The organism is Streptomyces crystallinus, assembly GCF_039521265.1.
Taxonomy (GTDB): domain Bacteria; phylum Actinomycetota; class Actinomycetes; order Streptomycetales; family Streptomycetaceae; genus Streptomyces; species Streptomyces crystallinus.
In genome coordinates, this window is record NZ_BAAACA010000014.1 from 621,679 (window position 1) to 679,349 (window position 57,671).

At 73.0% G+C, this 57,671-nt stretch carries 47 protein-coding genes and 1 pseudogene (2 of these 48 only partly in view); 26 read left to right on the plus strand and 22 right to left on the minus strand.

What is annotated here, in order from left to right; all coding sequences use genetic code 11:
• Positions 1 to 360: the 3' end of a peptidoglycan-binding protein gene (locus ABD236_RS13400; RefSeq protein WP_344073790.1), read on the plus strand. It extends 450 nt beyond the left edge of the window; only the last 360 of its 810 coding nucleotides appear in the window; its start codon lies beyond the left edge, outside the window; it ends in the stop codon at positions 358 to 360.
• 27 nt (positions 361 to 387) lie between these two features.
• Here the strand turns inward: ABD236_RS13400 and ABD236_RS13405 are convergent, their stop codons facing one another.
• Together ABD236_RS13405 and ABD236_RS13410 are read right to left on the minus strand one after the other, a co-directional pair.
• Positions 388 to 1,599 carry an FUSC family protein gene (locus ABD236_RS13405; protein ID WP_344073791.1) on the minus strand — a complete coding sequence of 404 codons (1,212 nt, stop codon included), beginning with the start codon at positions 1,597 to 1,599 and terminating at the stop codon, positions 388 to 390.
• 79 nt (positions 1,600 to 1,678) lie between these two features.
• Positions 1,679 to 2,533 carry a helix-turn-helix transcriptional regulator gene (locus tag ABD236_RS13410; RefSeq protein WP_344073792.1) on the minus strand — a complete coding sequence of 285 codons (855 nt, stop codon included), beginning with the start codon at positions 2,531 to 2,533 and terminating at the stop codon, positions 1,679 to 1,681.
• A gap of 150 nt (positions 2,534 to 2,683) precedes the next feature.
• Between ABD236_RS13410 and ABD236_RS13415 the strand changes: the two genes are divergently transcribed.
• The 3 genes from ABD236_RS13415 to ABD236_RS13425 all read left to right on the plus strand — a co-directional run bounded on the left by ABD236_RS13415 (position 2,684) and on the right by ABD236_RS13425 (position 4,757).
• A complete protein-coding gene (locus ABD236_RS13415; RefSeq protein WP_344073793.1) occupies positions 2,684 to 3,505 on the plus strand; it encodes an alpha/beta fold hydrolase in 822 nt (273 codons plus the stop codon).
• A gap of 86 nt (positions 3,506 to 3,591) precedes the next feature.
• Positions 3,592 to 4,098 carry a GNAT family N-acetyltransferase gene (locus ABD236_RS13420; protein WP_344073794.1) on the plus strand — a complete coding sequence of 169 codons (507 nt, stop codon included), beginning with the start codon at positions 3,592 to 3,594 and terminating at the stop codon, positions 4,096 to 4,098.
• Positions 4,095 to 4,757, plus strand: a complete 663-nt coding sequence (locus tag ABD236_RS13425) for a histone deacetylase (protein WP_344073795.1) — start codon at positions 4,095 to 4,097, stop codon at positions 4,755 to 4,757. Before ABD236_RS13420 ends, ABD236_RS13425 begins: the two co-directional genes overlap by 4 nt.
• Before the next feature lie 54 nt (positions 4,758 to 4,811).
• On the opposite strand, the gene ABD236_RS13430 is transcribed toward ABD236_RS13425, so the two are convergent.
• Complete coding sequence (locus ABD236_RS13430) at positions 4,812 to 5,591, minus strand: LysR family substrate-binding domain-containing protein (protein WP_344073796.1); 780 nt, start codon at positions 5,589 to 5,591, stop codon at positions 4,812 to 4,814.
• A 57-nt stretch (positions 5,592 to 5,648) separates the two neighbouring features.
• Here ABD236_RS13430 and ABD236_RS13435 point away from each other — a divergent pair, with 57 nt between their 5' ends.
• Positions 5,649 to 6,053 (plus strand): DUF5997 family protein, encoded by a 405-nt coding sequence (locus ABD236_RS13435; RefSeq protein WP_344073797.1) that lies wholly within the window; start codon positions 5,649 to 5,651, stop codon positions 6,051 to 6,053.
• Positions 6,054 to 6,235: 182 nt separating this feature from the next.
• Here ABD236_RS13435 and ABD236_RS13440 read toward each other — a convergent pair whose 3' ends face one another.
• Positions 6,236 to 7,084 (minus strand): arylamine N-acetyltransferase family protein, encoded by an 849-nt coding sequence (locus ABD236_RS13440; protein ID WP_344073799.1) that lies wholly within the window; start codon positions 7,082 to 7,084, stop codon positions 6,236 to 6,238.
• Positions 7,085 to 7,350: 266 nt separating this feature from the next.
• On the opposite strand from ABD236_RS13440, the pseudogene ABD236_RS13445 reads away from it, so the two are divergent.
• A pseudogene (locus ABD236_RS13445) lies at positions 7,351 to 7,857 on the plus strand (mycothiol transferase).
• A 52-nt stretch (positions 7,858 to 7,909) separates the two neighbouring features.
• Here the strand turns inward: ABD236_RS13445 and ABD236_RS13450 are convergent.
• On the minus strand, positions 7,910 to 8,206 hold the full coding sequence (locus ABD236_RS13450; protein ID WP_344073801.1) for a DUF4031 domain-containing protein: 297 nt from the start codon (positions 8,204 to 8,206) through the stop codon (positions 7,910 to 7,912).
• Positions 8,207 to 8,441: 235 nt separating this feature from the next.
• Here ABD236_RS13450 and ABD236_RS13455 point away from each other — a divergent pair, with 235 nt between their 5' ends.
• On the plus strand, positions 8,442 to 9,803 hold the full coding sequence (locus ABD236_RS13455) for an FAD/NAD(P)-binding protein (protein WP_344073803.1): 1,362 nt from the start codon (positions 8,442 to 8,444) through the stop codon (positions 9,801 to 9,803).
• Between the two features lie 81 nt (positions 9,804 to 9,884).
• On the opposite strand, the gene ABD236_RS13460 is transcribed toward ABD236_RS13455, so the two are convergent.
• Complete coding sequence (locus tag ABD236_RS13460; RefSeq protein WP_344073805.1) at positions 9,885 to 13,361, minus strand: M28 family peptidase; 3,477 nt, start codon at positions 13,359 to 13,361, stop codon at positions 9,885 to 9,887.
• A gap of 157 nt (positions 13,362 to 13,518) precedes the next feature.
• Here ABD236_RS13460 and ABD236_RS13465 point away from each other — a divergent pair, with 157 nt between their 5' ends.
• Both ABD236_RS13465 and ABD236_RS13470 read left to right on the plus strand, forming a co-directional pair.
• Entirely contained in the window at positions 13,519 to 14,505 is a 987-nt protein-coding gene (locus ABD236_RS13465; RefSeq protein WP_344073806.1) for a LysR family transcriptional regulator, read from the plus strand.
• Between the two features lie 154 nt (positions 14,506 to 14,659).
• Positions 14,660 to 16,039: a cytochrome P450 gene (locus ABD236_RS13470; RefSeq protein WP_344073807.1), complete on the plus strand. Its 1,380-nt coding sequence runs from the start codon at positions 14,660 to 14,662 to the stop codon at positions 16,037 to 16,039.
• On the opposite strand, the gene tgmB is transcribed toward ABD236_RS13470, so the two are convergent.
• The gene (gene tgmB / locus ABD236_RS13475; RefSeq protein ID WP_344073808.1) at positions 16,033 to 16,953 is read right to left on the minus strand and encodes an ATP-grasp ribosomal peptide maturase; all 921 of its coding nucleotides are present in this window, start codon (positions 16,951 to 16,953) and stop codon (positions 16,033 to 16,035) included. The two genes, ABD236_RS13470 and tgmB, sit on opposite strands and share 7 nt — an antisense overlap.
• 15 nt (positions 16,954 to 16,968) lie before the next feature.
• Complete coding sequence (gene tgmA, locus ABD236_RS13480) at positions 16,969 to 17,160, minus strand: putative ATP-grasp-modified RiPP (protein WP_344073809.1); 192 nt, start codon at positions 17,158 to 17,160, stop codon at positions 16,969 to 16,971.
• A gap of 201 nt (positions 17,161 to 17,361) precedes the next feature.
• Between tgmA and ABD236_RS13485 the strand changes: the two genes are divergently transcribed.
• Positions 17,362 to 17,877 carry a hypothetical protein gene (locus ABD236_RS13485; protein ID WP_344073810.1) on the plus strand — a complete coding sequence of 172 codons (516 nt, stop codon included), beginning with the start codon at positions 17,362 to 17,364 and terminating at the stop codon, positions 17,875 to 17,877.
• A gap of 84 nt (positions 17,878 to 17,961) precedes the next feature.
• Here the strand turns inward: ABD236_RS13485 and ABD236_RS13490 are convergent, their stop codons facing one another.
• Positions 17,962 to 18,903, minus strand: a complete 942-nt coding sequence (locus ABD236_RS13490) for a DUF389 domain-containing protein (RefSeq protein ID WP_344074226.1) — start codon at positions 18,901 to 18,903, stop codon at positions 17,962 to 17,964.
• A gap of 416 nt (positions 18,904 to 19,319) precedes the next feature.
• Here ABD236_RS13490 and ABD236_RS13495 point away from each other — a divergent pair, with 416 nt between their 5' ends.
• From ABD236_RS13495 to ABD236_RS13510, 4 genes are all read left to right on the plus strand, one after another.
• Positions 19,320 to 20,276: a hypothetical protein gene (locus ABD236_RS13495; protein WP_344073811.1), complete on the plus strand. Its 957-nt coding sequence runs from the start codon at positions 19,320 to 19,322 to the stop codon at positions 20,274 to 20,276.
• Between the two features lie 167 nt (positions 20,277 to 20,443).
• A complete protein-coding gene (locus ABD236_RS13500) occupies positions 20,444 to 21,895 on the plus strand; it encodes an amino acid permease (protein ID WP_344074227.1) in 1,452 nt (483 codons plus the stop codon).
• A gap of 352 nt (positions 21,896 to 22,247) precedes the next feature.
• Entirely contained in the window at positions 22,248 to 23,300 is a 1,053-nt protein-coding gene (locus tag ABD236_RS13505) for an SIS domain-containing protein (RefSeq protein ID WP_344073812.1), read from the plus strand.
• Positions 23,301 to 23,371: 71 nt separating this feature from the next.
• On the plus strand, positions 23,372 to 24,934 hold the full coding sequence (locus tag ABD236_RS13510) for an alpha/beta hydrolase (protein WP_344073813.1): 1,563 nt from the start codon (positions 23,372 to 23,374) through the stop codon (positions 24,932 to 24,934).
• Here the strand turns inward: ABD236_RS13510 and ABD236_RS13515 are convergent.
• Positions 24,922 to 28,020 (minus strand): GH92 family glycosyl hydrolase, encoded by a 3,099-nt coding sequence (locus ABD236_RS13515; protein WP_344073814.1) that lies wholly within the window; start codon positions 28,018 to 28,020, stop codon positions 24,922 to 24,924. The two genes, ABD236_RS13510 and ABD236_RS13515, sit on opposite strands and share 13 nt — an antisense overlap.
• 396 nt (positions 28,021 to 28,416) lie before the next feature.
• On the opposite strand from ABD236_RS13515, the gene ABD236_RS13520 reads away from it, so the two are divergent.
• Positions 28,417 to 29,415 carry a LacI family DNA-binding transcriptional regulator gene (locus ABD236_RS13520; protein ID WP_344073816.1) on the plus strand — a complete coding sequence of 333 codons (999 nt, stop codon included), beginning with the start codon at positions 28,417 to 28,419 and terminating at the stop codon, positions 29,413 to 29,415.
• Positions 29,416 to 29,535: 120 nt separating this feature from the next.
• Here the strand turns inward: ABD236_RS13520 and ABD236_RS13525 are convergent, their stop codons facing one another.
• The gene (locus ABD236_RS13525) at positions 29,536 to 29,802 is read right to left on the minus strand and encodes a hypothetical protein (RefSeq protein WP_344073817.1); all 267 of its coding nucleotides are present in this window, start codon (positions 29,800 to 29,802) and stop codon (positions 29,536 to 29,538) included.
• 174 nt (positions 29,803 to 29,976) lie between these two features.
• Here ABD236_RS13525 and ABD236_RS13530 point away from each other — a divergent pair, with 174 nt between their 5' ends.
• Together ABD236_RS13530 and ABD236_RS13535 are read left to right on the plus strand one after the other, a co-directional pair.
• Positions 29,977 to 31,350, plus strand: coding sequence for a M20/M25/M40 family metallo-hydrolase (locus tag ABD236_RS13530; RefSeq protein WP_425543876.1), 1,374 nt, complete (start codon positions 29,977 to 29,979; stop codon positions 31,348 to 31,350).
• 302 nt (positions 31,351 to 31,652) lie between these two features.
• On the plus strand, positions 31,653 to 33,107 hold the full coding sequence (locus tag ABD236_RS13535) for a YfcC family protein (protein ID WP_344074229.1): 1,455 nt from the start codon (positions 31,653 to 31,655) through the stop codon (positions 33,105 to 33,107).
• A 14-nt stretch (positions 33,108 to 33,121) separates the two neighbouring features.
• Here ABD236_RS13535 and ABD236_RS13540 read toward each other — a convergent pair whose 3' ends face one another.
• Both ABD236_RS13540 and ABD236_RS13545 read right to left on the minus strand, forming a co-directional pair.
• On the minus strand, positions 33,122 to 33,511 hold the full coding sequence (locus tag ABD236_RS13540; protein WP_344073818.1) for a hypothetical protein: 390 nt from the start codon (positions 33,509 to 33,511) through the stop codon (positions 33,122 to 33,124).
• A 334-nt stretch (positions 33,512 to 33,845) separates the two neighbouring features.
• On the minus strand, positions 33,846 to 34,763 hold the full coding sequence (locus ABD236_RS13545; protein WP_344073820.1) for a MurR/RpiR family transcriptional regulator: 918 nt from the start codon (positions 34,761 to 34,763) through the stop codon (positions 33,846 to 33,848).
• Positions 34,764 to 35,083: 320 nt separating this feature from the next.
• Between ABD236_RS13545 and ABD236_RS13550 the strand changes: the two genes are divergently transcribed.
• Positions 35,084 to 36,229 carry a hypothetical protein gene (locus ABD236_RS13550; RefSeq protein WP_344073821.1) on the plus strand — a complete coding sequence of 382 codons (1,146 nt, stop codon included), beginning with the start codon at positions 35,084 to 35,086 and terminating at the stop codon, positions 36,227 to 36,229.
• An 83-nt stretch (positions 36,230 to 36,312) separates the two neighbouring features.
• A complete protein-coding gene (locus ABD236_RS13555) occupies positions 36,313 to 36,477 on the plus strand; it encodes a hypothetical protein (protein WP_344073822.1) in 165 nt (54 codons plus the stop codon).
• A gap of 117 nt (positions 36,478 to 36,594) precedes the next feature.
• Here ABD236_RS13555 and ABD236_RS13560 read toward each other — a convergent pair whose 3' ends face one another.
• From ABD236_RS13560 to ABD236_RS13575, 4 genes are all read right to left on the minus strand, one after another.
• Positions 36,595 to 38,595, minus strand: coding sequence for a glycoside hydrolase (locus tag ABD236_RS13560; RefSeq protein ID WP_344073823.1), 2,001 nt, complete (start codon positions 38,593 to 38,595; stop codon positions 36,595 to 36,597).
• Between the two features lie 123 nt (positions 38,596 to 38,718).
• Positions 38,719 to 39,531 carry an endonuclease/exonuclease/phosphatase family protein gene (locus ABD236_RS13565; RefSeq protein ID WP_344073825.1) on the minus strand — a complete coding sequence of 271 codons (813 nt, stop codon included), beginning with the start codon at positions 39,529 to 39,531 and terminating at the stop codon, positions 38,719 to 38,721.
• 352 nt (positions 39,532 to 39,883) lie between these two features.
• A complete protein-coding gene (locus ABD236_RS13570; RefSeq protein ID WP_425543861.1) occupies positions 39,884 to 41,680 on the minus strand; it encodes a S8 family peptidase in 1,797 nt (598 codons plus the stop codon).
• A gap of 198 nt (positions 41,681 to 41,878) precedes the next feature.
• Positions 41,879 to 42,310 (minus strand): cupin domain-containing protein, encoded by a 432-nt coding sequence (locus tag ABD236_RS13575; protein WP_344073826.1) that lies wholly within the window; start codon positions 42,308 to 42,310, stop codon positions 41,879 to 41,881.
• A 53-nt stretch (positions 42,311 to 42,363) separates the two neighbouring features.
• Between ABD236_RS13575 and ABD236_RS13580 the strand changes: the two genes are divergently transcribed.
• A complete protein-coding gene (locus ABD236_RS13580; protein WP_344073827.1) occupies positions 42,364 to 43,368 on the plus strand; it encodes a helix-turn-helix domain-containing protein in 1,005 nt (334 codons plus the stop codon).
• 82 nt (positions 43,369 to 43,450) lie between these two features.
• Here ABD236_RS13580 and ABD236_RS13585 read toward each other — a convergent pair whose 3' ends face one another.
• The 4 genes from ABD236_RS13585 to ABD236_RS13600 all read right to left on the minus strand — a co-directional run bounded on the left by ABD236_RS13585 (position 43,451) and on the right by ABD236_RS13600 (position 47,154).
• On the minus strand, positions 43,451 to 44,965 hold the full coding sequence (locus ABD236_RS13585; RefSeq protein WP_344073828.1) for an alpha/beta hydrolase: 1,515 nt from the start codon (positions 44,963 to 44,965) through the stop codon (positions 43,451 to 43,453).
• A 122-nt stretch (positions 44,966 to 45,087) separates the two neighbouring features.
• The gene (locus ABD236_RS13590; protein WP_344073829.1) at positions 45,088 to 45,579 is read right to left on the minus strand and encodes a hypothetical protein; all 492 of its coding nucleotides are present in this window, start codon (positions 45,577 to 45,579) and stop codon (positions 45,088 to 45,090) included.
• A gap of 98 nt (positions 45,580 to 45,677) precedes the next feature.
• Complete coding sequence (locus ABD236_RS13595; protein WP_344073830.1) at positions 45,678 to 46,262, minus strand: hypothetical protein; 585 nt, start codon at positions 46,260 to 46,262, stop codon at positions 45,678 to 45,680.
• 79 nt (positions 46,263 to 46,341) lie between these two features.
• On the minus strand, positions 46,342 to 47,154 hold the full coding sequence (locus ABD236_RS13600; protein WP_344073832.1) for a maleylpyruvate isomerase family mycothiol-dependent enzyme: 813 nt from the start codon (positions 47,152 to 47,154) through the stop codon (positions 46,342 to 46,344).
• Between the two features lie 153 nt (positions 47,155 to 47,307).
• Between ABD236_RS13600 and ABD236_RS13605 the strand changes: the two genes are divergently transcribed.
• The 5 genes from ABD236_RS13605 to ABD236_RS13625 all read left to right on the plus strand — a co-directional run bounded on the left by ABD236_RS13605 (position 47,308) and on the right by ABD236_RS13625 (position 55,008).
• Positions 47,308 to 48,669, plus strand: a complete 1,362-nt coding sequence (locus tag ABD236_RS13605) for an amidase (RefSeq protein WP_344073833.1) — start codon at positions 47,308 to 47,310, stop codon at positions 48,667 to 48,669.
• Positions 48,670 to 48,876: 207 nt separating this feature from the next.
• Positions 48,877 to 50,271 (plus strand): hypothetical protein, encoded by a 1,395-nt coding sequence (locus ABD236_RS13610; RefSeq protein WP_344073834.1) that lies wholly within the window; start codon positions 48,877 to 48,879, stop codon positions 50,269 to 50,271.
• Between the two features lie 162 nt (positions 50,272 to 50,433).
• Entirely contained in the window at positions 50,434 to 52,650 is a 2,217-nt protein-coding gene (locus ABD236_RS13615) for a SpoIIE family protein phosphatase (protein ID WP_344073836.1), read from the plus strand.
• 142 nt (positions 52,651 to 52,792) lie between these two features.
• Positions 52,793 to 53,662, plus strand: a complete 870-nt coding sequence (locus tag ABD236_RS13620) for an AAA family ATPase (RefSeq protein WP_344073837.1) — start codon at positions 52,793 to 52,795, stop codon at positions 53,660 to 53,662.
• A complete protein-coding gene (locus ABD236_RS13625) occupies positions 53,659 to 55,008 on the plus strand; it encodes a VWA domain-containing protein (protein WP_344073838.1) in 1,350 nt (449 codons plus the stop codon). The genes ABD236_RS13620 and ABD236_RS13625 overlap by 4 nt, the downstream gene beginning before the upstream one ends.
• Positions 55,009 to 55,026: 18 nt before the next feature.
• Here ABD236_RS13625 and ABD236_RS13630 read toward each other — a convergent pair whose 3' ends face one another.
• Complete coding sequence (locus ABD236_RS13630) at positions 55,027 to 56,409, minus strand: FAD-binding oxidoreductase (protein WP_344073839.1); 1,383 nt, start codon at positions 56,407 to 56,409, stop codon at positions 55,027 to 55,029.
• Positions 56,410 to 56,667: 258 nt separating this feature from the next.
• Here ABD236_RS13630 and ABD236_RS13635 point away from each other — a divergent pair, with 258 nt between their 5' ends.
• Positions 56,668 to 57,671 carry the 5' portion of a sulfite oxidase gene (locus ABD236_RS13635; RefSeq protein ID WP_344073840.1) on the plus strand. The gene runs 118 nt beyond the window's last position, so only the first 1,004 of its 1,122 coding nucleotides appear in the window; the start codon lies at positions 56,668 to 56,670; the stop codon falls past the right edge of the window.

Below are 57,671 nucleotides of genomic sequence, written 5' to 3' on the forward strand. Positions count from 1 at the left end.
CGGGAGCGCAGGTCGGCCCGGGTGTACGGGTACGGATACCCGGACTACCCCGGTGGCATCGACTCGGCCGACCCGTCCTGGCCGCCGCCCGCCCCCATCCCCCACCCCGAGGGCCTGGAGCCGTTCCCGGGCGCCCAGTGGTTCCACACCGCACCGCGCAGCCCGATCGTCACCGCGATGGGCCGCAGGCTGGTGGCCGAGCGGGTGGCGGTGTACGAGGAGGGCCCCGGCCCGCAGTGGAGCGACGCGGACCGCCGCTCCTACGCGGGCTTCCAGGTGAAGATCGGCTACCGGGGCGCCGACGCCGACGGCTGGCCGGGCCCGGTCTCCTGGGCCCAGCTGCGCGTACCGCGTACGTAGGGCGCACCCGCCGCCGCTGTCACGGCGTCAGTCCGCCGACTCGCGCAGGCGCAGCCCGCGCTGGAGGCGGGCGAGGAGCGGGTAGCGCTCGCGGCGCTCGCGGGAGTGCCGGTCGAGCTCCTCCACCAGGCGCTGCGACCGCTTCTCCACGTCGAGTTCGTCCAGGATCCGGTCGACCTCCGCGAGCAGCGCGCCGTGCAGCTGCCACTGCCTCGCGTCGCGCCGGACCTGGGCGAGCAGCAGCTTGGCGACCCGGTCGCGGCTCGCGCGGGCGGCCGCGAGCTCGGCGGCGAAGCGGTTCTCGGCCTCCTCGGCGTTGGCCCTGACCTGGGTGGTGATCAGTACGGCGAAGCTCTCCACGGCCTGGGCGAGGTGGGCGAAGACGTCCCCCAGGGCGGCCCCCGTCTCGGGCTCGAAGAGGTCGTCCTCGGTGCGCTCCTTGGCGAGGTCGGTCACCGAGCGGCACACCACCCGCAGCACCACCGCCGAGATCTCCAGGGCGTCGAGCCCGGTGCGCAGCACCACCCGCGACAGCAGCCCCTCCTTGACCCGGGGGTTGAACCGCAGGCTGTCCTCGGCCTGCCGCAGCGAGGCGTCCACCTGCACGATGTCGTGGTCGAGCCGGCGGGCCTCGTGGAGGCGGGCCGCCGCCCGCGCGACCGGGGTGTGGCCGCCGACCTCCTGCGCCAGGTCGGTCAGAAGCCGCTTCATCCGCGCGGCGAGCTCCACGATGGACTCGCCCGCCGACTCCACCCACACCGGCGGCACGAACAGCACGTTGAACAGCATGCCGACGCCCGCGCCGATCAGCGTCTCCAGGACGCGGTCCCAGGCGGTCGCCGACACCCGGGTCACCCCGAGCACCAGCATCGCGCTGATCGCGACCTCCGGCACGAACTCCCCGGCCTTGACGAACCGCCCGACCACCAGCGCGGCCAGGATGATCAGCCCCAGGCTCCACCAGGTCAGCCCCACCAGCGCGCTGAACCCGATGGCCAGCAGCACGCCCGCCACCACGGAGTTCACCCGTCGTACCGCGGTGATGAGCGTGGTGTAGAGGGTGACCTGGACGACGAGCAGGGCCGTCAGCGGGGCGGTGAGCGGCGCGGGTTCGCTGCTCAGATGGAGCGCGACCACGTACGAGATGACGGCCGCGGCCGTGGAGCGCAGGGTCTGCGCCACCGCGGGTTCCCGGCGGCGGCGTGCGAGATGGACGAGGGGATCAGTGAACTCGGGCACCTCCCGCACCTTCCCTCTCAGTGGCTTCCCATCCACTGATGTCCGGTGTCCGGTCGCTTCCACGGCACGGCGCCGCGAATCACCCGACCAGCCGTTCCTCTCCGGCGCCCGCGAGCAGGGCCAGGCGGTCGGCCGTGTCCGTGCCGGGCGGCGGAGTGAGCAGGACGAGCCGCTGGTTGCCCTCGGGGGCGAGGAGCACCTGGCAGTCGAGGTCCACGGGGCCGATCGCCGGGTGCAGCACGCGCATCCGGCTGTGGCGGCGGACGGCGACCTCGTGCAGTTCCCACAGTGTGGTGAACTCCTCGCTGGCGCCGCGCAGCCGCTCCACCAGCCGGGCCGCCGCCGGGTCCCCCGCCCGCCGCCCCACCGCGGCCCGCAGGTCGGCCACGTGGACCCGGCTGTAGTGCGCGTGCTCCTCGGCCGGGTACGCGGCCCGGGCCGCCGGGTCGGCGAACCAGCGCCACACCACGTTGCGCCCGTGCTCGGAGACCGTGCACACCCCGCCGAGCAGCGAGCGGGCCAGGTCGTTCTGAGCCAGCACGTCACCCAGGTCGCTCAGCACCTGGGCCGCGGTGCCGGGCAGCCGCTCCAGCAGGTGCAGCAGTCCGGCGCCCACCTGGTCGTCCCTGCCGGCGGCGGCGGGCGGGCGCTGGCCGGCGAGCAGATGGAGGTGGTCGCGCCCGTCGTCGCTCAGCCGCAGGGCGCGGGCGAGCGCGGCGAGGATCTGCGGCGAGGGCTGCGGGCCACGGGCCTGTTCCAGCCGGGTGTAGTAGTCGGTCGACATGCCCGCGAGCTGGGCCACCTCCTCGCGCCGCAGCCCCGGGGTGCGGCGCCGGGAGCCGGTGGCGAGCCCCGTCTCCGGCGGGCTCACGCGCTCACGCGAACGGCGGAGGAAGTCGGCGAGCTCACGGCGGTCGATCGTCATGTGGATCATCCTGCCCGATGCTCCGGCGCCCCAGCCAGGGACTCCCGGTCCCCGGGTCCCGGCGGGCTCTGCCACCCCTCGCCTCGGGGCGGCAGGGTGGGTCCGGCCGGAGCGAACGACCCCGGCAGCCACGCAGAGCCTGTCCTCCAAGGAGCAACCGTGTCCCTCACCGCCGCCCCCGCCGCCCCCGTCTCCGCCACCGTCACCGTCGCCGGCGCCGAGGTCCACTACGAGCGCGCCGGCTCGGGCCCCGCGCTCGTCCTGGTCCACGGCACCGGCTCGGGCGGCGCCGCCCTCAGCTGGGGCCGCACCGCGCCCCGTTTCACCGCCGGGCACACCGTCATCACACCCGACCTGTCGGGCACCGACGCCACCGTGGACGACGGTGCGCCGCTGACCGTGGAGGGGCTGGCCGCGCAGGTCATCGCCGTCATCGAGGACGCCGCCGAGGGGCCGGTCGACCTGCTCGGCTTCTCGCTGGGCGCCCCGGTCACCGCCGCGGTCGCCGCCCTGCGCCCCGACCTGGTGCGCCGGCTCGTCCTGGTGGCGGGCTGGGCCCACACCGAGGGCGACGAGTACCTGCGCAACCTGTTCACCCTGTGGGCGCGGCTCGGCGTGTGCGACCCGGCCGCCTTCGGGCGCGCTGTCGCCATGACGGGTTTCAGCCGGGGCTTCCTCAACGCCATCGGGCGCGAGCAGGTCGAGCTCCTCATCCCCAACATGCCGCCCACCCCGGGCACCCTGCGCCACGTCGACCTCAACACCCGCGTCGACATCCGCCATCTGCTGCCCCGCGTCGAGGCCCCGACCCTGGTCATCGGCTGCACCCAGGACATCACCGTCCCCGTGGAGAACAGCCGCGACCTGCACGCGGCGATCAGCGACAGCACGTACGCCGAAATCGACGCGGGGCACGTGGCGTTCTTCGAGAAGGAGGACGCATTCGTGCGGCTGGTGCACGAGTTCACCCTGGCCCCGTGACGGCGTCGGCGGCCGCCCGCGCCGCAAGGGGCAGCCGACGCGGAAATCCGCCGACCCGGGCCGACCCGATGCGTAGCATGCGGGCCATGCCCCGACTCCGGCTCCTGCGCCCCGACCACGCTCCGGCCCTCCTCGCGTTCGAGCGAGAGAACCGCGCCTACTTCGCCGCCTCGGTCCCCGACCGGGGCGACGACTACTTCGCCCACTTCGCCGACCGCCACGAGGCGTTGCTGGCCGAGCAGAGCGCGGGGCTGTGCTTCTTCCATCTGCTGATGGACGGCGACGAGGTGCTGGGGCGGTTCAACCTGGTGGATGTGGCGGACGGTTCGGCCGACCTCGGCTACCGCGTCGCCGAGCGCGCTGCCGGGCGCGGCCTGGCCACCGCGGCCGTGCGCGAGGCCTGTGCGCTGGCCGCCGGGGAGTACGGCCTGACCGGGCTGCGCGCCGCGACCACCCTGGACAACACCGCCTCGCGAGCCGTCCTGACCCGCACCGGGTTCACGCGCTGCGGCGAGATCGAGCTGAGCGGCCGCCCGGGACTCCGCTTCGAACGGCGCCTCGACGCCGAGGGGGAGGGACGGCGGCTCCCATGACCGCGACGCGGCCCGTCGAGTCCGGCCCGCCGGGCGACCCGGCTCCCGGCCGGGTCTGGTACACCTCGTACGGCTCGAACATGTTCCTGCACCGGCTCGCCTGCTACCTCGCCGGCGGGACCCCGGTCGGCGGGACCCGCGCCTACCCGGGCTGCCGCGACCGCAGCCTGCCGACCGCGTCGATCCCCGTGGAGCTCCCGGGCGTCATGTACTTCGCGACCCGCTCGCCGGTCTGGGGCGGCGGCCGGGCCTTCTACGACCCAGACGCCGAGGGCCGCGTCCTGGCGCGGGCCCATCTGGTGTCGGCCTCCCAGTTCGCCGACATCGCCGCGCAGGAGATGTACCGGGAGCCGGGCGCCGACCTCGATCTGACCGAGGTGCTGGCCCGGGGGCGCACGGAGCTCGGCGTCGGCCGCTACGAGACCCTGATCCGCGCGGGCTGGGTGGACGGCCTTCCGCTGCTCACCTTCACCGCCCCGTGGAAGGTGCACGAGATCCCGCCGACGACGCCGTCCGCCGCATACGTACGCCATCTGGCCTCGGGGCTCCTCGAGGTGGGCGCGTGGGACGCCGACGCGGTGGCCGCGTATGTGGCGTCCCGCCCCGGGGCGGGTCCGCACTGGTCGCAGGAGGCGGTACGGGAGCTGCTCACCCGGTGACGGGTGGTCAGGGGCGGAGGGAACGGATGCTCAGGTGCTGGAGACTGTCCGGCTCTAGGAGCGGCGGCGGGGCTTGCCGCGCTTGGCGGCGCCGCTCTTGGCGCCGCCGGAGCCGGCGCGCGCGTTCTTGGCGGCCGGCTTGCCCGCGGCGGGCTTGCGCCGGGCGGCGGAGGCGTCGGGGCGCTTGGCCTTCGGCTCGGCCTTGGTCTTCGCGGGGGTCTGTGCGCGGCCGCGTGAGCTGTTGACCGTCCGGCCGCGGACGATCCCGATGAAGTCCTCCACCATGTCGGTGGTCCGCTCCTCGGGCCACGACAGGGCGATCCGCGACTCCGGGGTGCCGGTGACCGGCCGGTAGGTGAGGTCCTTGCGGTGGTGCAGCCGGGCCAGCGACTGCGGGACGACGAGCAGGCCGATGCCCGCCGCCACCAGCTCGACGGCGTCCGCGGTGGTGGCGGGGCGCTCGAAGGCGGGCTGTCCGGGCGGGCGCTCCCAGTCGAGGGTGTCGTCCAGGGGGTGCAGCACGGTCTCGTCCGCCAGGTCCTCGGCGGACACCTCCTCGACCGCCGCGATCACATGGTCCTTGGGGACCACGACCACGGTCGTCTCCGTGTACAGCGGGATGGCGCTGAGGTCGGCCCGGTCCACCGGCAGCCGGACGAATCCCGCGTCGGCGCCGGCGCCGCGCAGCACGTCGAACGCCTCGGCGGCCGAGACCGCGACCAGCGTCAGCGGGATGTCGGGCAGCCGCTCGTTCCAGATCCGCACCCACTTGGTGGGCGTCACGCCCGGGACGTAGGCGAGCCGGAACGAGGGGGTTGCTTGCGAGCCTGTCACCGGGCCAGGTTACCGGTGATGGTCGGAGGTGGCGCACACGCTCGATACCCTTGACACATGACGTCGCACCAGACCGCCCAGACCATGAAGCCCGCGACCGCGGCGAAGAAGCTGGGTGTGTACCTCGAGGCCACCCCCGCAGAGTTCCAGGAGGGTGTCGTCTCGCGCACCGAGCTGAACGCGCTCCAGGCCGACCCGCCCCAGTGGCTCCAGGAGCTGCGCCGCACCGGCCCGCACCCCCGGCCGGTGGTCGCGGCCAAGCTCGGTGTCTCCATCGCGGGCCTGGCCCGCGGCGGTGTCACCGAGGCGCTCACCACCGAGCAGATCGACGCCCTGAAGCAGGAGAACCCCGAGTGGCTGCAGAAGGAGCGCGCCACCCAGGCCGAGGTGCGCAAGGAGGCGGTGCGCATCAAGGAGAAGAACGCGCAGCGCGCCGAGGCGCCCAAGGACAAGCGTTCCTGAGCCCCCTCACGGGCCTCGCCGTCCCCGCCCCGGCCCCCGGGCCGGGGACGCTGCCGGTAATCTTCGCCGCCGCGAAGGTCACCGGCTTCGCCATGTCCGGCGGGCGGCTCAGAGCCTGTCTTCGCCCCCCCTGCGCGGCGACGCCCGGCACGCACCCTCACCGGACCGTCGAGGACCGGCGCTCAGGCCGAGGCGAGGCCCTGCTCCAGATGTGCGAGTTCCGCCGCCTCCACCGTGATCCCGAACTCGTCCGCGAGAACGCGCCCCAGCTCGGCCGGCTCGATCTTGCGCTCGGTGGCGGAGCCGTCCGGGCGAAACGTCCTCCAGGTGGTCGCGTCCAGCTGGTGGTGGTGCGTGGCGGTGAACTTCTGGACGAACAGCCGGGCCGTGAAGGGCGAGCGGCTGTGGGTGCTCACGAAGTGGCTGCCCACCGCGTAGTCGATGGGGTACTGCGGGGTGAGCGTGAAGGTGTGCCGGTGGGCCCAGCCGTCCTGGCCGTACTGGTGGAGCCACCACTGGTCGACGCCGAGCGTGGTCTCCCCCCGCACCATCCGGAACCGCCAGCCGTCGAGGTCCACCTCGACCCCGTCGGCGATCTCGATGGGCTCCAGCGGCCCGGCGCCGAAGCCCACGTCGCACAGCCACAGCCGGTCGTCGTCGGCCGGCCGCACCGCGATCAGCGCATGGGTGGCGGGAAGGATCTTGTCGCTGCCGAGGGTGACGCGCCCGATGAGCGGGGTGAACTCGAAGCCGAGGCGCTCCAGCGCGGCGGCGAACAGCACCACGTGCTCGTAGCAGTAGCCACCCCGGCCGCCCCGCACCAGGCGCTCCTGCACCGTCTCCAGGTCCAGCGCGACCGGCTTGCCCAGCAGCGCGTTGACGTTCTCGAACGGGATCGAGGTGACATGCGCCCGCTGGAGCCCGCGCAGCGCCGCCAGCGTCGGCGCGCGCTCCCCCTCGTACCCGGTACGGGCCAGATAGGCGTCCAGGTCCAACAGGTCCCCCGACCAGCCGCGCGCTTGCTCTGCCATGGCACACCCTCCTCCGTACCCCCGCGCCGGTGTGTCCGTACGCCGTGGGGCCAACGTCGTTCGCTTCACGACGGTCAACCGTTACGTCCCCGACCCTATGCCCGGCCCCGGCGGCGAAACCTCTGCTCAAAGGCGGTGCCGGGGTCACCATTTGGTCCTAGGACCTCAGGCGTGGGACGTCCGGCGCGGCCCTTGGGGCACACCGGGGCGGGCGTTTCCCCGTGCACGGGGGCCGGGACGGGCCTAGCTTGGCAACCGTGACCACAGTGACCAGTTCCGATCTCCTCGTCGACGCCTTCGGCCGGATCCGCGAGACCGTCGCGGCCGCTGTCGAAGACCTGAGCAGCGAGGAGTTGGCGTTCCGCGTCGACGACTCGGCCAACTCCATCGCCTGGCTGGTCTGGCACCTGACCAGGATCCAGGACGACCACATCGCGGACGCCGCCGGACTCGAACAGGTGTGGACCGGGCAGGGGTGGGCCGAGCGGTTCGGGCTGCCGCTGCCGGCGGCGGACACCGGCTAGGGGCACACCTCGGCCCAGGTGGCCTCGGTCAGCGCCTCCGCCGAGCAGTTGGCCGGGTACCACGAGGCCGTCCACGCGCAGACGGCCGGCTATCTGGCGGGGCTCGACGGCAAGGCGCTCGCCCGGGTCGTCGACACCTCGTGGGACCCGCCGGTCACGCTGGCGGTCCGGCTGGTCAGCGTCGTCTCGGACAGCCTCCAGCACGCGGGACAGGCCGCGTACGTCCGGGGCGTGCTCTCCCGCCGGTGACCGGGCCGGGCCGCTGACCGCCCCGCCGACCTGCGGCTTCGACCAGAGCGGGTCAGACCCGTATGTCGTCGCTGCGGCTGATCATCAGGTTGCCCATGAACCGCCGGTCGACCTCGCGGGCGCCCAGCCGGACGGCCTGGGCGCGGGTCGGTGGGGTGATGTCGTAGTGCCACCGGTGGTCCTGCGGGCCCTTGCGCTGGTACCAGGCGCGGCGCATCCCGAGGGCGGCGGCGAAGGCGTGCAGCTCGTCCTCGGTGTCGGCGGTCATATGGCACCAGTGCGCGGACGGCAGACCTCGTCGTCGCGCGAGAGCGCCGTAGTCCTTCACGTCGTCCACGTAGACGGTCAAGGGGCAACCTCCCACTCCTGCTGAGGCTTTGTATTCTCCCTTGCCCCGGACCGGCTCCCGGACACCTCGCCGCGACGACCGTTTCGCGCCGTTCGTCACCCGCCCATCACCTCAGCTTTGAGATGTCATAAGGTTGGCTTATGAGGTCATAAAGAGGGGGCGGGTAGTCACTTAGGTTTGCCTAAGCTTAGGGTGGCCGACGAGCCATTTCGTTGTCGGTCGAAGGGAAACAGTCATGCCCCGCCCCCTGCGGACAGCCATCGTGGGCGCAGGTCCCGCCGGGATCTACGCCGCGGACGCGCTGCTGAAGTCCGCGGCCGCCACCGACCCCGGTGTCTCCATCGACCTCTTCGAGAAGATGCCCGCGCCCTTCGGACTGATCCGCTACGGCGTCGCCCCCGACCACCCCCGCATCAAGGGCATCGTCACCGCCCTGCACCAGGTGCTCGACAAGCCGCAGATCCGGCTCTTCGGCAATGTCGACTACCCCGGCGACATCAGCCTCGACGAGCTGCACGAGTTCTACGACGCGGTGATCTTCTCCACGGGCGCCGACGCCGACCGCGCGCTCGACATCCCCGGCATCGAGCTCGACGGCTCGTACGGCGCCGCCGACTTCGTCTCCTGGTACGACGGCCACCCCGATGTGCCGCGCACCTGGCCGCTGCACGCCGGGAAGGTCGCCGTCCTCGGCGTCGGCAACGTCGCCCTGGACGTGGCCCGTATCCTCGCCAAGACCGCCGACGAGCTGCTGCCCACGGAGATCCCCGCCAACGTCTACGACGGTCTGAAGGCCAACCGGGCGCGCGAGATCCACGTCTTCGGCCGCCGTGGCCCCGCCCAGGCGAAGTTCAGCCCGATGGAGCTGCGCGAGCTGGACCACTCCCCCACCATCGAGGTCATCGTCGACCCCGAGGACATCGACTACGACGAGGGCTCCATCGCCACCCGCCGCTCCAACAAGCAGGCGGACATGGTCGCCAAGACCCTGGAGAACTGGGCGATCCGCGACGTGGGCGAGCGCCCGCACAAGCTCTTCCTGCACTTCTTCGAGTCCCCCACCGAGATCCTCGGCGAGGACGGCACGGTCACCGGCCTGCGCACCGAGCGCACCCGCCTCGACGGCTCCGGCAACGTGGTGGGCACCGGCGAGTTCCACGACTGGGACGTCCAGGGCGTGTACCGGGCGGTGGGCTACCTCTCGGACGAGCTGCCGAAGCTGCCCTGGGACGTCGAGTCGGGCACCGTCCCCAACGAGGGCGGCCGGGTCGTCGAGGCCGGGCAGCACCTCCCCTCCACCTATGTCACCGGCTGGATCCGGCGCGGCCCGGTCGGTCTGATCGGCCACACCAAGGGCGACGCCAACGAGACCGTCGCCAACCTCCTGGACGACCACGCCCAGGGCCGGCTGCGCACCCCGTCCGCGCCGGAGCCGGAGGCGGTCGACGCCTTCCTCGCCGAGCGCGGGGTGCGCTGGACGACGTGGGAGGGCTGGCACCGCCTGGACGCGGCCGAGAAGGCGCTGGGCGAGCCGCAGGGCCGCGAGCGCGTGAAGATCGTCGAGCGTGAGGACATGCTCCGGGCCAGCGGCGCGTAGTCACCGCCCACCTCGGAAAGAGGGTCGGCCCCCGCCTGGAGAGGCGGGGGCCGACGCATGCGCGCACGCGCTCGGACGGTGTCAGCTCACCTGGACGGTGACGTCGTCCACGACGTAGGAGGTCTGGAGCGACTGGTCCTCCACGCCGTTGAACTTCAGGGTGACGGTCTGCCCGGCGAACGCCGAGAGGTCGTACGTCTTCTGGACGTAGCCGGAGTTGGCGTCGAGGTTGGAGAAGGTGGCCAGGGTCTGACCGCCGACCGAGACGGTGAAGACGTCGTACGCCACGTTCTCGTTCTCGTCCGTGTCGATGTGCTGGAAGAACGAGAGCTGGTAGCGGGAGCAGCCGGCCGGAATGCTCAGCGACTGGGAGGCGCTGTCCGTACGGGAGCTGCCCCAGCCGTTCAGCCATGCCATGTAGGAGCCGCCGTGCGGCGTCTCGCCGGCCTGGTTGGTGATGACGCCCGAGGTGGCCGTCCACGGGCTGGAGCCGTTCTCGAACCCGCCGTTGACGACGAGCTGGCGCGGGGTGCAGGTGCCGCCGCCGACGGTCAGCGTGAAGGTGGTGCTGTGGCTGACCGTGCCGACACCCGTCACCGTCAGGGTGTACGTGCCCGGCGTGGTGCCCGAGCCGACCTGCACGGTCAGCGTCGAGGAGTTGCCGGACTGCACGGACGTCGGGCTGAGGGTCGCCGTCACACCGCTGGGCGCACCCGACACCGACAGGGCGATGGTCTGCGGGCTGCCGCTGACCGTGGTGGTGTTCACCGTGGAGGTGACACTGCCGCCCGGGTCGGCGCTGCCGGAGGGCGGGTTGGTGGCGAGGGAGAAGTCCTGCGCCGGGGTCGTCCCGCCGACCGCCTGCTTCCAGATCGCGTACGCCACACCGTCGGCGCTGCGGTCCAGGACCGTGGCGCTGATGTTGCTCGGGGTGTCGCAGGAGCTGTGGTAGCAGGAGTCGTAGGCGGCGTTGGCCGTGCCGCCCCACTTGGTCGCCTGCGCCGAGGTCTTGCGGGCGCTGGCGCCGGCCGCGTAGCCGGAGGTGGCGATGCCGGCCGCCTGGAAGGACGCGTCGTCACTGCGGCCCTGGCCCTCGACGTTCTCCTCGGGTGCCAGGTTGAGCGAGTCCCAGTAGGCCTTCAGCGGCGCCGCCTGGGTGGAGTTGACGTTGTTGATGAAGTAGCCGCCGTTGGGCGAGCCGACCATGTCGAAGTTGTAGTACGCCTTGATCGCCGCGCGGTCGGCGCTGCTGAGGCGGTTGACGTAGAACTCGGAGCCGTTGAGGCCCTGCTCCTCGTCGGTCCACCAGGCGAACCGCACGTGCTTGGTCATGGTGGGGTTCTTCTGCGCCAGGACCAGCGCGTTCTCCAACAGCGTCGCGGAGCCCGAGCCGTTGTCGTTGATGCCGGGGCCGGCCGACACGCTGTCGAGGTGCGCGCCGAGCATCAGGACCTGGTCGGCGGGGCCGCCGGGCCAGTCGGCGATCAGGTTGTTCGACGGGTAGGTGCACGTGGTGCAGTTCTGCTCGGCCACGGTGTATCCGGCGGCCTGGAGTTTGCCCTTGATGTAGGCCACCGACTGGGTGTGGCCGCCGCTGCCCGCACGGCGGTTGCCGCCGTTCTGGGTGGCGATGGTGCCCAGCTGCGCCAGGTGCGCCTGGACGTTGGCCACGTCGATGTTGGGCGGGTCGGTGCCGGGCGGGGTGCCGCCGACGTTGAGCGCGTAGTCGACGGTGTGGGAGAGCGTGGTGCCCTGGCCCTTGACCGTGATCGTGGACGGGCCGGGCGCCGCGTTGGTGGACGCGGAGAGGGTGAGCACCGAGGACTGGCCGGACTGCACGGTGGCCGGGTTGAAGGAGGCGGTCACACCGGACGGCAGGCCGGAGGCGGTCAGCGCCACCGACTGGGCCGAGCCCGTGGTGACGCTGGTCGCCACGGTGGTGGTGACCGAGCCGCCCTGCTGGACCGTGCCGGACGCCGGGTTCAGGGAGAGCGAGAAGTCGCTCTGGCCGCTGGGCTGGCAGGTCGGGTCGGCGGTCTGCGCGGGCACACTGATGGCGTCCCACGCGGCCTTGGTGCGGTTGAAGAGGTCGCAGGTGGCGTCCAGCGACTTGGCCGAACTCAGCGTGGCCGTACGGTACTTCTTGTAGGACATGCTGCTGGTCTTCAGGAGCATGCCACCGTAGAAGATCTTGCCCGCGTTCTGCACACCGACGCCTACGACGGTGCTCTGGTTGCAGGTGGGGCTGTTGGGCTTGCCGCCGCCGGGGCTGCTGCCCTCGGCCAGCAGATAGAACCAGTGGTTGAGCGGTCCCGCGGCCGCGTGCACCTCGGTGCCGGGTATCGCGGAGCTGTAGCAGTTGGGGTCGTTGTTGACGGCCGAGGGGTTGTACATGTTCCGGATCGGGCCCCGGCCCTGGAGATTGATCATCTCGCCGACGGTGTAGTCCGGAGTGTCGTACGGGGCGGGCTCGTTGACGTACGCCTCGGTCAGCGCGCCGAAGATGTCACCGGTGCCCTCGCCGAGGCCGGACTCCTGGCCACTGGTGCCGCCGGGGGTGTTGCTGTCGATGGCATGCCCGTACTCGTGGCCCACCACGTCGATCCCGGCGATCCACTCGTTGGCGCTGTTGTGGCCGATGGTGACCGAGCTGCCGTCCCAGTAGGCGTTCAGGTCGTTCAGGCCGACCTTGCCGGGGAAGCTGCGGCCGTTGCCGCTGACGCCGTTGCGCCCGAGCCACTGGGCCAGCATGTCCCACTGCTTCTGCGCGGCGAACATGAGGTCCGCGCAGCCGGTCTCCTTGCTGGTGGGGCTGCCGGTGCCCCAGGAGTCCGAGGACTTGGTGAAGACCGAACCCGAGCTGTAGTCGGCGCAGCTCAGACCCGCCCGGTTGGGGTCGCGCAGCGAGTAGCTGCCGCCCGAGTTGGTGGTGTCGATGGTGAGCGGGCTGGGGCCGTTCCACTTGCTGTTGGCGGTGCCCGCCTCGACGTCGTCGTGGGTGGCGAGGACCTTTCCGGTCCGGGCGTCCACGAACACATGGAGCCTGCTGGGCGCGGTCCTGGTGCGGCCGGAGAGCACGGTCTCCCAGGCGAGCGCCGCCCTGCCGTCCGCGAGGCGGACGACGAGCCGGCTGTCGACCACCTTGTCGACCTTGGCCAGTTTGCCTCGGGAGGTGGATTCGGCCGACTTCGCGGTGACCGTCGGGGTGGTCGCCACATCGATCCGTACGGAGGAGGCGGACTGCACGGCGCGGATGTCACCGTCGCCGTCCGCGAGCACCACCGCGTCGCCGCCGACCACCGGCAGCCCTCGGTAACTGCGCTCGTAGGCGACGGAGAAGAGGTTCTTCACCCAGGGGGTGACCATGCGCCGCTCGTACTGCTCCTGCGGGGAGTTGACCAAGGTGTCGAGGCCGCTGCGGACCGCCGTGTCGGCGGCGGCGACGGCGCGCGAGAGGGGGGTGGGCCGCTGGTTCGGCCCTGTCTGCGTCTGGGGTGCGGCCGATGCCGTACCGGCCAGGGCGCCGGTCAGGCTCGTGGTCAGCGCCAGTGCTGCCACGGCGGCCGTCAATCTGAAGGGGCGCAACGTCCACTCCGATCGTGGGGGGCCTGTTCTCCGCGCAGTATGGGCGTGGACATGGCAAACCAGATACATACCAGTCGGCCATACGACGCGGGTTATGGTGCGTCGCGGGGCCGCTGCGTACGCTCGGAAGATGCAGCTGGAGTTGAGGCACTTGCAGGCCGTCTGCCAGATCGCGGAAGCGGGCAGTCTGGGCCGCGCCGCGCGCCGGCTCGGGGTCTCCCAGCCCTCGCTCTCCGCCCAACTGCGGCGTATCGAGCGGGTCACCGGAGGGGATCTGTTCGTCCGCAGCCGGCACGGCACCGAGCCGACCCCGCTGGGCCGGTTCGTGCTCGCCAGGGCGCGCCGGGTGCTCAGCGAGATGGACGCGCTCGGCACCCGGGCGCGTACGGTCGCCACCGACGCCCCGCTGCGGCTCGGCTGCATCCTGCTGGTCCTGCTCGACGGCCTGCTGGAGCAGACCGACCTGGCGCTGGCCGGCCAGGAGATCACCGTGGACCTGGAGCACTCGGTGACCGCGCTGACCCGGATGCTGGGCGCCGGACGCTACGACGCCATCGTGTACGGGGAGGTCAACGACCATGAAGTGCCGCTGCCCGAAGGGGTGTTGGCCAGGACGCTGATCCCGGAGGAACCCTTCTCCATCCGGCTGTCGGCCCACCACCGGCTGGCCGGCCGGGAGCACATCGAGCTGGCCGACCTGGCCGACGAGGCGTGGCTGACGCTGGTGGAGGACGACGACGGCGGGCCGGAGGCGTTCGCCGAGGCGTGCGCGCGGGCCGGGTTCGCGCCCCGGCTGCGGCACCGGGTCGCGGACCGGATGATGCAGTACGCGCTGATCGCCGGGGGCCGGGCCGTCGCGCTGAGCCAGCCCACCGCGCCACGGGCCGAGGGCACGGTGATGCGCCCGCTCGCCGGCGCCCCGCTCACCGGCCGCATCCGGCTGGCCTGGAACCGTACGACGGTCCCGGCCCGGCAGGCCGAGCTGCTCTACCGCGCGGCGCTCTGCGCCTATCTGGCCAACGTCGACAACAACGCCTTCCACCGGGCCTGGTGGGACACCCACCCCGAGCTGCATCCGCCGTACGAGCGACAGGAGCTCCAGGCCTCCGACGCCTGATCCGCCGGGCGCGAGGGCGGCAAGAGCCTGCCTTCGCGCCCCCGCCCGCGCCCCGACGCGCGTCACGCACGCTCGCGTCACCGGCTTGTCGCGTCCGGCGGACGGGCAGAAAAACACTATGTTGAGCCCTCACCGGCGTACCCCGGGAGACCTCGTGCCCCTCACCGCACCCCCGCTCCAGCCCGTCCGCGGCCCCCGTGGGCTGCCCCGTCCGCTCGGCCACCTGTTCTCCTTCGGCAGGGACCCGCTGGGCTTCATGACCCGGTTGCGCGACGAGTTCGGGGACGCGGTGACCTGGTCGCTCGGCCCCCGGCGCAGCCTGTTCCTCTCGCACCCCCAGCACATCATGGAGCTGCTGGCGGGCCGTGAGCACACGTTCGACATCCTCGACATCGGCTGGGCCTTCAAACAGATCACCGGCCGCAGCGTCATCCTCAGCACGGGCGCCGACTGGCGCCGCAAGCGCTCACTGGTGCAGCCGACCGTCCGGCCGCGCCAGGTCCGGGCCTACGCCGAGACGATGGTGGAGTGCGCGGGCGCGGCGGCCGACGCCTGGCGCGAGGGCGAGCGGATCGACGTACGCGAGCAGATGGCGCTCATCACCCAGCGGGTCGTGCTGCGCACCCTGTTCGGCAACGACCTCGGAGAGCAGACCCGGGCGCTGGGCGACGCGATGGAGACGGCGGAGCGGGCGGTGGGAGCCGAGCTGCGCGGCCTCGGGCTGTTCCTGCCGGGCTGGGTGCGCACCCCGTCGCGGCGGGCCCTGCTGGGCGCGGTGGCCATCATCGACGCCGAGGTGCACCGGCTCATCGAGGCCCGGCTGAGCGCGCCGCCCGGCGAGATGGAACAGCGCGACGACCTGCTCAGCAGGCTGCTCTCGGCACGCGACGAGGAGGGCGAGCCGCTGTCGCCCAAGGAGGTGCGCGACGAGGCGGTCACCCTGTGGGCGGCCGGTCACGAGACGACCTCCACGGCGCTGACGTGGACCGTGCACCTGCTCTCGCGCACCCCTCAGGCCCGCGCCCGCCTCGAAGCCGAGGTGGACCAGGTGCTGGCCGGGCGGCCGCCGACCGTCGACGACTACGACCGGCTGGTGTGGACCCAGCAGATCGTCAAGGAGTCGCTGCGGCTGTACCCGCCGGCCTGGCTCCTGCCGGCCGTCGCCCGCCCGGGCGCCACGCTCGGCGGCACCCGCGTCCCGGCCGGGACGACCGTCTGGTGCAGCCAGTGGACCACGCACCGCGACCCGCGCTGGTTCCCGCGCCCCGACGAGTTCCGCCCGCAGCGCTGGGACGCCGACGCGCCGGACGCGGTGCCGGACCACGCCTGGTTCCCGTTCGGCGGCGGTCAGCGCACCTGCCTGGGCGCGCGCTTCGCGCAAGTCGAGGCGGCCCTGATCCTCGCCACCCTCGCCCAGCGCTGCCGCCTGGACCTGCCGGCCGCCGAGGTGGCGCCTCGCGTCACGCTGCTGCTCCAGCCCGAGGCACCGCTTCTGGCCACCGTGCGCGGGCGCGCCCGGGCGGGGGTTCACTGAGCCAGCCAGGCGGCCACCTCCGCCGCTATCGGCTGGCCGGTGTCGAGTTCGACGAAGCCGAACTGGCCCCCCTGATTGCACTCCAGGAACCACCAGACCCCGTCGCCGTCCTCGGCGAAGTCGAACGCCGCGTAGGCGAGCTGGGTGCGGTGGGTGTACGCGTACACCGACTCGGCCACACGGTCGGGCACTGCGGTGGGCTCCCAGCGGCGGCCGCTGTCGTCGTAGCGCCCGTCCACCTGCCCGGGGTCGGACACCTTCCGGGCGGCGAACAGCCGGGCGCCCACACAGGTCAGCCGTATGTCCGCCTTCTTGGGGACATAGCGCTGGAGCAGCACCGGCCCCGCCCGGACGCTGGAGAAGTCCGCGTCCGGCCCGATCAGCGTCGTCGGCAGCGCCATCAGCGGCTCGTCCGGCGGCGGCCCGGCGGCGCTCTTCACCACCACGTCCCGGTACTCCTGGGCGAACTGCCGCGCCACCCGGGGAACCGTGGTGACGACGGTCGGCGGCACCGCGAACCCGCTGGCGTGCGCGACCCGCAGCTGCCAGGGCTTGTGGCGGGCCTGCTCGGCGTCGCGCGGATGGTTCATCCAGCGCGCCGAGGCCGAGTACAGCATGCCGAACAGCGCCTGGCGGACCTCGGCGGTCAGCCACTGGGAGGGCTCCGGGGCGTGCGCGGCGGGCTGCCCCGGCCGGCGCACCCAGACCGAGCGCAGCCCCGACATGCTCACCAGGAACCCGTCCACCGACAGATGACCGGCGAAGTCCCCGTGGGCGTACTCGGCCGAGAGCACCGCCTTGCCGGGCAGATCGGCGGGGTCGAGGCGCACCAGCGGGACACCGCGCTGATGCAGTTGGGTCACCACCATGTCGGTGGTGACGTCCTGTTCACAGGTGAGGATGAGAACCGTCATCCGACTGCCGGGCCGTCAGTCGTCGAAGTGCGTCTGGGAACCGGCGGTGGACGCGGTGGTGCCGGCCGCCCGGAGCACCGCGCGGTCGGCGACCGCGGGGCGGCCGTCGGGCAGCACGTTCAATTGCCGCGAGGGGTCGAAGCGGTAGACGACCTCCGTCTCCTCCGGCTCGTGCGGCACCGTGTAGTGCAGTGTGAACGGCCTCATGAGGAACCTCCCGCAGCAGCGTCACGCCGATCCTTGTGCTCACCTGTACGGAGTGCCCCTGTAAGGAATTCATCACGTACCGCCACACCGGCGTGAAGGACGTCACACGCCCGGCAGTCGGGTGAAGGCAGGTTTCGCCACCGTCCGTAACGGTGATCGCTCAGGACGTCACGATCTGCTTCCGACCCCACAGGAGCACCCATGCGTTTGCGTTCCACGCTCACCGCGAGCGTTCTCACCGTCGGCATCGTCTTCAGCGGCGCGGCGACCGCCCTGGCCCACGACGACGACGACCACGGCCGCCACCACGGCTACGGCTACGGCCGCGACGACGACCGCCGCCACGACTACGGGCACGGCTACGGCTACGGCCGCGACGACGACCGCCGCCATGACTACGGCCGGGACGACGACCACGGCCGCCACCACGGCTACGGCTACGGTTACGGCCGTGACGACGACCGCCGTCACGACAACGGCCGCGGCTACGGCCGCGACGACAACCGTCACCACGGGTACACCAAGGACGCCGGCCGTCACCACGGCTACGCCAAGGACGACGACCGTGAGCACGGCCGTGGCCACAGCAGCGAGAAGGGCCACAAGCACGAGTGCGACGGGGTCATGGCCACCAACGCCAACCGGGGCACGCTCTACTCGTTCCACTGCAGCGGCGGCGGCTGGTCGAGCGCGGACCACTACAACAACAAGTACTGACCGTCCCGTCCGGTCGCGTGTGGCGCGGGAGTGGGGCCAGACCCCGCCCCGCGCCACGCGGCGTCCGGCCTCGGTATCCGGTCCTCAGCGCACGGGCGTACGGCGCCGGCGCGCGCTCGTCAGCAGGGCCTTCTGGGTGAGCAGCGTGAGGATGCCCGCGAGGACGATCCCACCCAAGTTGGCCAGGAGCTGTCCGGTGGAGCCCCACGTCTGGGCGTACTCCTTGTAGCTGAACGCCATGGCGGCGTTGGCCGCCGCCGGGACCGTGGTCACCGAGATGGCCACCCCGATCAGCGCCCCCGACTTGGCCGAGGTGAGCGAGAGCGTTCCGGCGACGCCCGCCAGAAAGGCCACGACGAACGACATCCAGTCGGGCTTCCAGATGAAGGCGGTGTTCGGCCGGGCCGCCTCCAGCATCGCCTTGTCGAAGAGCCCCAGCTGGTCCAGGAGCCAGCCGAACCCGGCCGTCAGCAGCATGGCCGCGGCGAACCCGGCCACCAGCGCGGTGAGCGAGCGCCACACCAGGCCCGGCGCGCGTTGGACGAGCGCCGTGGAGATCCCGGCCAGCGGCCCGAACTCGGGCCCCACCGCCATCGCGCCCACGATGAGGATCGCGTTGTCGAGCATGACACCGCACGCCGCCAGCATCGTGGCGATCGCCAGGAACGCCACATAGGTGACCGTGAGGGTCGACTCCTCATGGGTGGCGTCCGTGAGCTGTTCCCACAGCACCGCGTCCACGCCCTCGCCCGGGGCCTCCGCCTCGGCCTTCTCGGCGCGCTTGGACAGCGACAGGTCGATGTTCTCGACGGCGATGGCCCCCGACCGGTCGAGACCGAGCGCGCGCAGATCGCCGAGGAGCTCGTCCCCGGCCTCCCGCGCGACATCGCACAGCACCAGATCGCCCGCGGGGTTGCGGGAGGCCCCCGGGACGACGGCCAGATGGGCGGTGCCCACCGTGGCCTCCAGGGTCCGCACCACCTCGTCGGTGAGCTCGGCCGGTACGTTCAAACGCAGATGCAGCAACAGCCCTACTCCAGCCATCGGTTCCTCGAAGCCGGCCAACCCCGGCTCCCGGCCCTCTGACCAGGGCCTCCACAGACGGCAAGGGTGACACGGGCCGCACACCCCGGTCACGCACGCCACCCCACGAAGCCCTTGACCCCGATCTGCGCTCGACTGGGGAATATGCCGTCCACATACCCCCGGTCGACGCGATGCCAATAGCCGGACGGCGCGTCCGGCCGACCCAAGCTCTTTTGTCGCGCCTCTAAATGACAAGGAACCAGATATTCCGGACGGCGAGTTTCGATACGACTTAATGATGAGTAAGGTGTGGCTCGCTGTCAGTGAGCCTGCGTAGGGGTGACCTCCCCTGGCCGAATTCGCCATGGCCGGAATGCGCATGCGGGTGGCGTCGTCTTCGGGATGGAGAGGGGATCGTGACTGCTGGCTCGTTCGAGGGGCAGTACGTGTGGCATCCGGCGGCCGACGATCGCGAGTTGGCGCAGGCCTGCACGGACGTACGGGCCGGCCGGTACCTGAGCGCGCACAACGTCCTCAAGGACACCCGCACGGACTTCGAGGTGCGGGCCCACCGCTCCCTGGTGCTCGCCTCCGAGGCCGCCGACTCCGACCTCGCCGAGCGGTGGCTCGCCGAGGAACCGAGCGCGGAGGCCGCCCTGTTGGCGGCGCGTGTCGCGATGGTACGGGCGTTACGCATGGCCGATGCCCGGGACGGCCGGGCGGGCGCCCTGATGCGCATCGCGACGGCCGCCTGCGGCCGGGCCGCGAAGCTGCTCCCGCAGGACCCCACCCCCTGGGTCGCCCAGCTCGCCCTCGCCCGCTTCGAGCGCTCCCACGACCCGGCCCCCAAAGGCCTGTTGACCGCGCCGCCCGGGCCCTGGCAGCTGTTCTCCCACATCCTGCGGCTCGACCCCTGGAACCGCGAGGCCCACCACCGCTTCCTGGCCTTCTTCTTCACCCGGCACGGCGGCTCCGCCAGTGCCCGCTGGGACGTCGCCTCCTTCCTCAGCCACCGCGCCCCGCTGAACTCGGCGCTGCGGCTGCTCCCCCTGGTCGCGCTCGTCGAGGACTACGACCCCGCCGCCCTGCTCGCCGACAGCACCTGGCTGCAACCCCAGTGGACGGCGACGGCGCTGGGCATCTACCAGAACTGGTTCCCCCACACCGCGCACTACCGCTTCACGCCGGTCCTCGACCTGGCCTATCTGGGGCACGCGCTGTACATGGCCAAGCGCGAGTTCGAGGCCCGGGAAGTGCTCACGGCCATGGGGCCCTACGCCTCCCGTATGCCGTGGAGCGCGTTCGGCGACCCCGAGGAGCGGCTGACCAGGGCCCGGCGGGCCTGCGGACTGCCCACCCCCGGCCCGGCCTGACCCGCCGGCACGACCGCACGGCCCAGCGGCACCCGTACGACACGCGTCCTGTCCACCCCCACCAGGAAAGGCTGCCACCAGTGTCCGAGCGCACGTCCCCGCTCCGCTCGAAAGCCCCCCGCCGTGAAGCGCCCGTCGCCCTCGACGACGACGCGACGCTGCACGCGATGGGCTACCCGCGCAAACTCACGCGCAGATTCCACGCGTTCGACAATTTCGCGATATCTTTTACGATCATCAACATCATCTCCGGCATATTCTCCGCCTTCGGATTCGGAATGGGCGCCGGCGGGCCGCGCATCCTGGTCTTCGGCTGGATCGGTGTGTCGGTGATGGTGCTGTTCGTCGGCGCCGCGATGGGCGAGATCGCCTCCGCCTACCCGACCAGCGGCGCCCTGTACTTCTCCGCGGGCAAGCTCGCCAAGCGGCACCGGGGCGCCTGGTCCTGGTACACCGGCTGGCTGAACTTCGTCGGCCAGGTCGGCGGCACGGCCGCCACCAATTACGCGGCCGCGACCTTCATCCAGGCCTTCGTCTCCATGCAGTGGCCCTCCTACGAGCCCACCGCCCAGCAGACCGTCGGCATCGCCGCGGTGATCCTGGTGGTGCAGGCGCTCGCCAACACGTACACGGTGCAGCTGGTGGCCGTGGTGAACCGGATCTCCGTGTGGTGGCTGCTGGTCGGCATGGTGGTCATCGTCGCCGCCCTCACCTTCAAGCCCGCGCACCACCAGTCCCCGTCGTTCGCCAACCACTTCGTCAACACCACCGGCTTCAGCAGCGGCTTCTACGCCGCCATGCTGGGCCTGCTGGTGACCAGTTGGACGTTCACCGGCTTCGACGGCAGCTTCCACATGTCCGAGGAGACCGTGAAGGCCACGGTCAACACCCCCAAGGGCATCATGCGCGCGATCATCTACTCGGCGCTCGCCGGACTGGTCCTGATGCTCGCCCTGGTGTACGCGATCCGCGACTACGCGGGCGAGGCGGGCTCGGCGGCCCCGCCGGTACAGATCCTCATCGACGCGCTCGGCATGGGCACCGCCAAGCTGCTCCTGCTGATCGTGATCGGCGCGATGCTGTTCTGCGGCCTCGCCAACATGACCAGCAACACCCGGCAGATCTTCGCCTTCTCGCGCGACGGGGCCATGCCGGGCTCGCGCTGGTGGCACTCGGTCTCGCTGCGCACCCGCACCCCGGTCAAGGCGGTGTGGCTGGCGGCGGCCTGCTCACTGGTGCTGATCATCCCCGGCTGGTGGTCGCACACCGCCTTCACCGCCATCGTCAGCGTCAACGTCGTCGGGCTCTACCTCGCCTACGGCGTGCCCATCTTCCTGCGCCTTCGCCTGGACGACTTCCAGGCCGGACCGTGGAACCTGGGCCGCTGGGGCAAGCCGGTGGCGGCGATCGCCGTGACCTGGATCGGGCTCAGCAGCGTGCTGTTCATGCTGCCGCAGACCTCTCCGATCACCACCGACTCGTTCAACTACGCGCCGATCGCGCTGGGCGCGGTGCTCTTCATCGCCACCCTGTGGTGGTTCGCCACCGCCCGCCGGCGCTTCCAGGGACCGGTCAGCTACGGCAGCCCCGACGAGGTGGCCGCGATGGACCTCATCTGACCCCGGACCCACCAGCCTGACCCCGGGCCGTCCCCCGCCTCTTCGGAGCGGGGGGCGGCTCGCGCGTGTGGGCGGGTACCCCGGGTCCGGCCGTCGAACCGGTCGGCGCGCGGCCGGGCCGCGGGCACACGGCGCCGAGGGCCGTGGACCCCGGCGCGCCGCCGTGGCAGCTGAGGCGCCTGCGGTCACGGCGGGCACCTCCGCCACCGTGCGCTCCCCGGGCGCCATTTACCCGGTCGGCACTTCGCAGGATGATCCTGCCTTCAACGTCCTACCTGCCCGGTTCGTCCGTCTTCCGTCCCCGCTCCGCACCCCCGTCCCCTCATCCCGGGGGCGCACGAAAGGACTTCTCATGCCCGGAACGCGCATCACCTTCCTCGACGGCCAGGCCGAACAGCCACAGGCCCTGGAGCGTGTGATCACCCATGTGCGGCGGCAGTTGGACGGGCCGGCCGGCGACCGGCTGCGCCGCGTGAAGCGTCCGCTCCTCGCGGGCATCGGCGCCTCGTACGCGGCCCTCGCCCTGCCGGTCGAGGTGCTGCGCGGCCACGGCGTGCCCGCCCAGCGGGTGCTCGCCAGTGAGATCGAGCAGGGGCTCGGCGGCTTCGAGACCGATCTGCTCATCGGCGTGTCGCAGAGCGGCCGCAGCTCGGAGACGATCGCCGCGTTCCGGGCGGCGCACGGCGTACCGACCCTGGCGGTCCTCAACGTCACCCCCTCCCCGCTCGGCGCCCTCGCCCAGCTCACCGTCGACCTCGGCAACGAGCCCGACTCCTGCGCCTCGACCGTCGGCTTCACCGCTACCGTCGTCGCGCTCGACCTGATCGCGGGGGCGCTCGCGGGCCGGGTCGGCGACGCCTGGGACGGCGTGCCCGAGCTGGTCCGGGCGGTGCGCACCCGGGCGGCCCACGCTGTCGCCCCGCTGCGGGCCCGCGCCGCGCGGTGCGTCGCCGTCGACTGCGTGGCCTCCGGCGCCTCCCGGCTCGCGGCGGAGGAGGCGGCGCTGCTGCTGCGCGAGGTGCCCCGGATGCCGGCCGCCGCCTCCGTCACCCGCAACTACCTGCACGGCGAGATGGAGTCGGCGGGCAACACCCTGCACCTGGTGTTCGGCTGCGGCCGCGAGGTCGCGCTCGCCCGGTCCCTGGCGGCCGCGGGGCATCTCACCCTGCTGGTGACCACCGCCCGGGTCAAGGGGGGCGAGAACCTCGCCGTCGTCCGGCTGCCCGACACCGCGCCGAGCGCCCGAGTCGTCCTGGAGACCGTCGTGGCCCAGGAGCTGGTCGCGGCGCTGGGCGAGGAACGGAACGTACCCATCGAGTCGATCGTCTTCATCAACGACGACACCAAGGAGGGCGGCGTCGTCGTCGCGGACTTCGCGCACGCCTCCCCCGTCGCCGTCCTCTGACCTCGCCGTCCTCTGGCGAAATTTCCGCTTTCACCGGCGCGATGGCGAAACGTCCCGCTACCCTCGGTGACATGAGGAAGGCGTACGGCAAGCACATCCGCGTCCGGCTCGGGGCGGCCACGGCCGTGGCCGCCCTTCTCCCGCTGACGCCCACCCCGCCGCCGGCCGCCGCCGCTCCCACTCCCACCTGGCACACCTGTGTGCGCGACGCCCAGGACACCCCGGGCCAGGAGCTGGACAGGGCGGGCGCCCGGTGCGCCGAGGTGAAGGTCCCGCTCGACCACACCCGGCCCGCCGGCCCCACCATCACCGTGGCCGTCGCCCGGATCCCGGCCACCGACACCGCCCACCGGATCGGCGCCCTGGTGGTGAACGAGGGCGGCCCCGCCGACCCGGTCATCGACTACCTGCTCGACCGCCGGGCCGCCCTCGGGGAACTCGCCGCCCGGTACGACCTGGTGGGCGTCGACCCCCGCTTCGCCGGACGCAACACCCCCCTCGACTGCCACTGGCCCACCAGCACCTACTTCCGCGGGGCCGGCGAGGGCCGGGCGGGCTTCGCCCGGATGGCCGCCTTCCAGCGCGACCTCGCCGCGAAATGCCGCAGCCACGCGGGCGGCCTGCTGCCCTACGCCTCGACCCGCAACGCCGCACGCGACCTCGACCTCGTGCGCACGGCGCTCGGCGAACCGCGGATCTCGTATCTGGGGATCTCCTACGGCACGTATCTGGGCGAGGTCTACACCGCGATGTTCCCGGGCCGCACCGACCGGATCGTCCTCGACGGTGTGCACGAGCCCGGCCACCTCGCCCCCTGGGCCGAGTACGCGACGGAGCGGGTCAACGAGGACGCCCTGCGCCACTGGGCGGGATGGGCCGCGCGGCGCGACGCCGCCTACGGCCTGGGCGCCACGGCCGACGCGGTCCTGGCGACCGTGGAGCGCGTCCGGACGACAGCCGTCCGCCGCCCGTTCACGGTCGGGACCTACCGCATCGACGAGCACACCCTGCCCCTGCTGGTCTACGGGGTCCTCGGCGACGACCTGGCGCCGAGCGACGACGGCATCGCCGTGATGGTCGGCACGCTCAAGGAGGCGGCGCGCAGCGGCCACGCCGAGCCCGATCCCGGACTCGCGGAGATGCTGCCGGGGCTGTTCACCGGGCAGTACTCCGCCTACGGCAGCACCCAGACGGCGTATCTGTGCGCCGACACCCCCGGCCCGCGCGACCCGGAGGTCTACCGGCGGGCCGTGGAGCGCAGCCGCGCCGCCCACCCGCTGTTCGGGCCGGTCGTCAACGACGTCACCCCGTGCCCGTTCTGGCCCGCGCCGCGCGAACGGCCGACCGCCGTGGACAACGACGTCCCGGCGCTGATGGTCAACGCCACGGGCGATCCGCGCGTGCCGTACGCGGAGGCCCGGGCCATGCACGCCAAGTGGCCGAGCTCCCGGCTGATCACGGTGGAGCACTCCTACCGGCACGCGGTGTACGGAACCGCCTACGGCAGCACCTGCGTCAACGGCGCCGTCAACGCCTATCTGGCCGACGGACGACTGCCGCGCGCCGACGTGACCTGTCCGGCGGCGCGCGGCGACGACGACCCGTCGACCGGGCCCGTGCGTCAGGTGCCGTAGACCTCCAACTCGTATATCCGGGCGGCCTGGTCGGCGCTCTGGGTGGGGGTGAGGACCGCGAGCCGCACATAGCGGGCGGAGGCGGTGACGGGGTGGCTGGTGGAGTCGGCGCTGTTGCCGCGCACCTGCGCCACCGTGGTCCAGGCGGCTCCGTCGGCGGACACGCTCAGGTCGAAGTCCCTGGTGTCCATGGCCGCGCTCTCACCGCCCGCGCCCGCGTGCCGCACGGTGATCGTGTTCAGCGGGTGGGAGCCGCCCAGGTCGACCTGGAGGTTCTTGGTGCCGGCGGCCAGCGAGCACCACTTGTCGCTGTTGCCGCCGCTGACGCTTCCGTTGACCGCCTTGTCCGGGGTCTCCGACGCGTTGCAGGACGCCGAGCCGGTCGCCGGCTGTCCGAGCGCCAAGTTGCCGCTGCCGCCCCCGTACACCTCCAGTTCGTAGATACGGGCCGCGCTGCTCGACGTGTTGGCCGGGCTGGTGACCAGCAGCCGGACATGGCGGGCGGTGCGGGCCGAGACGGGGTGGTAGGTCCGGCTGGAGCGCGAGCCGGTGACGGTGACGGCCGTGGTCCAGGCGGAGCCGTCGGTGCTGGTCTGGATCTGGAAGCCGCCGGTGTTCCAGCCGGTGTTCTCCCCGCCGAGACCGGCGTGCTTGACGACGAACGACGACACCGTCCTCGCGGATCCCAGATCGACCTGGAGCGAGGGGCTGCTCGCGGCCGAGCACCACTTGCTGTTGTTGCTCACCGATCCGTCCACCGCCTTGTCGGCGGACTCGGCCGCCGCGCATGCCGCCGACCCCGTCGCCGTCGCGCCCTTGGCGAGATCGGCACCGAGCTCGGGCGCCGCCGGTACGGGAGTGGCGCCGTCCTGGAAGGAGGGCGGCACGTCGGCGGCGCCGGTGCCCCAGGTGGCACTGGGGCTCGCGCCCATGGTGTACGTGAGGGTGGCGCCGGAGGCCAGGTCCGGGTAGCGCAGATAGCTGTGGCTGGTGGCGGTCCCGTTGACGCCGAGTCCCTGCACATACGGGCCGGAGCCGGAGGTGTCGATGGTGATGTTCCCGGCCGCGCGCTGGATGAGGACGGACGGGAACTGCGGCCCGTGCAGTGCCAGCGTGTCCGCGCCGGGCGTGGTCGGATACATCCCCAGCGCCGCCCACACGTACCAGGCGGAGGTGGCACCGAGGTCGTCGTTGCCGGGCAGGCCGCCCGCGCCGGTGGTGAAGGACTCGGCCATCACCTTGCGCACCGCGTCCGAGGCCCCGGCCGGGTGGCGGGCGTAGTTGTAGGCCCAGGGCACACCGTGCTCGGGCTCGTTGCCGATGTAGTAGTAGGGCCTGCTCTGACCGGCGTTGACCTCGGTGAAGTGGTGGTCGAGGCGCTGGACGGCGGTCTGCCGGCCGCCCATGGAGTTGATCAGGTCGGCGAAGTCGTACGGGACCATCCAGGTGTACTGGGAGGCGTTGCCCTCGGTGAAGGTGGACTGGCTCGCCGGGTCCAGCGGCCAGCTCCAGGAGCCGTCGCCCTTGTGCTGCTGGACGTAGGACGACTCGGCGTTGAAGGTGTTGCGCCACCACTGCGCACGGCTCATGTGGGTGGTGTAGCCGGAGGTGTTGCCGAGGGCCTTGGCGAACTGGGCCACCGCGAAGTCGGACGCGGAGTACTCCAGCGAGTCGGAGGGGTCGTCGAGGTAGTGCAGGCTGGTGTACGTCGACTGGCGCCCCCGGATCGCGCTGCCCTGCGCGGTGCCGCCGTTGGACGCCTTCTCCATCAGGGCGAGCGCCGCGCTGGTGTCGAAGTCGCGCGCCCCGAAGGCGTACATGCTGGCGACGATGATCGGGCCCGGGTCGCCCGTCATCACGAAGTCCTCGTTGGTCTGCTGCGACCACTTGGGCAGCAGGCCGCCCTGCTGTCCGTCCAGGACCATCGACTTGGCGATGTCACTGGCCTCGGCGGGTGCGATCAGCGCTGTCAGGGCCGCCCAGGAGCGGTAGATGTCCCAGCCGGAGTAGTTCTGGTAGACCGGCCGGTCCGAGTGGTGCACGGCGCTGTCGAAGCCTCGGTAGTCGCCGCTGACGTCGCTGGAGATGTTGGGGCTCTGCAGGACGTGGTAGAGCGAGGTGTAGAACTTCTGGCGCTCCGCGGTGCTGCCGCCGAAGACCTGGACGCGGTTGAGCATCTGGTTCCAGGAGTCGTCGGCCGCGGTGCGCACCGCGCCGAAGTCCCAGCCGGTGTTCTCCGCCGCCACGTTGGCCTGGGCGCCCGCGACGCTGACGTAGGAGAGGCCCACCTTGAACTGCACCGTGCTGTCGGCGGTGGTGTCGAAGGTGACGTAGGCGCCGGTGTTGGTGCCCGAGGCGTTCGCGGAGCCGTCCGTGACGGTGGCGCCCGACCAGGTGCCGAAGCCGGTGGGGGTGCGGTCGAAGCGGATGTCGAAGTAGATCTGGTACGTCTTGGAGGAGCCGCAGAATCCTCCGGCGGTCACACTGCCGGTCAGCTCGTTGCCGTTGACGTGCACGGTTCCGGCGCGGCTGCCGGTGGCGCTGCGGCCGGTGGCGACGAGCAGGCGGGAGGCCGAGGAGGCGGGGTAGGTCAGCTTTCCCATGCCGGTGCGGGTGGTCGCGGACAGCTCGACGTCGGTGGCGTAGCGGTCCAGGCGGGTCTTGTAGTAGCCGGGCCTGGCCACCTCGTTCGCCTTGGTGTAGCCGGAGGCGTAGCTGGTCCAGTTGGTGCCCGGTGAGGTGCCGAGCGCGCCGGTGACCGGCAGCAGCGGCAGATCCTCGTTGTTGGCGCAGCCGGCGCCGTCGAAGTGGGTGAGGCTGAAGTCCTCGACGGTGGTGTCCTTGTAGCGGTAGCCGGACGGGGAGGCGGTGGGGGTGTCGGGGCTGAACTGGACGCCGCCGAAGGGCACTACGGCGCCGGGGTAGGTGCTGCCCCCGGCGCCGCCCGGCACGGGGTTGGGGGCGTTGCTGTCGTCGGTGCCGATGAACGGATCGACGTACTGGGTCAGGGGCAGCGCCGCCGCGTGGGCCGGCGCGGCCGCGGCGAGGCCGACGAGGCCCGAGACGGCCAGGGCGAGGGCGCTCAACGCCCCCGCGTACCGGGTGCGCAGAGGCGATCTGGAGGGATGCACGGATCGGAGCACGAGGGGGACCACCTTCTCGCGGAGGCCCGCTCGCCGTCCGGCGGGCTGCCTCGGGGACGGGGGATGCTCGGAGTGCGGGTGCTGGGTGCGCGTGTGAACGTTACCAATCAACTCAGGATTGTTGAGGTGTCCCTGACGACTCGTCAAGAGCCAGGGACGTGAACAAGCCGCGGAAGCGGTCGTCGGGGATGGGAACGTTACCAACTCCGACCCGCGCCGAGGGCCAGGCCGCACCAGCCGTCCCAAGGTCCCCTCGTCCGGCCTGACATGCGGCTCCGTCTGCAATCATCGACGCATCGCCGTCCGTCCCCGGGGACGGACCCGCCGCCGAGGAGGCCCGTGAAGCGCCCGACGATGAAGGACGTGGCCCGCGCCGCCGGGGTCAGCCCCATGACCGTGTCGCGCGCGGTGTCGGGCGAGCCCGGGGTCTCCCCCGGGACGGCCGCCCGAGTCGAGCAGGCCGTACGGCAGTTGGGGTACCAGCGCAACGACAACGCCCGCAACCTACGGCGCAAGAACCCCACGACGTCCACGATCGGGCTGGTCGTGGACGATCTGGCCAACCCGTTCTACGCGCTGATGGCCCGCTCGGTGGAGGACGAGGCGCACCGGCGCGGCTGTCTCGTCCTGGTCGGCAGCACCAACGACGAGCCGCGCCGCGAGCGCGAGGTCATAGCGGCCTTCACCGCCCGCCAGGTGGACGGCCTCCTGCTGGTCCCGACCATCGGCGGCCACGGCTTCCTCAGACAGCCGATGGAGGGCGGCACCCGTGTCGTCTGTGTGGACCGGCCCGCCAAGGGGCTGGCCGTCGACACCGTCACGGTCGACAACCGGGCGGGCGCCGAGCGGGCCGTACGCCATCTGCTCGGCCAGGGCCACACCCGGATCGCCTACCTCGGTGACCGGTTCGGCATCTGGACCCAGCGCGAGCGCCATGCCGGCTACCTCGACGCGCTGGGCGCCCACGGCCTGCCCGAGGACCCCGCGCTCGTACGGCACGAGCTGCGCAGCCGGTCGGACGCGGCGGCGGCGCTGGCCGCGCTGCGGGGCCTGGAGCGGCCGCCCACCGCCCTGTTCACCACCAACGACGTGATCACCATGGGGGTGATGGGCGCGCTCGGCGACGGCGACCGCGTCGACGTCGTCGGCTTCGACGACTTCCCGCTGGCCGACCGGCTCAGCACACCGCTCAGCGTCGTCAGCCAGGACCCGGTCGCGCTCGGCGCCACCGCCGCCCAGCTGCTGTTCTCCCGGATCGACGGCGACCGCTCCGCGCCCAGGTCGGTGGTCCTCCTCACCCGGCTGATCGTGCGCGGGCCGGGCCGGGCGGGCTCCTGAGAACCTGTCCTCGAACTCCCGTCGTCCGCCCGGGGGCGGGGGTCCGAAGACGGGCTCCGGGACCACCGATAGCGTGCCGGGCCGCCGGATATTGGTGGCGGCAGGAGGCGGCGGCCTCGGTCAGGGGGTGTCGCCCGCCCAGTCCCAGTGGTGCGGATCGCCCGGCCGCGGCCCGTACCACGCGCGGCCGCCCGGGCCGTGCGCGCCGATCTCGGTGGCGAGCGCGGCGCCGTCGCACAGCTGCTCCTCGCTCCAGCCGGTGACGTCGAGCAGCAGCCCGTCCAGCGGGCCCGCCACCAGCTCGCGGTAGTGCCGCCCCGGCTGCGGCCCGGGGTCCGGATCGTCGTGGTCGGCCCCGTAGACCCGGCGCCGTATCAGCTCGTCCATACCCGCCAGCGTGCCATCCACCACTGACAACGCCGGGTGCGGGCGCGGTGACCCGGGTGCACCACCCGGGGTGCGGGCGTGCGCCCGATCCCGAATCGTGGTGTCCCGATGGCATTCGGATCCGTCTGCCCGGCACCGGGCATGGCGGCGGAGCGGCAGTCAGGGCGGCGCGCGATGGAGCTGGAAACCGTAGTCGACGGCCTCATGGACGGGCTCCGGGCCGATCTGGAACGGCTGGCGGCGATCCCCTCGATCGCCTTCCCCGGCTTTCCGCCCGAGCCCGTGCGGGAGGCGCACGACCTGGTGGCGGAGCTGCTGCGGGACGCCGGAGTGCCGTACGTCGAACGGCTCGACCTGCCCGGCACCGCCCCCGTGGTCTACGGGCAGATCCCCGCCCCCAGCCCGGACGCCCCCACCGTCCTGCTCTACGGCCACTACGACGTCCAGCCGCCCGGCGACCAGACGCTGTGGCTCTCCCCGCCGTTCGAGCCGACCCCCGTCGAGGGCGGGCTGCGCGCCCGGGGCATCGCGGACGACAAGTCCAACATCGTCGCCCACCTCGGCATGCTGCGGGTGTACGGGGGGCGGCCGCCGGTCGGCGTCAAGATCGTGATCGAGGGGCAGGAGGAGTACGGGAGCGCCTTCGACACCTATCCGCCCAGCGACCCCGAGCGGTTCGCCTGCGACGCGATGGTCATCGCCGACCTCGGCAACCTGCGCCCGGGCACCCCGACGCTGACCACCGGGCTGCGGGGCGCCGCCGAGGTGACGGTCGAGGTGCGCACGCTGGACGAGCCGCGCCACAGCGGCGAGTTCGGCGGGGCCGCGCCCGACGCGCTGCTCGCCCTGCTGAAGGTCCTGGCCACCCTGCACGACGTACACGGCGATGTGGCCGTCGAGGGCCTGCGCCGCGAACCCTGGACCGGTACGACGTACACCGAGGAGGAGTTCCGCTCCCTGGCGGGCGTACGGGACGGGCTCCCCCTGATCGGGTCCGGCTCCCTCGGTGAGCGGCTGTGGAGCGGGCCCGCGATCACGGTGATCGGCCTGGACGCGCCGGCCGTGGAGCACGCGGCCTCGGCGGTGGTCCCCTATGCCCGGGCCAAGCTGAACCTGCGCTTCCATCCGCTCCAGGACCCGAACGAGGCCCAGCAGAAGCTCATCGACCATCTGCGCGCGCTGCGGCCGTTCGGCATTCCGCTGACCGTCACCCCCGGCGACACCGGCCCCGGGTACGAGGCCGCCACCGGCGGCCCCGCCTACCGCGCCGCGCTCACCGCGCTCAAGGAGGCCTGGGGCAAGGAGGCCTCGTACGTCGCCACCGGCGGCTCGATCCCGCTGGTCAACGGCCTGGCCAAGGCCGCGCCGGAAGCGGAGGTGCTGCTCTTCGGCGCCCAGGACAGCATGTGCAACCTGCACGCCCCCAACGAGCGGGTGCTCTTCTCGGAGCTGCGCAACACCGTGATCGCGATGGCCGCGTTCGTCCGCGAGTACGCCGAGGACTTCCGCGAGCGCGGTGCGGGCGAGCCCGGTCTGGTCGGGATGTGAGCGGGGTGGGCGGCGGCGTGGGCGGAGCGGGTGGGTCGACCGAGCCGAGTGGGGCTGCCGGGCCGGGTGGAGCGGCCGGGCCCGTCGAGCCGAGGGAGGGCGCTGGGCCGGGCGAGAAGGGCGGGCCGGGGAAGGCAGTCGCTCCTGGCCGGCCAGGGGCGCCCGTTGGTCCCGCCGGGCCAGGGGAGCCCGTTGGTCCCGTCGGGCCGGGCGAGCCCGGTGGGCCCCTCGGGCCCGGCGAGACCGCCTCGACCGAGCCGCCCGGCCCGCCGCCCAAGCGCAAGCTCGCCTTTCCCAGCGCGCTGACCGTCCTGGCGATCGTCACCGTCGCCGTATGGCTGCTCGCCTTCCTCATTCCCTCCGGGCAGTACGACCGCAACGACAAGGGCGCCCCGGTCGAGGGCACCTACCACCGGGTCTCCTCCGGCCAGAGCTTCGTCGACCGCCTCAACGACCTCTTCCTGTCGCCGGTCAACGGCCTCTACGGCATCCGGGACACCACCTCAGGCGAGGTCGGCCCCGATCGGACCGGCGATCTGTACGGAAGCGCGGGGGTGTTCCTCTTCGTCCTGGCGATCGGGGCGTTCATCACCGTCGTCTTCGCCACCGGCGCCCTCGACCGGGGCATCGAGCGCCTGGCGCACCGGCTGCGCGAGCGCGGGGCCCTGCTGATCGCGGGAGTGATGGTCGTCTTCTCGGTGCTCGGCACGGTCGAGGGCTTCGCGGAGGAGACGCTCGGCTTCTACGGGCTGCTCGTACCGATGATGCTCGCCCTCGGCTACGACCGGATGGTGGCGGTCGGCACCGCCATCCTCGGCGCGGGAGTGGGAGTGCTGTGCTCGACCGTCAACCCCTTCGCGACGGGCGTCGCCTCCTCGGCGGCCGACATCTCGCTGGGCGACGGCATCGCGCTGCGCTTCGTGATGTGGCTGGTGCTGACCGGGGTGACCATCGCGTACGTGGTGCGCTACGCCCGGCGCGTACAGAAGGTGCCGGGGCGTTCGCTGAGCGGTTTCCTGCCCGGGGACCGGGAGCGGACGGCGACGGACACGGGGGCGGCGCCCGAGCTCACCGGCACGCACAAGGCCGTGCTCGCCGTGCTCGGCCTGGTCTTCGCCTTCATGATCTTCTCGGTGGTGCCGTGGTCGAGCGCCCTCACGGGCAAGGCCGACGCCACGCCGTACTCCTTCGAACTCGGCTGGTCCTTCCCGCAGTTGGCGGCGCTCTTCCTGTGCGCGGCGGTGCTCGTCGGGCTGGTGGCCCGGCTGGGCGAGCAGAAGACGAGCTCGACGATCATCCAGGGCGCGGGCGACTTCATCTCCCCGGCGCTCGTCATCATGCTGGCGCGCGGTGTCACCGTGATCATGAACAACTCCCGGATCACGGACACGGTCCTGCACTCCATCGAAGGCGTCGTGAAGGGCACCTCGTCGGGCGTGTTCGCCGTCATCGTCTTCTTGGTGAACCTGCCGCTGGCCTTCCTGATCCCCTCCACCTCCGGCCACGCCACCCTCGCGATGCCGATCCTGGCCCCGCTCGCGGACTTCGCGGGCGTCTCGCGCGCGGTCGTCGTCACCGCCTGGCAGGCGGCGAGCGGCTGGATGAACCTGTGGGTGCCGACGACGGCGGTGACGATCGGCGGTGTCGCGCTCGCCAAGGTGGGCTACGACAAGTACCTGCGCTTCGTCTGGCCCCTGCTGGCCATCCTGTTGGTGCTGATCTGCGGATTCGTGGCGCTGGGGGCGGCGCTGACGTGAGGGCGGGCCGCGGCCTACAGCCTGCGGTGGCCCGGGTGGTCGCCCGTCAGCGCGTCCGTCACCAGCCGCACCCCGCGGGCGAGGCGGTTCAGCTGGTCCAGCTCCGTCGCGTACATCCGGATGGTGTTCTCGATGACCGCCTCCGCCACGCCCAGCGTGGGCAGCTCGGCGCGGCTGGTCTGGAGGGCGACCCGGACCGCGCGCATCTCGTGCTGGAGCTGGAGCTGGGCGTGCCGGGCGAGGATGACGTGGTGGCGCGTCAGCGGTGAATAGCCGGCGTAGCGGGCCGGCAGCAGGTCGCGCAGCCAGCGGGTGGCCGTGCGTTCCCAGTCCCGCGTCCCGGGTTCCTTGACCTGACAGGGCCAGTCCGGGCTGAGCGCGATGGTGGGGGCCGTGTGGGGCATTCTCGTCGCTTCCGAAGTTGTCGAACTCTGATCGAGAGGTGGGAAGGGGGCGGCCCCGGCCTAGGGGTTGGCCAGGGCCGCCCGTGGGCGTCCGCCCGGATCCGAAAGCCTGGATCGGACATCCGGCTGACGCGAGGAGGGGGGCGTCACGTCGGCTGTCCGCTCTGGGAGGGCGTGGGGAAGCGCCTTCCTTGGCATCTGGGGGATCGGGGGATCGCCACCGCCTCAGTAAACATATATACCGTTGAGTAAACAAGGGTATGAAAAAATTCATGCGCCCGTAAGGTGTGAAGATCCCGAGGAGCCGGGCGGGAGAATCGGGCCCTATGGGGTCCTAGAGGAAGAAACCGTGCTGGTCGGCGGCCTGCTCGTACTCCTCGAGACGCGCCTGGGTGCGCTCCGGGTCGGCGTCCGCCATCGCCTGGAGCAGGGCCGCGGCGAGCACGCCCGGTGCCGCGTACGAGTCGAAGACCAGCCGCGAGCCGGTGCCGGCGGTGAAAGCCACGTCCGCCTCGTCCACCAGCGGGCCGAGGGTGGTGTCCGTGATCAGCACGATGCGCAGGCCCGCGCTGCGGGCGGCCCGCAGCGCCGCCAGGGTCTCCTTGGCGTGCCGGGGCATCGCGAAGGCCAGCACCCAGGTGCCGCCCGCCGAGCGGGACTGGAGCAGTGCGTCGTAGGCGACGCTGCCGCCGCGCGTCACCAGCCGCACATCGGGGTGGATGCGCCGCGCCGCGTACGCGAAGTACTCCGCGAGGGACACCGAGATCCGTAGCCCCAGGATGGTCAGCGGCACCGAGCGGGCCAGCTCGCGGCCGATCTCCAGGACCTGGTTGGTGTTGGCCACCAGCCGGCGCACGTTCTCCAGGTTCTCGATCTCGGCGTCCACCGCCGCCTGGAGCTCGTTGTGCCGGATCTCCTCGCGGGTCTCGGGCGAGCCCGCGACCGCGCTGAGGGCGATCGGCTGGAGCACGTCGCGCAGCGCGGGATAGCCGCTGTAGCCGAGCGAGACGGCGAAGCGGGTCACGGAGGGCTGGCTCACCCCGGCCCGCTCCGCGAGCTCGGTGATCGAGAGGAAGACGGCCTCGGTGAGGTGGTCGATCAGGTACTGGGCGATGCGCCGCTGCCCCGGGGAGAGACGGTGGCCGTCGAAGAGGGCGCGCACCCGGTCCGCCGCGGGGCGCTCGTGGTCCGACGCCTGCCCGCTCGGTGTGATCGCGGCCGCCTGGGCGCGCGCCTTCTGCCCCGATGACACCGGCGGGCCTCCTTCTTATGCCATGTGTGCTCAAAACATAGCTCACCGCCGCGGCGGCCCGGCGTGCGTTCCGCCGGTGGCGACATGCGCGCATTCGAGACAGCGGTGACTTCTTGTGCTGGACACGACAAGCCGCAGGGTGTTCCCTGTGCCGCGCCCGCTCGGGGGGTGTGGCCGGGGAGCCGCACGCGCGCCGGTCGAGGCACGGACGGGAGACGGTTCGTGGAACAGGGGGAGACATGGCCAGGGCAGGACGTCCGCAAGGGGCTCCGAAGGGCAGAACGGAAGCCGCCGACGAACTCGCGCGCTTCCTGCGAGAGGTGACCCGCGGTCTGACGGTGCGGGACCTCGCGGAGCGCTACGGCGGCGGCAAGACGGCCTGGAGCGAATACCGCTCCGGGGCGCGGATCGTCGCGCTGGGGCGCCTCGACACCGTACTCAGGGACCGGGTTGGCGCCCCCCGCCTCCAAGGGCTGCTCGCCGAGGCGCGGCGGCTGCACGACACGGCGCTCGCGGCCGAGGCGGCAAGCCGCCCGGCGCCCGGTGTGGCGGAGGCCCTGCGTCAGGCCCGCGCCGACCTCGCCGAGTCGGGCCGGCTGGTGGAGAGCCTACTGGCGATGGTGGCGCTGATCCGGGAGCGCGTCGACGAGAGCGGAGCCGGGTGGTCCGGTACCGCCCCCGCTCCCGGGGAGGCGGCGTCGCAGGGCACGCCACAGCGCCCGGCGCGCGGGGAAGCGGAATCCCCGGCGGCCCAGGAGGTACGGCGGCGGCTGGACCGGGCCGTCGGCCAGTTGGCGGCCGCCCGCTCCCTGGAGGCGGCGGCCCGCCGGGCCGTCGCGGACGCCGCGGCGCAGCGGGACGCGGGGGTGCGGCGGGGGGTGGAAATCCGGTCGGATGCGGGAGGGCCGGCTCGGGGCGGCAGCCTGGTGGGCACCGAATCCGCCTCCCTGGGCGGCATGCCGACCGGCACGGATTCCGCTTCCGCGAGCGGCCTGCCGACCGACGCGGGTTCCGCATCCGTGCCGTGCGCACTGACCGTCACGGATGGTTGGCCAGTACCCGACGGCGCCTTGTCCGGCTCCGGCAGCGGCACACCGCCGGACGCCGGGCGCGCCGCTCCCGGTCTGCCCGCCGTGCCCGAACGGCCCCACCCTGCCTCGGCCGTCGTCGACGCCGCACTCCGCGTGCAGTTGGTGCGCATAGGCAATGCCCTCAAGCAACAGCGCGCCGACGCCCGGTGGTTGTGGAAGCGGGTGGAGCGCACGCGGTCGGGCGCGCTGGCCTCCTCGCCCCCCTACGCCGTGGAGGGCGTGGCCCCGGAGCGGCTGGACCGGCCGGTCGCCGTGCCCCGCTCCCGGGCACCCGCGCCGACGGCGGTACCGCAGCGGCGCGGCAGAACCGCGCTCACCGTGCTCGGACGACCGTCCTTGGGCGCCACCGCGAGCTCGGTCGTGGTCACGGACTGACCGCCTGGCTCGACCGCCCTCCCGCACCGCCTAAAATCGTGCCGCCGGCGGCCCGCGCCGGCGGCACGGAGGGACAGCGCGCGGTGAACAGCGACAGTGACGTACCGATCTACGCCCAGCTCATACGGGAACGGGGCGACGTCCCTGGCGACGTGCGCCGGGAGGCCGAGCAGATCCAGCGGAACCTGGAACGGGTGATCATGCCCTTCCGCCCCGGCCTGCCGACGCCCGGTTTCTTCGGCTCTTGACCACCGGCACCACCCGCGGGTTCGTCGAGTTCGAGCGCTACGAGCTGCCGGGCGACAGCACTCCGTGGATCGAGCTGCGGCTGTCCCGCTGAGTCGCCGCACCAGGAACGGCGCCGGCTAGGAGGCGGCCTTCTTCGGGCACAGCCGCCGCGGCTCGGCCTCGCCCTTGAGCTCGGCGTTCACGCATCCGGCGGGCACACCGTGGGACGCGGTGGACCCGAAGTTGGCGGTGACGGTCAGCACGCCGTCGCCGAAGACGGTCCGCTGCACGGCCCGGTCGGCGGTCAGCCAGCGGAAGGACGTCAGCCGCTCGGTGCCCGCCTTCTGGTGCAGGGGCGCGAAGTACTTCTGCAGGGCGGCGAGTTCGGGCCCGTCCTGCTTCAGCGTCGGCCCGTCCAGGACGTGGTTCAGCGGGATGTTGTAGAGCATCGCCAGCATGGCACGCGTCTGCTTCTGCCGCGGCAGCTTGCCGTAGGAGAGCTCCCAGCGCTCGACGTTGACCAGGGAGCCGTGCAGCGCGGTCTCGTACAGCGGGACGCGGTACCTGGGGTCGTACATCTCCCGGGCGAGGTCGGCGGGCAGGTCGACCGGCTTGAAGAACGTCTTGGGCGCCTTCTCGGGGGCGTAGCCGCCCCACACCTCCTTGTTCCGCTCCAGCGTCCACAGGCCGCCCGCGACAGGGGTCGCCGAGCCGTGGTCGAAGGCGAGCACCTGGTTGGACCACGCTCCCGCCGACTCGGAGCCGAGGACCAGCCCGCGGTCGGTGAGGCGCTTCATCCGGGCGAGGCGGTTGTTCCGGTCCTGCGCCTTGGTCATCGGGTGGGCGCGGCTGTGGTCGCGGAAGAGGTCGCCGGCCGCGTCGACGTCGAGGAAGTAGCTGTCGGCGCCGTTGGCCACCATCGCGCGGGCGCGGTCGGCGAGGTAGTGACTGCCGGGCTCGGCACGCTCGAACGCCTGCGAGCTGAGATAGCAGCCCCGGTTGCCGAACCCGGTCTCCGGCTTGCCCTTGGCGTCGATCACGCAGTAGTCGGGGTAGACCCGGCCGGGCCACGCCGAGTTCGGCGAGTCGGCGGTGGCGGGGTCCTGCCCGTTGGCGAAGGAGTCGTAGGGGCCGACGAGGTAGCCGTTCTTCTTGGCGGCGCTCACGGCCGGAGCGCTCATCGGGTCGTTCCCGGCGTCGTAGCCCAGCCACATCCGGCTCACACCCAGCTTGCGCAGCTCTTCGGCACCCTGCGGGGTGCGCGCGTCGCCCCACAGATAGGCGTGGAAGGCGCCGAGCAGCCGGGCGTCGGCGGGGTTGGCCCTGATCTTGTCGCGGAGGCTGCCGAGCCGGCCGTGTTCGGAGAGCCAGTCACGGTAGTCGACGGCCGGGGCCACCGGGTTGCCGTCGGTGAGGGCCAGGGTGACGGTGTACGAGCGGGTGTCCTCGCCCCGGTCGAAGGTGTGGGTGGCCGTGCCGCGCAGCCGCCCCTGCTCGGCGGCGAACCCCAGCGAGGTGCCGATGTCGGTGGGCACGAGATAGCTCGCGCCGCGACCTCCTCCGTACGTGTATCCCCACATCGGCATGGTGAGCGCGCCGGTGCCCAGGTCCATGGGATCGCCGGTGAGCCCGCGCTCGGGCGCGGCCCAGAACGGGTCGCCGACCGGGATGTTCAGGCCCTCGCCGCGCGGGAGTTGGAGGTCGGAGGCGGACGCGTCGGTGCCGGTGACCGGCCACCGCACCTGTCCGTCCCGCCGCGCGGCCATGCTGACGCGCAGCCGCCCGCGCTCAGCGACGGCCGTGACCGTCAGCTCCTTCGCGGGATACGTCCAGCGGGCTCCCCCGCGGATCTCGGTGACCGGGCCCGGCCGGCCGAGGTCGGTGGCGGCCGGGCCGGACAGCTCCAGCTCTCCGCCGGACTTCGGGTGTGCTCGTACGGCGAGGGTCGCGGTGTCGATGACGGCGGTGCCGCCCCGGACGGGGACGCTCACCTCGCCGCCCCCGGTACGGTCGGTGGAGGCCTCGGCGCCGACGGCCGTGGTGCACCCGGCGAGCGCGGCGAGGGCGAGGGCCCCGGCGAGGCCGTGGAGGGCGGCGCGGGCCGCCGTACGGCCCTGGGTGATGAAGTCTGATCTCATGCGTCGTGAATAGTCCTGCGCCATAAGAGGGTTCTAAGAACTCCGGCCCCCGGCCGCCGACCGGGGCGGGGAGCCGTCCGGTGGCGAGGGGGCCGGAGCTCGGCCGGCCGGGGCCGACGGGCCTCAGGGAACGGTGACTTCGACGGTGACCGGCAGGTGGTCGGACGCGTCGCTCTCGATGACCTCGGCCTGGCGGGCGGAGATGCCGGCCGAGGTGAGCACGTAGTCGATGCGCTTGTGCGGGTTGCGGGCGTCGAAGGTGTACCCCGCGCCGCCGTCCCCCGCCTTGCGCCACACGTCGCTCAGGCTCCGGGTCAGCGTGAGGACCTCGCGGGCGGCCGGGGGGGCGTTGAGGTCGCCGACCAGCACGGTGGGACGGGTGGAGCCCGCGACGAGGTTCTTGACGGCCTCGGCCTGGGTCTGGCGTGCGGACTGCGAGGTGTGATCCAGATGGGTGGTCAGAAAGCGCACCGCCGTCCCCTCCACGTTGATGTCCGCCTCCAGCAGCCCGCGTTGCTCGAGATCGCCGGGCCGGGGCAGCGGGGTGTTGTGGGACCCGGTGACCGGGAAGCGGGAGAGGATCGCCGTTCCGTACTCGCGTCGGGGTTCCCCGGAGCGCGGCGGGTCGAGGCTGAGGTTGGCGCCGTAGACCACGTGCATCCCGAGGCGTTCGGCGAGCCAGGCCGCCTGGTCCACGAAGTCGCTGCGCGCGTCGTAGTGCCGGTCGACCTCCTGGAGGCCCACCACGTCGGCGCCGCTGTCCTTCACCACGCGGGCGGTCCGTTCGAGGGCGAGGGCGTCGTCGGCGCCCGCGCCGTGGTGGATGTTGTACGTCAGCACGGTCAGGGTCTGAGGTGCGGCCGCCGCCGAGGATGTCGGTGCGACGGCCAGCGGGATGAGCATCAGGACGGGAGCCAGTGCGGACCTGGCGCACACACGGATCACTGAACACCTCTGTGGACTCGGGGCGCGGGCTCGGGGGATTCCGGCTCGGGGGATTCGGGCTTGGGGGGCCTTGCTGTGTAACTCCCCACTTACCGAGCAACGTTGACAAAAATCATCCGATTGGATGGAAATTCGCCCTGCGGGGTGCGCCGCCGTTTCGCGCCGTACACATCTGAGGGGCCCGGGCCGGCTGGACCGGGTCATCGGCCGCACGAGGCCCCCGGCCCTGGAGCCGCAGGCCCGGGCCTGGCATTCGTGGGGTGACAAGACGACGCCCGGGCGCCCGCTCCCCTGGGGGAGTGGACGCCCGGGCTCCTTCAGCCGGTACGCGGGCTCAACGGGTTCAGAAGGTCAGGTTCCAGCTGTCGATCCGGCCGGTGTCGCCGCCGGCGTTATCGTTCACCCGCAGCTTCCAGGTGCCGTTGGCCACCCGGGCGGACGCGTCCACGGTGTACGTCTGGTGGATGTCGTCCGCGCTGCCGCCGGTGTGGTTGTGCAGGGTGTACACGGTGCCGTCGGGGGCGACGAGGTCGACCTTCAGGTCACCGATGTAGGTGTGCACGATGTTCACGCCCACCTTGAGCGCGGCCGGGGCGTTGCCGCTCACACCGGAGACGGTGAGGGGGCTCTCCACGGTGGTGTTGTCGTTGACGGCGACATCGGTGGTGTTCTCGAAGTACTTGCCCGGCGGGACGGTGGTGCCGACCGCCTTCAGCGCGTCCACCTGGCCCTCGCCGAAGAAGGCGTTCTTGGCGGTGGTGCCGGTGCAGCGGCTGTCCGAGGGGCAGGCCACGTCGTTGGCCTGGAGGGAGAGCTTGTCGCGCAGCTGGGCCGGGGTGATGCCCGGTTCGGCGCTCGCCAGCAGCGCGGCCACGCCCACCACGTGCGGCGAGGCCATCGACGTACCGCTCTTGGTGCCGTACTTGCCGCCCGGGAGGGTGGAGTAGACACCGTTGGAGCCGTCGCCGCCCGGGGCCGCGACGTCGATGACGCCGTTGCCGAAGTTGGAGTAGGACGCCTTCACGTTGCCGCTGCCCATCGCCGAGACCGTGACGACGCCCGGCAGCTCGGTCGGGATGTCGAGACAGGCGTTGGTGATACGGCGGGTGGTCGGTGTCGAGTCGTTGGGGCTCTCGGTGTCGGTCGTCTTGTTCGCCAGGTCGTAGTTGGAGTTGCCCGCGGCGGCCACCTGGAGGGAGCCCTTGTTCTCGGCGTACTCCTGGGCGCGGCGCACCCCCTCGATGATGGCGGCCTGGTCCACGTTGTCCGGGCAGTTGAACTGCCACGGGTCGGTGTAGTAGCTGTTGTTGGTGACCTTGAAGCCGTGGTCACCGGCCCACACCAGACCGCAGATGGTGTTCTCCGCGTAGAAGAGCGTGGAGGTCGGCTCGGCGAGCCGCACCGAGGCGATCTTCACGCCCGGTGCCACGCCGACGACGCCCTTGCCGTTCTTGGCCGCCACGATGGTGCCCGCGACGTGCGTGCCGTGGCTGTCCACGTCCCGCCAGGCGCCGGTGCGGGTGTCCGGCTTGCCGTAGGCGCAGGAGACCGAGTCGGCGGCGTCGAAGTTGGGCTGAAGGTCCTGGTGCTGGTCGTCCACTCCGGTGTCGAGGACGCCCACCTTCACCGAGGACGACCCGGTCGAGACGGCCCAGGCCTGGTCGGCCTTGATCTGGCTCATGTCCCAGCGGACCGGTTCCCCGGCGGGGGTGGTCGACTGCGCGGGGTTGCTCGGCAGCGCCGGGTTGTAGGCGTCCGCCGGGACGTCCGAGGTGCGGGTGGCGCCGACCTGCTGGACCCCGCTCACACCGCGCAGGGTGGTGGCGAAGGTGGCGGAGGCGGAGTGGGCGACGACGACGCCGATCGCGTCGAAGTACGAGAAGACCGTGCCGCCGTTGGCGGTGACGGCCGAGCGCACCGCCGAGGTGTCACCGGGAGCGGTGATGACCAGATAGGCGCGGGTCCCGGCGGCCCAGGCCGCGCTGCGGGCCGCGACCGGCGCGGCCGCACGGGCCGGGGCCCCGGCCGGGGCGACGGGCTGGGTGCTCGCGAGGGCGGGAGCCGCGAAGGTCAGCGCGGCTCCGAGGGCGGCGGCCCCGACCAGGAGGCGTCGGGGGCGTCTGGATATGGGGGGTATCAATGCGTCCTCCGATGACCCGGTGGGTGCGGGTGGCACCTACCGGGTCGTACGAAACGAGTGGTGGACGCAAGATGTCAGATGATCACCCGGGGAGGGAAGTGTCTTTCACGGCAAGGGTGTTCATCTGCGGCGGCCGCAACACGCCGGAAACATGATCGTTGCCGACCCGCGCCGCCCCCGGTCGTACGGCTGCCGCGCTCAGAGCGTGTGTCCGGTGGTCGCGTCGACGTGGTCGGGCACCTCGTCGTGGCGGTCGCCGACCGAGAGGGTGCCACTGGGCTCGAACAGCAGGAGCGAGGCACCCGAGGGGGCGGAGGGTTTGTGCTCGGTGCCGCGCGGCACGGTGAAGACCGAGCCGGTGGGCAGGGTCACGGTCCGCTCCCCGCCGTCCTCGCGCAGCGCGATGTGCAACTCCCCGTCGAGCACCAGGAAGAACTCGTCGGTGTGGTCGTGCACGTGCCAGATGTGCTCGCCCTCAACCTTGGCGACGCGCACGTCGTAGTCGTTGACGCGGGTGACGATACGGGGGCTCCACAGGGCGTCGAAGGAGGCGAGCGCCCGGGCGAGGGCGAGGGGGTTGTCGGCGGTGGCGGTGTCGTCGGCGGTGTCGTCGGCGGGGTGGTTGCTCATGGCCATCATCCTCCGGTGTGGTGATCCCCTTCCGTGAGTGCTAGAAATCGCATATGCCGCAAGATTCCTCGCACGGCACGGACACCTCGCGTCCGCACCGGGTCGTCGTGATCGTCGACGAGAACTCCAACCCCTTCGAGCTGGGCTGCGTCACCGAGGTGTTCGGGCTGCGCCGGCCCGAACTCGGGCGGGATCTCTATGACTTCGCCCTGTGCGCTCCGGAGCCGCACACCCTGATGCGCGACGGGTTCTTCACGCTCACCGGCGTCGCCGGACTGGCGGCGGCCGACGGCGCCGACACGTTGATCGTGCCCAACCGGCCCGACACCGATGTGCCTCGGCGCCCGGCGGTCCTCGACGCCGTGCGGCGGGCGCACGCGCGCGGAGCCCGGCTGGTGGGGATGTGCAGCGGCGCCTTCACCCTGGCCGAGGCCGGGGTCCTGGACGGGCGGCGGGCCACCGCGCACTGGCAGTGGGCCGACGACTTCCGGGCCCGCTTCCCCTCGGTCGACCTGCGGCCGGACGTGCTGTTCGTGGACGACGGCGACATCCTCACCTCCGCCGGGAGCGCCGCCGCCCTCGATCTGGGGCTGCATCTGGTCCGCCGCGACCACGGGGCCGAGGTGGCCAACTCGGTGAGCCGGCGGCTGGTCTTCGCGGCCCACCGGGACGGCGGGCAGCGGCAGTTCGTGGAACGGCCGCTGCCCGACATCCCGGACGAGTCGCTGGCGCCGGTGCTCGCCTGGGTCCAGGAGCGGCTCGGCGAGCCCCTCACCGTGGCCGACATCGCCACCCGCGCGGCCGTCAGCCCCGCGACCCTGCACCGGCGCTTCCGTCTCCAGCTCGGCACCACCCCGCTGGCCTGGCTCACCGGCGAGCGGATCGCGCTCGCCTGCCGTCTCATCGAACGCGGCGAACAGCGGCTCGACGTGGTGGCGCAGCGCAGCGGCCTGGGCACCGCCGCCAATCTGCGGGCCCGACTGCGCCGCGAGACGGGCCTGAGCCCGTCGGCGTACCGCCGGCGCTTCGGCCCGGAACCGACGCTCGCACCGGGGTGAACGCGACGTGGCCGCGTACTGCGCCCGGGCAGCCGGGCTCAGAGCCTCCCTTTGAGCTGGCGCCCGCCCGGGCGGCCGGGGCTCACTCGGCGGCGCAGAGCGCGTCCCGCTCGGGACGCGCACCCGTGGTCAGATAGGTGGTGACCGCACGGTTGCCGCACGTGTTGCCGCTGTCCAGGTACATCCCGTGGCCACCGTGGTCGACCGTGACCAGCCGGGCCCGGTCGCCCAGCGCCTGCCGCATCTTCAGCGCGCCGAAGTACGGCGTCGAGGGGTCCCGCAGGCCCTGGATCATCAGAATGTTGGACGGGCCCCGGTCGGTGACGCGGACCGGCTTCTCGGCCGGCGCGTCCTTCCAGAAGGTGCAGGGCAGGACGTTGACGGGGCTGCCCGCCGTGAGCGGATGGCGGACCCGGTCGGCCGCGACGGCCCGCTCGTACGAGGAAACCGACTTCGGCCAGCTCACGTCGTTGCAGAGCACCGCCACGACGGCCGCGGCGTCCTGGTCGCTGAGCGGTTCGGCGAGCGGCGGCGGCACGACCGGCGTCGCCGCGGGGTCCTGGGCGGCCTTGATCAGCCGCGCCAGCATGGGGAAGGAACTGTCGGAGTAGAGGGACATCTGGAGCGCCTGGCGCAGCAGCGCGCCGGTGAGCGGAACCCCCTCCGTGGCCGTTCTCCTCGGCTCCACGTCCAGCTTCCGCGCCAGCGCGAGGAACAGCGGGCGCACGTCCTCGGCGCGCCGGGCCAGCCGCAGCCCCTCGGCCTCCCTGGCCGGGTCGGCGGCCCACGCCGCGAAGTCCGGGAAGCGGATGTCGGCCGCCGGGGCCATGTTCGCCAGCCAGCCGCGCTCGACCCGGCTCGGGTCGGGGTCACCGCTGCTGTCGAGCACCCAGCGGTCGGTGTGCTCGGGGAACAACTGGGCGTACACCGCCCCCACATAGGTCCCGTACGAGACGCTGTAGCCGGACAGCCTGCGCTCGCCGAGCGCCTGGCGGAAGCGGTCGATGTCGCGGGCCTCGTTGCGGGAGGTCATACTGCGCAGCACCGCGCCGCCGTTGCGCGCACAGGCCTCGGCGATACGGCGGGACCTCACCACGTTCTCGCTGATGTCCCCGCCGGGGCCCGGCCACGACCGGAGGTTCACCATCATGCGGTCGTCGGCGGAAAGGCCGCAGCTCGCCGAGGTGCTGGCGGCCACGCCACGCGGATCGAGGCTGACGAGGTCGTAGGCGCCACCGGTCTCCTCGCGCAGCGCGGCCCCCTGCTCGGCCAGCTGCCGCACCCCGGAGCCTCCCGGTCCGCCCGGGATCACCACGAGCGCCCCGCGCCGCTTGTCCGGGTGGTCGCTGCGCAGCCGGGAGACCGCGACGGTGAGGGTGGGGCCGTCGGGGTGGGCGTAGTCGAGCGGCACGGGCAGCGAGGCGCACTCCTGCCCCTTCGCCGCGTGGGCGTCGGTACAGGGCTTCCAGTCGAGCGCGGGCACCCGGGCACCGGCCGCGCGGGCCTGGGCCGCCGGGACGGCGGTGGCGGTCAGGGCCGTGGTGGCGGCCGCGACGCAGAGGGCGAGGGCGAGGCCTCGGTTGCGGTAAGTCGTCATGGGACAAGGGTGGTTGAGGGATACGCCCGGCCCCATCCGGCAGGCACGCCGACCGGGGTGGGGTTAGCCCCCGGGTCTGCCTCGGCTCGCTCGCACCTCGGCGTGTGTTTCCCGGCCTCGCCTCACAGGGTGTGTTTGTGGAGCACGTCGAGGTAGAAGCGGTCGCGGTCGGGGACGTCGTTGTCCCGGCCCGGCAGACTGAACACCGCGCAGACCTCGGCGGGCCAGGTCCAGATGCTCGACTGCTCGCCGAACGTCAGGTTGCTGTTGACCTCGTGGCGGCAGCCCGCGGTGTCGAGGGCGGCCAGCAGGTCCTCGCGCAGCACGGTCGCCTCGTACGCCTCGCTGTCCGGCAGGACGAGGGGCGGCAGCGAGACGCGCGCGCCCGGCCACAGCCGGATCCAGATGCCGCTGACCCGCCGACGGGTGACGACGAGCTCCAGACCGTCCCACATATACGGGTAGCCGTCGAAGTCCGGGCCCTTCATCCGGATGACCGGATGGGGTCGCCCGGGCCCCAACAGGGCCTCGGCCTCGGTGAGCGGCATACCGCAGTGCAGCGGCCCGATACGGCCGGTGGTGGCGAAGTCGACGAGGAGCGAGAGCAGGGTCACGGGGGTGACTGTGACACTTCCACGCACCGGACCGCATCCTTGTTTCAGGTGCGGGTTTCGGGTGCGGGTTTCGGGTGCGGTCCGGTGCGTCGACGGGGTCAGCGCACGATCTGGTCGCCGTCCGGCACGTCCTCGACCGTCACGGCGGCGCGCGACTGCCCCAGCCCGAGGGCCACCGCGCCGGCCAGGCCCTCGAAGTCCCTGCCCTGGGGCTGCGGGACCGTCTCGCCGTCGCCGTACGCCTCGATCGCCCGGGTGAAGTAGCCGGGGTGCCAGGCGCCCACCGCGCCCCGGACCTCGACGGCGGCGACCCGGCGCCCCGCGACGGCCTTGCGCAGGGCGGGCAGGATCGCGTCGGAGCGGAGTTCGCCCGGCACCTGGAAGAGGCTGGCGTGGGCGCCGACGAGACCGCCGCCGCGCAGCCGGACCGTCACCGTCAGACAGCTGGTGACGGAGGGGTAGGTGAGCACACCGCCACGGGCGACCTCCCGTATCTGCCCCTCGGTCACGGTGGCGGCGGCGGGCGCGCGGTGGGCGGGGGCGGCCACCACGGCCTTTTGCTCCTGGGCCCGCGCGGGGCCGGCGAAGGTGGCCGCGAGCACCGGCAGTGCCAGCGCGAACACCACCGCGCGTGCTCCCGTACGGGACCGGTGGACGGACTGGGACGGCTGCTGCGGGGACAAGAAGACTCCTGTTCGGGGGTGGGCGGGGTTCGGCGCGTACCCAGGGTTGGTCGCGCGCCGGGCCCCATCATCCCGGAACTCAGGGCGCCTTGAACAACGTGGGAAAGCGCGGTGCCAGCCAGGGTTTGCGGCCCCAGGTCAGCACGTGCCCCCGGGCGACGGCCGCGCGGGGGTCGACGCGGCCGAGTGCCATGAGCAGGAAGGTCACCGGCTCGACGTGGAGGGTGCAGTCCGGGCGACTGGGCGGCTGTTCCGCCACCGTGGCCACCCCGTCGGTGAACACCACGCCGAACCGGGCGCCGCCCCGTAGCCGGACGGTGTAGCGCGCGCTGCGGCCCGCCGCCGCTTTCGCGTCGACCACCCTCGGCATGGCGGCGAGCAGGAACGGCAGGGTCAGCTCGACGCGCCGCCGGTCGAGCATGTGCGGGCGGCCCACCGGGCGGGCGATGTCGTAGCCGTGGCCCAGCATGTGGGTGAGCAGATACGCCCCCAGCGTGGGCAGGTCCATGGTGCCCATGGGGGTGGCCAGCGGACCGTCCGCGCCCCCGGTCCTCGCCGCGTCCAGACAAGCCGTCGCCTGGGCCACGATCATCGCGGCCAGCGGCTCGGCCGCCCGTTCGCCGAACTCGGCGAGCGCGCGGGCGTTGGCCGCCGCGATGCTCCCGGGCGTACCGTCCCCGTGCGCGCGGCCGCCGCCCGCCGCGATCTCGGCCATCAGCTGGTTGGCCTGCGCCAGATGGGCCGCCGTCTCCCCGAGCGTCCACTCCAGGCCCGGTACGGGGACGCTGGTGTCGGCCGCCCCGCGCAGCAGCCGGGCGATGTCCTCGGCGGTGGCGCGTATCGCCTCGTCGAGCCCCGCGGGCAAGGGGCTCCCACTCCGGTGTGCGCTCATGGCGCCGGAGCCTGCCCCAGTCCGCGCCGCCTGTCCAGAGCCGGTGGCACTGTCGCGGCGGCGAAGATCGAGGGGTATCGACAGGAGACACCCGGGTCGTACACAGTGGCCTCCCGTCCGTCGTGACCGAGCCACCAGCGCCGAGGAGCCACCGTGACCAAGTGGGCAGGCCGGACCGCCGTCGAGATAGCCGAGGCCGTACGGCACAAGGCGGTCACCCCCCGCGAGGTGGTCGCCGACCACCTGGCCGCGATCGCCGCCCAGAACGGGCGCGTCGGCGCGTTCCGCGTGGTGCGCGCCACCGCCGCCCTGGCGGAGGCGGACGCCGTCGGCGCCCGTGCGGACCTGTCCCGGCTGCCGCTCGCCGGTGTCCCCGTCGCCGTCAAGGACAACCTTCCGGTACGCGGCGAGTCGACCCGCAACGGATCCGCGGCCACCCCGGCCGCCCCGGCCGCCGAGGACCACGTCACCGTGGCCAGGCTGCGGGCGGCGGGAGCGGTGGTGGTGGGGCTCACGCACGTACCGGAGTTGTGCGTCTTCGGGACCACCGACGGGGTGCACGGCATCGCCCGCAACCCCTGGGACCCCTCGCGTACGGCGGGCGGCTCCTCCGGGGGCAGCGCGGCCGCGGTGGCGGCGGGCCTGGTGCCGCTGGCGCTCGGCAACGACGGCATGGGCTCGCTGCGGATACCGGCCGCGCACTGCGGGCTGATCGGCCTCAAGCCGGGGACCGGGCGGGTGCCCAGGGACCTCGGCGGCGGCTGGTTCGGGATGTCGGAGAACGGGCCGCTGGCGACGACCGCGGCCGACGCGCGGCTGATGTTCTCGGTGCTGGCGGGCGAGACACCGGCCGCCGCCGACGAGCCGCCGCGGCCGCTCAGGATCGCGGTCTCGCCCCGCAGCCCCGTCGCGGGCGTACGTGTCGGGGGCGCCTACGCCTCGCTCGCCCGCGAGGCGGCCCGGGCACTGGTGGCAGCCGGGCACAAGGTGTCTCTCGCCCATCCGCCGTACCCCCTCACCTTCGGCACGGTCGTCCTGGCCCGCTGGACGGGAGGCACCGCGCAGGACGCCGAGGGCCTGGACCCGCGGCTGCTCACCCCGCGCACCCGGCGCCACGCGGCCCTCGGGCGGGCGGCCGGGCGGCTCGGGTTGCTGCGCGCGGACCACCGGGGCGCGCTCAACAGGCGGCTGGCGCCGTTCTTCGAGGAGTACGACGTCCTGCTCACGCCCGCGCTGGCCCGACGGGGGCCGGCGGCCGAGGCCTGGCACGAGCGCGGCTGGCTGGCCAACGTCCTGGTCAACACCGCCTGCTCGCCGATGACCCCGCCGTGGAACCTCTCCGGCCACCCCGCTCTCACGATGCCCTTCGGTGCGCTGCCGACCGGCCTGCCCGGCTCGGTCCAGCTCGTGGGCCGCCCCGGCGGTGAGCACCGACTCCTCGATGTCGTGTCCCAGTTGGAGCAGTCACACCCCTGGCAGCGCACCGCGCCGACCGGCGGTCAGGGGCGGGTCTGACCGGGCGCGTACCCCCGGCGCGGCCTGGTGCGGGCGACGGCGTCCCTCGGGCCGCACCCACCTACGTAAATGAAGCTTCAACCGTCTTGCGCCGCCCAAGAGTTGACAGGCCGTCAAGGTGACTGACACCGCGCGCACATGGCATGATCGCCTTCGCGTTACTCACGGGTAACGACCCCCCTCCTCCCATCCGAAGGTCACATCCACGTGCGCACGTTCACCACCCGCCTTCTGGTGCCCGGCCTGGCCACCGTGGCCCTGGCCGCCACCGGCTGCTCCTCGTCCGGGCACACCGGCGCGGCGCAGCCCGGCAGCGCCGCCACCACCGCCCCGGCCGCCGCCGACGAGGCGCGGCAGCTCGACGTGGCCGCCGCGCCGCAGGAGGCGTCCGCCCCCACGGCGGTGGCCCGCACCGGCACCGGCAAGGGCCGCCCCGAGAAGTCCTCGCTGAAGGTCGCGTCCTACGACAAGAACAGCCGACGGGCCGTCATATCCACGGCCTCACCGCGGCACACCGCCACGCCCGGCCACTCCCCCGCGCCCGACAAGCCCGTCGCCGTCGGTGACGTCATCGCCAGCGCCCCGGCGCCGGGCGCGCCGAACGGACTGCTCGCCAAGGTCACCGAGGTCGTCGGGAAGACCGACCGCGGCACCGAGGTGAAGACCGCCTCCACCACGCTGGCCTCGGTCCTCAAGGACGACAAGGCCGACGGCAAGGTCCCGGTCGACCCGTCCACGGTCAAGGTGGAGCCCTTGATGAAGGGCGTCACCTTCTCCTGGGCCAAGGGCAAGGGCCTCACCTTCGGGCCCAAGGGCGCCAAACTCCCCCTCGGCAATCTGCGCCTGGACGTGAACGCCGCCGTCGACACCGCCAAGGACGCCCCCGCCTCCGCCGGCGCCTCGGTCTCCGGCTTCGTCCAGCTCGCCCCCGAGGTGGAGTTCGCCTACGACGGCAGCTCCGGCGGCCTCGCGCCGCGCTCGGCGTTCCTCGGCATGAGCGGCGACTGGTCCTCGCAGTGGGCGCTCAAGGGCCGGGCCGCCGCCAGCACCGGCGCGCCCAAGCGCATCCCCTTCGCCAAGCTGCACAGCGCGCCGGTCATCCAGGTCGGCCCGGTCCCGGTCGTCGTCAACCTCGATCTGACCTGCTACGTCCAGGTCGAGGCCGACGGCCGCGTCACGCTCGACGTCCAGCAGGACGTCAAGGGCGACTTCCGTGTCGGCGGCAGCTACGCCGCCGGCAAGGGCTGGACCCCCGTCAGCACCTCCGCCGTGCACAGCACCCCGGTGACCGCCACCGTCACCGCCGCCGGCCGCGTCAAGGGCGCCCTCGGCGCCGAGGCCTCCGTCGGTCTGTACGGGGCCGTCGGCGTCAGCGCGGACTTCGCGCCCTCTCTGCGCGGCGAGGCCGACGCCAAGGCGACCGCCTCCAGCGACGGCAAGGCGTCCGTCTCCGGCGCCTGGGCCGTGTACGGCGGGTTCGACCTGAGCGGTCAGCTCCACTTCCAGCTGTCCCTGTTCGGCACGCCCGTCATCGAGCGCCGGATCCCGCTGGGCGCGCTGCACCGGGAGTGGCCGCTGGCCAGCGGGCACGCGACTCGCTGAAGGCTTGGGGGCCGGTTCTTCGGCTGCTGGTGGGATGTGGCTGGTCGCGCGGTTCCCCGCGCCCCTGTGGGGCGCGGGGAGCCCACGAGGTGCGGGCCCCCCGTCCCGTAGCGCATTCTGGCTGTGACACCTACCGCGCGGCGCGCGGACGGGGGCAGACCGATGACCAAGCTGACCGCACTGCTCACCGGGGCCGTGGCGGAGGCCATGCGCGCCGTCGGCGGCCATGTGGGAGGCGTGTACCTGCGCTCCGGCACACCGGGCCTGCTACGGCTCGCCGTCCTGGCGGGACTGCCGGGACCGCTCTTCCGGCCCTGGTGGCGGATGCACGTGGACCGGCCGTTCCCGGTGGCCGACGCCTACCGGGACGGCGTCGAGATCCAGCTCGCCGACGCCACCGAGACCATGCGCCGCTACCCCCAGCTCGCGGCCGGGCTGCCGTTCAGCTTCGGCTCGGTGTACGTGCCCGTGGTGGGGGCGTCGACGGTGTACGGCGTCCTCACCGTGCTCTGCCCCGCCGACTCGGAGGCCGCCTCGGCGCCCCGGGACCGCGACCGCCTCACCGAGACGGCCCAGGGCCTCGGCGCCGCCCTGCTCGAACTGGAGCGGGAGGCGGACGGCCCGGCCGTCGTCTGGGACGGCGAGCCGCTGTGCGTACCGCCCCCGGACGACGGGGCTCCCGGCCCGAGCGCGCCCACGGACTGCGCGGCCGACCTGCTCCCCGAGGGCGTCTTCACCCTGGACCGGCTGGGGCGGATCAACTACGTCAACCCGCGCGGCGCCCTGCTCCTCGGCCGGCCGCCCGCCGAGCTGCTCGGCGAGTCCCTGTGGCACGCGGTGCCATGGCTGGAGCAGCCCGCGTACGAGGACCATCTGCGCGGCGCGCTGCTCTCCAGGGTCCCGGTGCACTTCCAGGTCAGACGCCCGCGGTCACCCGGCGACGGGGCGGAGGCCGCCGAGCGGTACGGCGACCGGCTCTCGCTGTCCGCCTACCCCGGCCCCGAAGGTCTAACGTTCACGGCGGTCCCCGTGGGCCGGGAGGCGGACTCCGCCCAGGCCACCGCCCCCGGCGACGGGCAGCAGCCGATCGGCCCGCTCACGGCCCCGGCGGCCCTCGACGACCTCGCGGCCGCACCCCCCGACCGGGCGAACGGGGCGGAGGCCCTCTATCCGCCGGTCTTCCTCGCCCTGGCCCTGAGCGAGGCGGTCACCGCCCGCCAGGTCTCCGCCGTGGTGATGCAGGAGCTGCTCCCGGCCTTCGGCGGGCGCCGTCTCGCGATCTACCTGCTCCAGGACCGGCACCTCTATCTGGCCTGGGAGAGCGGCTTCCCCAAGGGCTTCCTCGACCCCTTCGACGGGGTCGCGCTGGACGTACGGCTGCCCGGCGTCGAGACGCTCACCAGCGGCCGCCCGCTCTTCTTCGAGTCCATGCAGCAGCTCGCGGCGGCCTACCCCGGCATCGCCCTCGACGCCGAGCAGGGCGCCCGCGCCTTCCTGCCGCTGATCGCCTCCGGGCGGCCGGTCGGCTCCTGCATCCTCGGCTTCGACCGGCCGCGCGGCTTCAGCCCGCAGGAGCGCACGGTCCTCACCGCGCTCGCGGGGCTGATCGCCCAGGCCCTGGAGCGGGCCCAGCGCTACGACACGGAGGCCGCCCTCGCCCGCGGCCTCCAGGCGGCCCTGCTCCCCCACCGCCTGCCCGCGCACCCCTTGGTCGAGACGGCGGGCCGGTATCTGCCCGGCACCCAGGGCATGGACGTGGGCGGCGACTGGTACGACGTGGTCGAGGCCGGGGACGGTCTCGCCCTGGTCATCGGCGACGTCCAGGGACACGGGGTGCAGGCCGCCGCCACGATGGGCCAACTCCGCAGCGCGGTACGGGCCTTCGCGCTGGGCGGGCACTCCCCCGAGGAGGTGATGAGCGGCACCAACCGGCTGCTCATCGACCTGGACCCGGGCCAGTTCGCCAGCTGCTGCTACATCAGGCTCGACCCGCTCACCGGCGCCGCCCGGGCCGCCCGCGCCGGGCATCCTCAGCCGCTGCTGCGCCACCCCGACGGCCGCACCGAGGTCCTCGACCTGCCCGGCGGCGTGGTGCTCGGCGTTGCCCCGGACGCCGTGTACCCGGTGGCGGACCTGCGCCTGGACCCGGGCGCGGTGCTCGCCCTGTACACGGACGGGCTGGTGGAGCGGCCCGGCACGGACATCGACGAGGGCGTCGAGCGGCTGCGCGCGGCCCTGTCCCGGGCCGCCACCCCCACCCGGCGCACCGGCCCGTCCCTGGGCGGCACCGCGGACCTGCTCATCGACGAGGCCCGCCGGATCACCGACCGCCCCGACGACATCGCGCTCCTGCTGACCACCCGCCGCGCCCCGCGCTGAGAGCCTGCCGGGGACCGTGACGTTCGCCGCAAACCGCGCCCGCCCGTTGTGGACCGGCGCGGGGAGCTGATCAAGTACGTACACCAAGACGTACGAGCGCCGCGCGGCCGCCCGGCCGAGCGGGAGACCAGGAGAACACCCCATGACGACCGGGTACTTCACGTCCGTGGACGAGGTCTCCGCCCGTCTCGCCGAGACCGGCTATCTGGCCTCGCCGGCCGTCGCCACCACCGTCTTCCTCGCCGACCGGCTCGGCAAGCCGCTGCTGGTGGAGGGCCCGGCCGGGGTCGGCAAGACCGAGCTGGCCAAGGCGGTCGCCCAGGTCGCGGACGCCGAGCTCATCCGGCTCCAGTGCTACGAGGGCGTCGACGAGTCCCGCGCGCTGTACGAGTGGAACCACGCCAAGCAGCTGCTGCGGATCACGGCGGGCCGCGACGAGTCGTGGGACGAGACCCGCACGGACATCTTCGGCGAGGAGTTCCTGCTCTCCCGCCCGCTGCTCACGGCGATCCGCGGCGGCGAGCCCAAGGTCCTGCTCATCGACGAGATCGACAAGGCGGACGTCGAGGTGGAGGGGCTGCTCCTGGAAGTCCTCAGCGACTTCCAGGTCACCGTGCCCGAGCTCGGCACGATCACCGCGACCCGCCGCCCGTTCGTGGTGCTCACCTCCAACGCCGGCCGCGAGCTCTCCGAGGCCCTGCGCCGCCGCTGTCTGTTCCTGCACATCGGCTTCCCCGAGGAGGAGCTGGAGCGCCGGATCGTCCGGCGGAAGGTGCCCGGGCTCGACGCGGCGCTGGCCGCGTCGGTGGTACGGGTGGCCGGGGCGCTGCGGGCGATGGACCTGCGCAAGGCGCCCTCGGTGTCGGAGACGGTGGACTGGGCGCGGACGCTGCTGGCGCTCGGCGCCGACACCCTCGACGAGAACGTCGTACGCGACACCCTCGGTGTGCTCCTCAAGCACCAGGACGACCTGCTCAAGGCCGCCGCCAAACTCGACCTGGACGCCGTGTGACCGCGCTGCCCGACCGGGTCACCGGGCTGGTCCGCACGCTGCGTACGCACGGGCTGCGGATCGGCCCGGGCGAGACCGCGGACGCGGCGGCCGCCCTGGCGGCGCTCGGCTTCGAGGACCGCGAGCGGATACGGGAAGGCCTGGCCGCGGCGCTCCTGCACAGCGAGGGCCAGCGGGCGGTCTTCGACCCCGTCTTCGATCTGTACTTCCCGCTCCGCGTCGGCGCACCGGCCACGGCGGGCGGCGACACGGCGGAGCTGCGCGACCGGCTGGCCGCCGCGCTCGCCGCCGACGACCAGGCGGCGCTGGGGCAGTTGGCGGCCGAGGCGGTGGACGCACTCGGCGGCTACGGCGCCTCGCCCGGCTCGGACGGCTTCTCCGCGCACCAGACCCTCGACCGGCTGCGCCCGCAGACCCTGCTCGCGCGGGTACGGGCCACGCTCGCCCAGGGTGCCCAGGGCGCCGCGTTCACCGACCGGCTGACCGACGACGAGATCCGCCGCCGCATCCAGGGCTTCCGCGAGCGGGTCGGCACCGAGGCGCGCCGCCGGGTGGCGGAGCGGCGCGGCGCCGAGGAGATCGCGCGCCGGGCGCTGCGGCCCACCGCCGACCGGGTCGACTTCCTCGTGGCGGGCCGGGCCCAGCTCGACGAGCTGCGCCGGTCGGTGCATCCGCTGGCGCGCAAGCTGGCCACCCGGCTCGCGGCGCGCCGCCGCCGCGCGGCCCGCGGCCGGATCGACCTGCGCCGCACCCTGCGCGGCTCGCTGTCGACCGGCGGCGTCCCGATGCGCCCGGTGCTGCGCCGCCGCCGTCCCGTCCGCCCCGAACTGGTGCTGCTGTGCGACGTGTCCGGCTCGGTCGCGGGCTTCGCCAACTTCACGATGCTGCTCGTGCAGGCGCTGCACGACCAGTTCAGCAAGGTGCGGGTGTTCGCGTTCGTCAACCGCGTCGACGAGGTCACCGGCCTGCTGCGCAAGGGCGCGGCGGATCCGGCGGGCCTGGGCGACCGTATCGCGGGCGAGGCGGTGGTGACCGGCTGGCACGGCAGCAGCGACTACGGCACCTCGCTCGGGGAGTTCGCCGAGCGCTACCTGGACGCGGTGGGCCCGCGCACCGCGGTCTTCGTCCTGGGTGACGCCCGTACGAACATGAGCGACCCCAACCTTCCGGCGCTGCGCCGCATCGCCGAACGCGCCCGCCGGGTCTACTGGCTCAACCCCGAACCGGCCGACCAGTGGTCGACCGGGGACTCCGCCGCGCTCGCCTACGCCCAGGTGGCCGAGATGCACGTGTGCCGCAACGCCCACCAGCTCGGCGGCCTCGTCGCCCGGCTGCTGCCGGTGTGACCGGGCCGCCGAAGACCGCTAGACGCCCGCCGGTCGGATGTTCTGGTTGGCGTGGAAGAGGTTGTGCGGGTCGTAGGTCCGCTTGACGGCGGCCAGCCTGTCGTACTGGTCGCGGTAGGTGGCCCTGACCCGCTCCTGGCCCTCGCCCGCCCCTATGAAGTTCACATAGGCGCCGCCCATGGAGTGCGGGTGCAGCTCCTCCCAGTAGTCCACGCACCACTGCCGCACGGTCTCGGCGTTGGCCGGATCGGGGTCGATGCCGCCGATGACCCCGGACCAGACGGCGTCCCGGTAGGCCCAGGCGGTGTCGCCCGCCTTGACGCGGTGGGCGGCGCCGTCGACCGGGTACAGGTGCATGGTCGACAGGTCGGTGGGGATGCCCTCGGCGTACTTGGCGTGCACGTCGATCGCCCCGTCCGTGATCCGGTCGAAGAACGCGCCCCGCCAGTACCACTGGAGCCCGGTCGGGATCAGCTCGTCGAACATGCTCTGCACCATGGGGTAGGGCATCGGCGCCGTGAAGTGGAAGGCGGGCGGGCCGGGTTCGGCCACCGGCGCGAAGACCTTGCCGGCCTGGTCCGGGTCGCCCGTCCAGCACCACACCACACCGCACATCTTCTGCCCGTGGATCTCCTCCGGGAACGGCGGGCCCGGCGGGACGGCCAGGACCGCGAAGAACCCGTTCAGGTCCTCCGGCGCCTGCGGCAGGAACTCGCGGTACCACCGCAGCACGTCACCGATGCGGTCCAGGGTCCACACGGTGACCCCGAGGACCACGGTGTGCACCGGGTGCAGCGAGAAGGTGAACGCGGTGACGACGCCGAAGTTCCCGCCGCCGCCGCGCAGCGCCCAGAACAGGTCGGGGTGGTTGCGCTCGTTGGTGGTGACGAAGCTGCCGTCGGCCAGCACCACGTCGGCGGCCAGCAGGTTGTCGATGGTCAGACCGTACTTGCGGGTCAGATGGCCGTGGCCGCCGCCCAGGGTGAGCCCGCCGACGCCGGTCGTCGACATGATGCCGGCCGGGGTGGCCAGGCCGAAGGCGTGGGCCGCGTGGTCCAGGTCGCCCAGCAGCGCACCGCCGCCGACCTGGGCGATCTCCGCCGAGGGGTCCACCCGCGCCCAGCGCATGGGCGACAGGTCGAGGGTGACACCGTCGTCCACCAGACACAGTCCCGCGCCGCTGTGGCCGCCGCCGCGGACGGCGAGTTCCAGGCCGTGGTCGCGGACGAAGTCCACCGCGTCGATGACGTCGCCCGCGTCCGCGCACCGGACCACCGCGGCCGGCCGCCGGTCGATCATCGCGTTGTAGATCGTGCGGGCCCGGGTGTACTCCGGGTCCTGCGGGCCGATGACCGGACCGCGCAGCACGGTCCGCATCGCCTCCAGCGTCGTGCCGTCCATGGCGATCTCCTTGCGGCACGGAGCGGTCCGTGGACCCGCCCGGCCCTTCCCCTGCTGGGCCGCCGGTGGTTGGTTCTCGCGCGCCGGTGCCCCGGCGTCCCCACCGGTCTCGGCCGCTGACAGGCGCCACAGGGCTGACATCACCAGCGTCTCGCCGAGGGCGGCGACGCGCAATCTCCGGCCGGCGGCCCCCGCCGCACCCGCTCCGGCCCGGGCTCAGGAGGTGACCGGGCCCGCTCGCGGGCGCAGGATGGGGGCATGGACGGCGGTATCGGTGACATCAGCACGCCGGGGCGGATCGCCGGCCCGGCGGAGGGCGTCAGCCCCGAGGAACTCGCCCTGGCGGCCCGCAACCACGGCCTGCTCCTGGAGGCCCTGCGCTACGACGTCACCCCGCCCGGCCTGCACTACGTCCTGGTCCACTACGACATCCCGTACGCCGACGCGGACACCTGGCAGCTCACCGTGGACGGCCGGGTACGCACCGCGCTCACCCTGGACCTGGCGACCCTGCGCTCCTTCCCCGCCGTCACCCACCGGGTGACCATGGAGTGCGCGGGCAACGGCCGGGCCCTGCTCGATCCGCGCCCGGTCAGCCAGCCGTGGCTGGTCGAGGGGGTGGGCACCGCCGAGTGGACCGGAGTGCCGCTGCGCACCCTGCTGCTCGCCGAGGCCGGAGTCGAGCCGGACGCCGTCGAGGCCGTCTTCACCGGCGCGGACCACGGCGTCGAGCGCGGTGTGGAGCAGGACTACCAGCGCAGCCTCCCGCTGGCGGACGCCCTCGGCCGGGATCCCGAGGTGCTGGTGGCGTACGAGATGAACGGCGCCCCGCTGCCGCCGCAGCACGGCCATCCGCTGCGCCTCGTGGTGCCGGGGTGGTACGGGATGGCGCACGTGAAGTGGCTGCGCTCGATCACCCTCACCGCGACCCCCTTCACCGGCTTCCAGCAGCAAGTGGCCTACCGCTACCGGCAGTCGGCCCAGGAGGCGGGCGACCCGGTCACCCGGATCGCCCCGCGCGCGCTGATGATCCCGCCCGGCTTCCCGGACTTCATGTCCCGCACCCGTGTCGTGCGCCCCGGCCGCCTCCTGCTGGAGGGCCGGGCCTGGTCGGGGCGGGCGCCGGTCACCCGCGTCGAGGTGAGCACGGACGACGGGCACGGCTGGTACGAGGCCGAACTCGCCCCGGCGGTCGGCCACGGCTGGGCCTGGCGCCGCTGGCGGGCGCCGTGGACGGCCACGCCCGGCCACCACGTCCTGAG

Bases quoted from the DNA above. Each gene is read 5' to 3' on its own strand.
- ABD236_RS13410 (WP_344073792.1), bottom strand. From the start codon at position 2,533: ATGATCCACATGACGATCGACCGCCGTGAGCTCGCCGACTTCCTCCGC.
- ABD236_RS13420 (WP_344073794.1), top strand. From the start codon at position 3,592: ATGCCCCGACTCCGGCTCCTGCGCCCCGACCACGCTCCGGCCCTCCTC.
- ABD236_RS13425 (WP_344073795.1), top strand. From the start codon at position 4,095: ATGACCGCGACGCGGCCCGTCGAGTCCGGCCCGCCGGGCGACCCGGCT.
- ABD236_RS13435 (WP_344073797.1), top strand. From the start codon at position 5,649: ATGACGTCGCACCAGACCGCCCAGACCATGAAGCCCGCGACCGCGGCG.
- ABD236_RS13440 (WP_344073799.1), bottom strand. From the start codon at position 7,084: ATGGCAGAGCAAGCGCGCGGCTGGTCGGGGGACCTGTTGGACCTGGAC.
- ABD236_RS13455 (WP_344073803.1), top strand. From the start codon at position 8,442: ATGCCCCGCCCCCTGCGGACAGCCATCGTGGGCGCAGGTCCCGCCGGG.
- ABD236_RS13465 (WP_344073806.1), top strand. From the start codon at position 13,519: ATGCAGCTGGAGTTGAGGCACTTGCAGGCCGTCTGCCAGATCGCGGAA.
- tgmB (WP_344073808.1), bottom strand. From the start codon at position 16,953: ATGACGGTTCTCATCCTCACCTGTGAACAGGACGTCACCACCGACATG.
- tgmA (WP_344073809.1), bottom strand. From the start codon at position 17,160: ATGAGGCCGTTCACACTGCACTACACGGTGCCGCACGAGCCGGAGGAG.
- ABD236_RS13485 (WP_344073810.1), top strand. From the start codon at position 17,362: ATGCGTTTGCGTTCCACGCTCACCGCGAGCGTTCTCACCGTCGGCATC.
- ABD236_RS13500 (WP_344074227.1), top strand. From the start codon at position 20,444: ATGGGCTACCCGCGCAAACTCACGCGCAGATTCCACGCGTTCGACAAT.
- ABD236_RS13505 (WP_344073812.1), top strand. From the start codon at position 22,248: ATGCCCGGAACGCGCATCACCTTCCTCGACGGCCAGGCCGAACAGCCA.
- ABD236_RS13510 (WP_344073813.1), top strand. From the start codon at position 23,372: ATGAGGAAGGCGTACGGCAAGCACATCCGCGTCCGGCTCGGGGCGGCC.
- ABD236_RS13525 (WP_344073817.1), bottom strand. From the start codon at position 29,802: ATGGACGAGCTGATACGGCGCCGGGTCTACGGGGCCGACCACGACGAT.
- ABD236_RS13530 (WP_425543876.1), top strand. From the start codon at position 29,977: ATGGAGCTGGAAACCGTAGTCGACGGCCTCATGGACGGGCTCCGGGCC.
- ABD236_RS13540 (WP_344073818.1), bottom strand. From the start codon at position 33,511: ATGCCCCACACGGCCCCCACCATCGCGCTCAGCCCGGACTGGCCCTGT.
- ABD236_RS13560 (WP_344073823.1), bottom strand. From the start codon at position 38,595: ATGAGATCAGACTTCATCACCCAGGGCCGTACGGCGGCCCGCGCCGCC.
- ABD236_RS13575 (WP_344073826.1), bottom strand. From the start codon at position 42,310: ATGAGCAACCACCCCGCCGACGACACCGCCGACGACACCGCCACCGCC.
- ABD236_RS13580 (WP_344073827.1), top strand. From the start codon at position 42,364: ATGCCGCAAGATTCCTCGCACGGCACGGACACCTCGCGTCCGCACCGG.
- ABD236_RS13585 (WP_344073828.1), bottom strand. From the start codon at position 44,965: ATGACGACTTACCGCAACCGAGGCCTCGCCCTCGCCCTCTGCGTCGCG.
- ABD236_RS13600 (WP_344073832.1), bottom strand. From the start codon at position 47,154: ATGAGCGCACACCGGAGTGGGAGCCCCTTGCCCGCGGGGCTCGACGAG.
- ABD236_RS13615 (WP_344073836.1), top strand. From the start codon at position 50,434: ATGACCAAGCTGACCGCACTGCTCACCGGGGCCGTGGCGGAGGCCATG.
- ABD236_RS13620 (WP_344073837.1), top strand. From the start codon at position 52,793: ATGACGACCGGGTACTTCACGTCCGTGGACGAGGTCTCCGCCCGTCTC.
- ABD236_RS13630 (WP_344073839.1), bottom strand. From the start codon at position 56,409: ATGGACGGCACGACGCTGGAGGCGATGCGGACCGTGCTGCGCGGTCCG.